General features: G+C 62.7%; 47 protein-coding genes and 1 pseudogene (1 of these 48 running past the window's edge). 34 read left to right on the top strand and 14 right to left on the bottom strand.

Annotated elements, in window-relative coordinates:
* The 4 genes in view from KHO23_RS28915 to KHO23_RS28900 are tightly spaced (at most 33 nt apart) and all read left to right on the top strand, a layout consistent with a single transcriptional unit that may run on beyond the window.
* Positions 1–481 carry the 3' portion of a class II aldolase/adducin family protein gene (locus tag KHO23_RS28915; protein WP_211615553.1) on the top strand. Its footprint begins 347 nt before the window's first position, so the window shows 481 of its 828 coding nt (coding positions 348–828); the start codon falls outside the window, past its left edge; its stop codon occupies positions 479–481.
* A gap of 12 nt (positions 482–493) precedes the next feature.
* A complete protein-coding gene (locus KHO23_RS28910; RefSeq protein ID WP_211615551.1) occupies positions 494–1,546 on the top strand; it encodes an ABC transporter substrate-binding protein in 1,053 nt (350 codons plus the stop codon).
* Between the two features lie 33 nt (positions 1,547–1,579).
* Complete coding sequence (locus tag KHO23_RS28905; protein ID WP_211615549.1) at positions 1,580–2,188, top strand: cysteine dioxygenase family protein; 609 nt, start codon at positions 1,580–1,582, stop codon at positions 2,186–2,188.
* Entirely contained in the window at positions 2,185–3,786 is a 1,602-nt protein-coding gene (locus tag KHO23_RS28900; RefSeq protein ID WP_211615547.1) for a rhodanese-related sulfurtransferase, read from the top strand. Before KHO23_RS28905 ends, KHO23_RS28900 begins: the two co-directional genes overlap by 4 nt.
* A gap of 85 nt (positions 3,787–3,871) precedes the next feature.
* On the opposite strand, the gene KHO23_RS28895 is transcribed toward KHO23_RS28900, so the two are convergent.
* Complete coding sequence (locus tag KHO23_RS28895) at positions 3,872–4,783, bottom strand: LysR family transcriptional regulator (RefSeq protein ID WP_211615545.1); 912 nt, start codon at positions 4,781–4,783, stop codon at positions 3,872–3,874.
* Positions 4,784–5,045: 262 nt separating this feature from the next.
* On the opposite strand from KHO23_RS28895, the gene KHO23_RS28890 reads away from it, so the two are divergent.
* The 14 genes from KHO23_RS28890 (at position 5,046) to astE (ending at position 21,106) form a co-directional block, all read left to right on the top strand.
* A complete protein-coding gene (locus KHO23_RS28890) occupies positions 5,046–5,957 on the top strand; it encodes an ABC transporter substrate-binding protein (RefSeq protein ID WP_236067029.1) in 912 nt (303 codons plus the stop codon).
* Between the two features lie 22 nt (positions 5,958–5,979).
* Entirely contained in the window at positions 5,980–7,170 is a 1,191-nt protein-coding gene (locus KHO23_RS28885; RefSeq protein ID WP_211615541.1) for an acyl-CoA dehydrogenase family protein, read from the top strand.
* A 598-nt stretch (positions 7,171–7,768) separates the two neighbouring features.
* Positions 7,769–8,320, top strand: a complete 552-nt coding sequence (gene bamE, locus KHO23_RS28880) for an outer membrane protein assembly factor BamE domain-containing protein (RefSeq protein ID WP_211615540.1) — start codon at positions 7,769–7,771, stop codon at positions 8,318–8,320.
* Positions 8,321–8,341: 21 nt separating this feature from the next.
* A complete protein-coding gene (locus KHO23_RS28875) occupies positions 8,342–9,295 on the top strand; it encodes a patatin-like phospholipase family protein (protein WP_211615538.1) in 954 nt (317 codons plus the stop codon).
* 1,060 nt (positions 9,296–10,355) lie between these two features.
* A complete protein-coding gene (locus KHO23_RS28870; protein WP_211615536.1) occupies positions 10,356–11,045 on the top strand; it encodes an ABC transporter permease in 690 nt (229 codons plus the stop codon).
* Between the two features lie 4 nt (positions 11,046–11,049).
* The gene (locus KHO23_RS28865) at positions 11,050–11,763 is read left to right on the top strand and encodes an ABC transporter permease (protein ID WP_153136318.1); all 714 of its coding nucleotides are present in this window, start codon (positions 11,050–11,052) and stop codon (positions 11,761–11,763) included.
* A 79-nt stretch (positions 11,764–11,842) separates the two neighbouring features.
* Positions 11,843–12,634: an ABC transporter ATP-binding protein gene (locus KHO23_RS28860; protein WP_211615534.1), complete on the top strand. Its 792-nt coding sequence runs from the start codon at positions 11,843–11,845 to the stop codon at positions 12,632–12,634.
* Positions 12,635–12,662: 28 nt separating this feature from the next.
* A complete protein-coding gene (locus KHO23_RS28855; RefSeq protein ID WP_211615532.1) occupies positions 12,663–13,712 on the top strand; it encodes a GlxA family transcriptional regulator in 1,050 nt (349 codons plus the stop codon).
* Between the two features lie 152 nt (positions 13,713–13,864).
* On the top strand, positions 13,865–15,100 hold the full coding sequence (locus KHO23_RS28850; RefSeq protein ID WP_211615530.1) for an aspartate aminotransferase family protein: 1,236 nt from the start codon (positions 13,865–13,867) through the stop codon (positions 15,098–15,100).
* A gap of 55 nt (positions 15,101–15,155) precedes the next feature.
* Positions 15,156–16,214, top strand: a complete 1,059-nt coding sequence (gene aruF / locus KHO23_RS28845; protein WP_211615615.1) for an arginine/ornithine succinyltransferase subunit alpha — start codon at positions 15,156–15,158, stop codon at positions 16,212–16,214.
* Positions 16,211–17,248 (top strand): arginine N-succinyltransferase, encoded by a 1,038-nt coding sequence (gene astA / locus KHO23_RS28840; RefSeq protein WP_211615528.1) that lies wholly within the window; start codon positions 16,211–16,213, stop codon positions 17,246–17,248. The genes aruF and astA overlap by 4 nt, the downstream gene beginning before the upstream one ends.
* Before the next feature lie 2 nt (positions 17,249–17,250).
* A complete protein-coding gene (astD, locus tag KHO23_RS28835; RefSeq protein ID WP_211615526.1) occupies positions 17,251–18,714 on the top strand; it encodes a succinylglutamate-semialdehyde dehydrogenase in 1,464 nt (487 codons plus the stop codon).
* Between the two features lie 9 nt (positions 18,715–18,723).
* A complete protein-coding gene (astB, locus tag KHO23_RS28830) occupies positions 18,724–20,064 on the top strand; it encodes an N-succinylarginine dihydrolase (RefSeq protein ID WP_211615524.1) in 1,341 nt (446 codons plus the stop codon).
* Positions 20,048–21,106 carry a succinylglutamate desuccinylase gene (gene astE, locus KHO23_RS28825; RefSeq protein WP_236067025.1) on the top strand — a complete coding sequence of 353 codons (1,059 nt, stop codon included), beginning with the start codon at positions 20,048–20,050 and terminating at the stop codon, positions 21,104–21,106. Before astB ends, astE begins: the two co-directional genes overlap by 17 nt.
* Before the next feature lie 61 nt (positions 21,107–21,167).
* On the opposite strand, the gene gstA is transcribed toward astE, so the two are convergent.
* Positions 21,168–21,797, bottom strand: a complete 630-nt coding sequence (gene gstA / locus KHO23_RS28820) for a glutathione transferase GstA (protein WP_211615522.1) — start codon at positions 21,795–21,797, stop codon at positions 21,168–21,170.
* Between the two features lie 126 nt (positions 21,798–21,923).
* Here gstA and KHO23_RS28815 point away from each other — a divergent pair, with 126 nt between their 5' ends.
* Both KHO23_RS28815 and KHO23_RS28810 read left to right on the top strand, forming a co-directional pair.
* Positions 21,924–22,832, top strand: a complete 909-nt coding sequence (locus KHO23_RS28815) for a LysR family transcriptional regulator (protein WP_211615520.1) — start codon at positions 21,924–21,926, stop codon at positions 22,830–22,832.
* 257 nt (positions 22,833–23,089) lie between these two features.
* The gene (locus KHO23_RS28810; RefSeq protein WP_211615519.1) at positions 23,090–23,884 is read left to right on the top strand and encodes an ABC transporter substrate-binding protein; all 795 of its coding nucleotides are present in this window, start codon (positions 23,090–23,092) and stop codon (positions 23,882–23,884) included.
* Positions 23,885–24,047: 163 nt separating this feature from the next.
* Here the strand turns inward: KHO23_RS28810 and KHO23_RS28805 are convergent, their stop codons facing one another.
* Complete coding sequence (locus KHO23_RS28805) at positions 24,048–24,806, bottom strand: acetoacetate decarboxylase (protein ID WP_211615517.1); 759 nt, start codon at positions 24,804–24,806, stop codon at positions 24,048–24,050.
* 295 nt (positions 24,807–25,101) lie between these two features.
* On the opposite strand from KHO23_RS28805, the gene KHO23_RS28800 reads away from it, so the two are divergent.
* Positions 25,102–26,490 carry an EAL and HDOD domain-containing protein gene (locus KHO23_RS28800; protein WP_211615515.1) on the top strand — a complete coding sequence of 463 codons (1,389 nt, stop codon included), beginning with the start codon at positions 25,102–25,104 and terminating at the stop codon, positions 26,488–26,490.
* Positions 26,491–26,681: 191 nt separating this feature from the next.
* On the opposite strand, the gene KHO23_RS28795 is transcribed toward KHO23_RS28800, so the two are convergent.
* Together KHO23_RS28795 and KHO23_RS28790 are read right to left on the bottom strand one after the other, a co-directional pair.
* The gene (locus KHO23_RS28795; protein WP_211615513.1) at positions 26,682–28,139 is read right to left on the bottom strand and encodes an HDOD domain-containing protein; all 1,458 of its coding nucleotides are present in this window, start codon (positions 28,137–28,139) and stop codon (positions 26,682–26,684) included.
* Between the two features lie 91 nt (positions 28,140–28,230).
* Complete coding sequence (locus KHO23_RS28790; RefSeq protein WP_211615511.1) at positions 28,231–30,045, bottom strand: putative bifunctional diguanylate cyclase/phosphodiesterase; 1,815 nt, start codon at positions 30,043–30,045, stop codon at positions 28,231–28,233.
* 298 nt (positions 30,046–30,343) lie between these two features.
* On the opposite strand from KHO23_RS28790, the gene KHO23_RS28785 reads away from it, so the two are divergent.
* The 3 genes from KHO23_RS28785 (at position 30,344) to KHO23_RS28775 (ending at position 32,947) form a co-directional block, all read left to right on the top strand.
* The gene (locus tag KHO23_RS28785) at positions 30,344–31,678 is read left to right on the top strand and encodes an EAL and HDOD domain-containing protein (protein WP_211615509.1); all 1,335 of its coding nucleotides are present in this window, start codon (positions 30,344–30,346) and stop codon (positions 31,676–31,678) included.
* A 139-nt stretch (positions 31,679–31,817) separates the two neighbouring features.
* The gene (locus KHO23_RS28780; protein WP_211615507.1) at positions 31,818–32,381 is read left to right on the top strand and encodes a peroxiredoxin; all 564 of its coding nucleotides are present in this window, start codon (positions 31,818–31,820) and stop codon (positions 32,379–32,381) included.
* Between the two features lie 101 nt (positions 32,382–32,482).
* Positions 32,483–32,947 (top strand): hypothetical protein, encoded by a 465-nt coding sequence (locus KHO23_RS28775; protein ID WP_211615505.1) that lies wholly within the window; start codon positions 32,483–32,485, stop codon positions 32,945–32,947.
* A gap of 975 nt (positions 32,948–33,922) precedes the next feature.
* On the opposite strand, the gene KHO23_RS28770 is transcribed toward KHO23_RS28775, so the two are convergent.
* The 7 genes from KHO23_RS28770 to KHO23_RS28740 all read right to left on the bottom strand — a co-directional run bounded on the left by KHO23_RS28770 (position 33,923) and on the right by KHO23_RS28740 (position 45,476).
* Positions 33,923–37,237: an efflux RND transporter permease subunit gene (locus KHO23_RS28770; protein ID WP_211615503.1), complete on the bottom strand. Its 3,315-nt coding sequence runs from the start codon at positions 37,235–37,237 to the stop codon at positions 33,923–33,925.
* Positions 37,238–37,240: 3 nt separating this feature from the next.
* Entirely contained in the window at positions 37,241–40,363 is a 3,123-nt protein-coding gene (locus tag KHO23_RS28765) for an MdtB/MuxB family multidrug efflux RND transporter permease subunit (protein WP_211615501.1), read from the bottom strand.
* Between the two features lie 18 nt (positions 40,364–40,381).
* Positions 40,382–41,809, bottom strand: coding sequence for an MdtA/MuxA family multidrug efflux RND transporter periplasmic adaptor subunit (locus KHO23_RS28760; protein ID WP_211615500.1), 1,428 nt, complete (start codon positions 41,807–41,809; stop codon positions 40,382–40,384).
* A 387-nt stretch (positions 41,810–42,196) separates the two neighbouring features.
* On the bottom strand, positions 42,197–43,033 hold the full coding sequence (locus KHO23_RS28755; RefSeq protein WP_211615498.1) for an IclR family transcriptional regulator: 837 nt from the start codon (positions 43,031–43,033) through the stop codon (positions 42,197–42,199).
* A 506-nt stretch (positions 43,034–43,539) separates the two neighbouring features.
* Positions 43,540–43,950 (bottom strand): Hg(II)-responsive transcriptional regulator, encoded by a 411-nt coding sequence (merR, locus tag KHO23_RS28750; RefSeq protein WP_211615496.1) that lies wholly within the window; start codon positions 43,948–43,950, stop codon positions 43,540–43,542.
* Between the two features lie 348 nt (positions 43,951–44,298).
* On the bottom strand, positions 44,299–44,952 hold the full coding sequence (locus KHO23_RS28745; protein ID WP_211615494.1) for an NrsF family protein: 654 nt from the start codon (positions 44,950–44,952) through the stop codon (positions 44,299–44,301).
* On the bottom strand, positions 44,949–45,476 hold the full coding sequence (locus tag KHO23_RS28740; RefSeq protein ID WP_211615492.1) for a sigma-70 family RNA polymerase sigma factor: 528 nt from the start codon (positions 45,474–45,476) through the stop codon (positions 44,949–44,951). Before KHO23_RS28740 ends, KHO23_RS28745 begins: the two co-directional genes overlap by 4 nt.
* A 265-nt stretch (positions 45,477–45,741) precedes the next feature.
* On the opposite strand from KHO23_RS28740, the gene bufA1 reads away from it, so the two are divergent.
* The 7 genes from bufA1 (at position 45,742) to KHO23_RS28705 (ending at position 51,546) form a co-directional block, all read left to right on the top strand.
* Positions 45,742–46,062 (top strand): BufA1 family periplasmic bufferin-type metallophore, encoded by a 321-nt coding sequence (gene bufA1 / locus KHO23_RS28735; RefSeq protein WP_211615490.1) that lies wholly within the window; start codon positions 45,742–45,744, stop codon positions 46,060–46,062.
* A gap of 16 nt (positions 46,063–46,078) precedes the next feature.
* Positions 46,079–46,969 carry an MNIO family bufferin maturase gene (gene bufB / locus KHO23_RS28730; protein WP_211615487.1) on the top strand — a complete coding sequence of 297 codons (891 nt, stop codon included), beginning with the start codon at positions 46,079–46,081 and terminating at the stop codon, positions 46,967–46,969.
* Entirely contained in the window at positions 46,941–47,756 is an 816-nt protein-coding gene (locus tag KHO23_RS28725) for an HvfC/BufC N-terminal domain-containing protein (protein ID WP_211615485.1), read from the top strand. The genes bufB and KHO23_RS28725 overlap by 29 nt, the downstream gene beginning before the upstream one ends.
* Complete coding sequence (locus tag KHO23_RS28720) at positions 47,753–48,235, top strand: DoxX family protein (RefSeq protein ID WP_211615483.1); 483 nt, start codon at positions 47,753–47,755, stop codon at positions 48,233–48,235. The genes KHO23_RS28725 and KHO23_RS28720 overlap by 4 nt, the downstream gene beginning before the upstream one ends.
* Positions 48,236–48,364: 129 nt before the next feature.
* Complete coding sequence (pdhA, locus tag KHO23_RS28715; RefSeq protein ID WP_211615481.1) at positions 48,365–49,453, top strand: pyruvate dehydrogenase (acetyl-transferring) E1 component subunit alpha; 1,089 nt, start codon at positions 48,365–48,367, stop codon at positions 49,451–49,453.
* Complete coding sequence (locus KHO23_RS28710; RefSeq protein WP_211615479.1) at positions 49,446–50,426, top strand: alpha-ketoacid dehydrogenase subunit beta; 981 nt, start codon at positions 49,446–49,448, stop codon at positions 50,424–50,426. The genes pdhA and KHO23_RS28710 overlap by 8 nt, the downstream gene beginning before the upstream one ends.
* A 4-nt stretch (positions 50,427–50,430) precedes the next feature.
* Complete coding sequence (locus KHO23_RS28705) at positions 50,431–51,546, top strand: dihydrolipoamide acetyltransferase family protein (protein WP_211615477.1); 1,116 nt, start codon at positions 50,431–50,433, stop codon at positions 51,544–51,546.
* 40 nt (positions 51,547–51,586) lie between these two features.
* On the opposite strand, the gene fusA is transcribed toward KHO23_RS28705, so the two are convergent.
* On the bottom strand, positions 51,587–53,638 hold the full coding sequence (gene fusA / locus KHO23_RS28700; protein ID WP_211615476.1) for an elongation factor G: 2,052 nt from the start codon (positions 53,636–53,638) through the stop codon (positions 51,587–51,589).
* A 251-nt stretch (positions 53,639–53,889) separates the two neighbouring features.
* Here fusA and KHO23_RS28695 point away from each other — a divergent pair, with 251 nt between their 5' ends.
* The 3 genes from KHO23_RS28695 (at position 53,890) to KHO23_RS28685 (ending at position 57,006) form a co-directional block, all read left to right on the top strand.
* The gene (locus KHO23_RS28695) at positions 53,890–54,375 is read left to right on the top strand and encodes an aminoacyl-tRNA deacylase (RefSeq protein WP_211615474.1); all 486 of its coding nucleotides are present in this window, start codon (positions 53,890–53,892) and stop codon (positions 54,373–54,375) included.
* Between the two features lie 82 nt (positions 54,376–54,457).
* Positions 54,458–55,195 (top strand): BON domain-containing protein, encoded by a 738-nt coding sequence (locus tag KHO23_RS28690; RefSeq protein WP_211615472.1) that lies wholly within the window; start codon positions 54,458–54,460, stop codon positions 55,193–55,195.
* 236 nt (positions 55,196–55,431) lie between these two features.
* Complete coding sequence (locus KHO23_RS28685) at positions 55,432–57,006, top strand: tetratricopeptide repeat protein (RefSeq protein WP_236067024.1); 1,575 nt, start codon at positions 55,432–55,434, stop codon at positions 57,004–57,006.
* A gap of 71 nt (positions 57,007–57,077) precedes the next feature.
* Here KHO23_RS28685 and KHO23_RS28680 read toward each other — a convergent pair.
* Positions 57,078–57,563 (bottom strand): annotated as a pseudogene (locus KHO23_RS28680) (DUF3734 domain-containing protein); the annotation flags it as partial.
* Positions 57,564–57,671 lie beyond the last annotated feature (108 nt).

Genomic DNA, 57,671 nt, shown 5'->3' with positions numbered 1-57,671 from the left:
TTTCGCGATTCACGCGGCGATTCACGAGGCGCGCCCCGATGTGATTGCCGCCGCGCACACGCATTCGCTCTACGGCAAGGCATGGTCGACGCTCGGCCGTACGCTTGATCCGTTGACACAGGACGCGTGCGCGTTCTATCAGGATCACGCCTTGTTCGACGATTTCCGCGGCGTCGTGCTCGATACCGGCGAAGGCGCGCGTATCGTCGCAGCCCTCGGCGAGCGAAAGGCAGTCATCCTGAAGAATCACGGCATCCTCACAGCGGGTCCGAGCGTCGAAGCCGCGGCCTGGTGGTACATCGCGCTCGACAACGCCTGCCACGCGCAACTGCTTGCCGAAGCGGCCGGCGCCCCACAAGCAATCCCGCACGACGTCGCGACGCTCACCCACGAGCAGGTCGGCCGCCCGGGCGGCGCGCTGTTTGCGTTCCAAAGCCTGCTGGAAGGGCTGGTCGAAGCCGAACCCGACGTCCTGACCTGAGTACTCCCTACCATGACCCAACGTTTCGATTCGCCGGTTTCGCTCCGGCGCCGCCGGCTCGTGTCCGTGCTGCCGGCGGCCGCGTTGCTCGGCGCAGCAGGCACAGGCCTGCTTTCGACTGCCGCCGGTGCAGCCACGCCGGCCGCCGGCCAGAACACCGATCCACACGTCGATCTCAGCAAGGTCCGCTTGCGCGTCGCCACCTACAAGGGCGGTGACGCGACGCTGCTGAAAACCGCGGGCCTCGCGGATACGCCGTACACGATCGACTGGTCCGAATTTCAGTCCGGCAACGCGATGATCGAGGCGATGAACGGCGGTTCGCTCGATATCGCCTCGGGCAGCGAGATTCCACCGATCTTCGCGCGGCTGCAGAACGCTCAGGTTCGCGTGATCGCCGTCTATAAGGACGACGTCAACAATCAGGTCGTGCTGGTCCCCAAGGGCTCGACGATCCGCTCGATCGCCGATCTGAAGGGCAAACGCGTCGGCTATCTGCGCGCCACCACGTCGCATTACTATCTGCTGCGCATGCTCGACGAGGTGGGCTTGTCGTTCAACGATATTCAGGCCACCTCGCTCGCGCCGCGCGACGGTTTCGCCGCGTTCAACGCCGGTTCGCTCGATGCCTGGGCGATCTATGGCTACAACGTGCCGCTCGCGATCTCGCAAGCGGGCGCGCGCGTGCTGAAAAACGCCAACGGGTATCTGTCCGGCAACTATCTTTACTACGGTCATCCGTCGGTACTCGGCGACCCGCAACGGCGGGCCGCGTCGGCGGATCTGCTGGTGCGGCTGCAACGCGCCTGCACGTGGTTCAGTCAGCATCAGGATGTCTACGCAAAGGTGTTGTCCGCGGAGCTGCGCGTGCCCGAGGAGGCGATCCGCTCGTTGTATCGCAACCAGAGCCAGGCGCGCCGCGTCACGGGCGTCACGGCGGCGGACATCGCGAGCGAGCAGCAGGTTGCCGATACGTTCGCGCGCGCAGCGGTTATCGACCGGCACGTCGATGTCGCACCGTTATGGACCGACACCTTCAACGCCGCGCTCGCCGACGGTGCGTGACGGGTTCAACCCAACCTACTTTCCGACCATTCGATGACTCAAGCTTTGAGACCGGACCGGCTGCGCGCGTTCGTCGGCCGGATGGCGTCGCTCGTCGACGAACACGCGCCCGAAGCGCATCTGCTCGAAGCCGGCGGCGCCGCGCTGCGCGAGCTGATCGCCCACGACGACTGGCTGCCCGACGCTTTCGCGCAGCCCGATCCCGAGCGCTATCAGCAATTCCTGTTGCACGCCGATTCGCAGCAGCGTTTTTCAATTGTCAGTTTTGTATGGGGACCGGGACAATCGACGCCGGTGCACGATCACACGGTATGGGGTTTGATCGGGGTGCTGCGTGGTGCGGAAATTGCTCAGGGTTATCGCGTCGCGTCAGACGGCGCACTGGTGGAAGAGGGCGGGGCGAGGCGCCTCGACACCGGAGCGGTGGACACCGTGTCGCCGCGCGTCGGCGATATCCATCGCGTCAGTAATGCTTTTCACGATCGTGCGTCGATCAGCATTCACGTGTACGGTGCAAATATTGGCGCGGTGACGCGTTCTCTCTATCCGGCCAGCGGAGGCCGCAAAACCTTTATCTCCGGTTACTCGAACGACGTGTTGCCCAATATCTGGAATGTTACGAAGGAGTTTCCGATCCCATGAGTTTCGCTACAGAGTTTCGTATCCGATCATTCAAAGATGTGCGCCGCGCACTGCTCGAACGCGAGGAAATCGCGCTCGTCGACGTGCGCGAGGAGGATCCGCACGCGCGCAGTCACCCTCTGTTCGCGGCCAACCTGTCGTTCTCGCGTCTCGAACTGGAAGCGCCTGTGCGTTTGCCGCGCCTCGACGTACCTGTTGTCGTATTCGACGACGGCGAAGGGCTTGCCGAACGCGCCGCGCGCCGCCTGAGCGAGCTGGGCTATACCGATGTCGCGCTGCTCGACGGCGGTTTGCAAGGCTGGCGCGAGGCAGGCGGCGAGCTGTTCCAGGACGTGAACGTGCCGAGCAAGGCATTCGGAGAACTGGTCGAAAGCGAACGCCATACGCCCTCGCTCGCCGCGCCGCAGGTGCTGGCGCTGCTCGATCATGAAGCCGATGTGGTCGTGCTCGACGCACGCCGCTTCGACGAATATCAGACCATGAATATTCCCGGCAGCATCAGCGTGCCGGGCGCGGAACTGGTGCTGCGCGCCCGGCAGCTCGCACCGAATCCCGCCACACGGATCATCGTCAATTGCGCGGGACGTACGCGCAGCATCATCGGCGCGCAATCGCTGATCAATGCGGGCGTGCCGAATCCGGTTGCGGCGCTGCGCAATGGCACCATCGGCTGGACGCTGGCCGGTCAGGCGCTCGCACACGGCAGTTCGCGCCGCTTCGATCCGGCTGTCGACAATACGCATCGCCTCGCCGCCGCCGATTCCGCGCGCGCGGTGGCGGATCGTGCACGGGTGGGCCGCACGTCGCGCGACGAGGCGCGTCGCTGGGCCGGCGAAGCGGTGCGTACCGTCTATCGTTTCGACGTGCGTACGCCGGAGGAATACGAAGCGGGACACGTGCCCGGTTTTCGCAACGCGCCCGGCGGCCAACTTGTGCAGGAGACCGACATGTTCGCGCCGGTGCGCGGCGCGCGCGTCATCCTCGCCGACAACGACGGCGTGCGCGCGAATATGACCGCGTCATGGCTCGCGCAGATGAACGTCGAGGTTTACGTGGTGGATGGCCTGGGCAACGCGGACTTCGGCGAAAAAGGTCCGGCGCCCGCCGCGCGCCATGCGCCCACGCCGCCGCCTGCCGACGAGATCACGCCGGCCGGACTGGGTGCACTTCTGCAATCGCCCGGCACCGTCGTGCTGGATTTCACGACCAGCGCGAACTATGTGAAACACCATATTCCGGGCGCGTGGTTCGCCATTCGTGGGCAACTCGATCAGGCGCTGCGCAAGCTTCCGGATGCGCAGCGTTATGTGGTCACCTGCGGGAGCAGTCTTCTTGCGCGCTTCGCGGCGCCCGAGTTGGCGGCGTTGACGGGCAGGCCGGTGCAGGTGCTAAGCGGCGGCACGAATGCGTGGATCGAGACGGGCCTCGCCGTGGAAAGTGGCGAGACGCGTCTGGCCTCGCCACGCATCGATCGTTATCGCCGTCCGTATGAAGGAACCGAAAACGCGCGCGAAGCGATGAACGCGTACCTGGAATGGGAGTATGGGCTCGTTGCTCAACTGGGCCGCGACGGTACGCATGGTTTTCGCGTGCTCTGAGGTACGGACTTGTGCGAAGTGGATGCTGCGGGTGAATTGGCCCAGTTAGTTTAATCAGCCGGAGCGAAGACAGTCAGCGTGCGGCTCAAGCCGCGCGCTGCGCGCGTGCTTCCCTGAATTGCCGTTCGATCGCCGCGCCGAATCGTTCGACCGGCTGTTGCAATTTGCCCAGCACACGCGGATGCACGAGCCAGATATCGATAAGCGGTTTGAAGTCGCTGATCGAGACGATGTCGAGTGCGTCCGCGTGTGCGCTGGCTTGCAGTAGCGGCAACGGCACAAGTCCAAGACCGTTGCCGTCGGCAACCAGTTGCAATTGCAGTTCGGTGCCGAGCGTTTCGAGATTCAGTTTGAGCGCGAGCCCCAGACCCGTCAGCGTGCGTTGCAGGCCGTCGCGAAAGCCGCAACCATCCGGATTCAACACCCACCCGATCGGCTGGCATTCCGCCAGCGTACGCGCGCGCCTTCTCAACATGCCTTTCTGCGCGACCACCGCCAGCTTGATGCGCCCGAGCGAGCGCGCCGACAACGTCTCGCCGAAGGTCTTGTTGCTGGGTAACAGGATCGCGGCGGCGTCGAGTTCGCCCTGCTCGACGCGTTGCAGGAGCTGGCTGCCCCAACCGGTCGATGCACGCGCTTGCAGATCGGGGTAGGCCGCCTTGAGACCGCGCATTGCGTCGGTGAGCGCGATATCGGCAATCGTCTGCGCAACGCCGAGGCGCAGCGTGCCGACCGGCGGCGTGTCGGTAGCGACGATCTCGCGCAGCACGTCGAGTTCGCGCTGGATTACGCGGCATTGTTCGTAGACGATACGGCCCGTTGCCGTCGCCTTGAGTGGGCGCGTATTGCGATCGAGCAGTTCGACGCCGAGCGCCTCTTCGAAATTCTGCAGACGGCGCGTGATTGCCGGTTGCGTGAGGCCGAGCGAGAGCGCGGCCTGTTGCAACGACTGACAGCGAATGACGGTAACGTATGCGTCTATTTCGTCGATCTTCATGGTAAGCGATGACTCGATGAGCGCGCCCAAGGCGCAAGATTCGTGTGTTCGATGATACCCGTATCGATGCGCGCGCATGCCTCGCCGCTCAATAAAATTCGCATATTTGCTTAGCAGAATAATGCGTTTGTCTTATACAGATGCGTGCCTTATCGTCGATGGCAATTCACCTGGATGCCACGATGCAATCGCCGCTATGACGAATTTCCATTGCTCTTTTTCCGTATTGCAACGCGCGTTGCTCAAACCGCTCGGCGCGGCAATGCTGGCACTGTGCGCGACCGTTTGCGCAACGCAGTCTTCCGCAGCGGATCTACCGGTGCTCAAAGTTGGCGACCAGTCTTTGCAAACGCGCGGCATTCTCGAAGCATCCGGTCAGCTCAACGACCTGCCGTACAGGATCGAGTGGTTCAACTTTCCAGCCGCGCAACCGCTCGGCGAAGCGCTGAATGCCGGTGCCGTGGATGTCGGCGGCCTGGGCGATGCGCCGCTGGTGTTCGCACTCGCTGCCGGCGCCAGGGTCCGCGCGGTCGCGGCGACCCGGTCGAATCCGCTCGATCTGGCGATCGTCGTCGGCGCGCATTCGCCGTTGAACGATGCGGCGAGCCTGAAGGGCAAACGCATCGCGACGACACGCGGTTCGATTGGCCACTATCTCGCGCTTGCCGCCTTGAAGAAGGCCAACGTGCCGCTGACCGACGTCTCGTTCGTCTTCCTCGCGCCCGCCGATGCGAAGGCGGCGCTTGCGTCAGGCAGCGTCGATGCGTGGTCGGTGTGGGACCCCTACACCGCACTGGGTGAAGCGCGCGATCACGATCGCATCATCGCGAACGGCGTCGGCCTGTCAGAAGGACTCAGCTATCAGGTCGCGACCGAGCGCGCGATCGCGGACAAGCGTACTCAACTCGCCGACTTCCTGCGACGCGTGGCGATCGGCCAGCGTTGGGCGCTTTCGCATCCCGACGAGGTCGCGGCGATGCAATCAAAAGTCACGGGCCTGCCGACCGATGTGCTGAAGACCGTCTATCAGCGTGGCCAGGTGCATCCGGTCGCGATCGACGACAGCGTCGTCGCCGCGCAGCAGCGTACCGCCGATACCTACGAGGCCGCCAACGTGATTCGTGCGCATCTCGACGTGCGCCCGAGTTTCGATCGCAGCTTCCCTCTGCCTTGACGCGGCCTGCCGGAGTCCTTGTATGAACGCCCCGATTGCCGAAAGCGCGGTGACGCGCCGTCATCCGCCGCTCGATAGCGATGCGTTCGACGCGCTGCTCGCACGGCTCACGAGCGAGTTCGCGGACAGCGCGGCTCACTACGACCGCACGGCGGAGTTTCCGCACGCCAATCTGGCGCGCCTGCACGAATTCGATCTGCTCTCATTGACCGTGCCCGCATCGCTTGGCGGTGCTGGCGCGAGCTTGCCGCAGGCCTTGAAAGCGGTGCGCGCGGTGGCGCGCGGCGAGCCGTCCACGGCGCTGGTACTGGTGATGCAATACCTGTTTCATCATCGCTTGCAGGGCAACCCGTATTGGCCTGTCGAACTGCGTGAACGCGTGGCGCGCGATGCGGTGCGCGATGGCGCGTTGATCAACTCGCTGCGCGTCGAGCCCGAGCTGGGTACGCCGGCGCGCGGCGGCTTGCCGTCGACGATCGCGAAGCGCAGCGCCGACGGCTGGATCATCGACGGCAGCAAGCTGTACTCGACCGGCAGCCCCGGCCTCACGTGGCTTGCGGTGTGGGCGCGCAGCGACGAGACGCCGCCGCGTGTCGGCGTGTGGCTGGTGCGTCGCGACACACCCGGCGTGCGGGTCGGCAGCGAGTGGAATCATCTCGGGATGCGCGCGACGGGCAGTCACGAACTCGTGTTCGACAACGTGTTCGTGCCGAGCGCTCATGCGGTTGACGTGCATCTGCCGGGCGAGGCGGGTGCCGGACTCGACGCGCTCGGCTTGGCGTGGATGAGCGTGTTGTTGTCCGCGGTATATGACGGTGTTGCGCGGGCCGCGCGCGACTGGTTCGCGCAATGGGCCGCCGGGCGCACACCGGGCAATCTTGGCGTGCCGCTTGCGAGCCTGCCTGCGTTCCAGCAGACGCTCGGGCGCATCGACGCGCTGCTGTTCAGCAATCGCGCGTTGCTCGATGCGAGCGCTCATGGTGAACGCGTGAAGCTGGACGAAGCGCCGCTTGTCAAATACACGGTGACGAATCAGGCAATCGAGGCGGTTCAACTGGCGATCGAGGCGAGCGGCAATCCCGGTTTGAGTCGTGACAATCCGCTCGAGCGGCACTATCGCGACGTGCTATGCGCGCGGATTCATACGCCACAGAACGATTCGGTGCTGCAAGGGGCGGGGCGTGCGGGGTTCGCCGCGTTTGTCCGTGCGTGAGACGAGCCGCGCCGGCACTGCGCGGGCCGGCTGCAAAGCCAATGCCGCGGACCGCAAATCATCTGCCGATTCGGTGTAAACGCGCTCTCGTCTAAGTCTGCCAATCCGTTTAGATTAGCTGCACTTGGAAGGCTTATCGAGGGACCAGGGCGGCCAGACAAGCAGCGGTCTGCCATTCCGGCGATGGCGCAAGGTCAGAGGCCAAGGTCTCTCACCGCTTCGCCCGGAACCGGACCGCTGCGCGCCGTCCACGGTGTTTCGCTTCAGGCGGCCATTGGGCCATTGGGCTATTTGGCCGTTATCCCGTTTCCGGTTGACCGTATCGACCGATTCTGGCGGCGCTTTGCACAGCGTCGCCTTTTTGCTTGTGGCGCCCGTTTTCGCGGGTTTCGCCCCCTTCAGCCGCAAAACCATTCCGCATAACGGCTTATGCCCCTTGCCGCCCTCGCTCGCGGATTTTTCCGTGCGCGGTTATCCTGTAGGGCGCCCCAGAGGAAAGCCCCTTGGGGGGCGTCCGAAGGAAGTCCCCTTGGAGGACACACCCAACACAACGGGATGCGCGCGGATTGCCGCTTCGCATCCGAACAGGAAACTCGCTGTGAGCCTCAAACTGCTTACCGTCGCGATGCTGGCCGCGTGCGTTGCGCTGACCGGTTGCGACGACCAACAGAGCGACCGTGCCGTGCAAAAACTCAAGGAATTCTTTAACGCCGTCAAGCCGGATGCGTTGTTGCTCAAGAATATGACGCCCGGCATCACGACCGAGGCGCAGATTCGCGATCAGATGGGCAAGCCGGAAACCGAGCGCACGTTTACCGACGGCTCGAAGCGCTTTGAATATCCGCGTGGCCCGCAAGGACTGAACACGTACATGGTCGATATCGACCGTGACGGCAAATTGCAAGCTATCACGCAGGTGCTGACCGCCGAGAACTTCGGCAAGATTCGCATCGGCATGACTGAGGACGAGGTGCGCCGCCTGCTTGGCAAGCCTGGCCAGGTTGCCGTGTTTCCGCTCAAGCCGGAAACCGTGTGGAGCTGGAAGTGGCGCGAGGGCGGCGTGACCGAAGAAGGCATTTTCAACGTGCACTTCGATCAGTATCAGAAGGTGTACACGACATCGCGCTCGGATGTGATACGTGGGCGATAGCGGAGAAAAGGCAGGGAACAGATGATACATCGACGTCGATACAGCCGTATCGGGCTGGTCTTGGGTGGCGGTGCTGCACGTGGTTGGGCGCATATCGGCGCGATTCGCGCGTTGCACGATGCGGGCATCAAGCCGGATGTGGTGTGCGGCACGTCGATCGGCGCACTGGTGGGCGCGGTCTACGCGAACGGCGACCTTGACTGGCTGGAGGAGTGGGTTTCGCGGCTGACCTGGCAAACGGTGGTGCGGCTGCTCGATTTGCGGTTGTCGGGCGGATTGCTTGGCGGGCGCAAGGTGATCCAGATTTTCGCGGACAAATTCAACGGCCGCTCGATCGCCCAGTTGAACATGCCGTTCGCGGCGGTGGCGACCGAGCTCGATTCGGGCCGCGAGACCTGGTTGCAGGATGGCAGCGTGGTCGACGCGGTGCGTGCCTCGATTGCGATTCCGGGGATTTTCACGCCGGTATTTCACAACGGTGTGTGGCTGGTGGATGGCGGCTTGAGCAATCCGGTGCCGGTCTCCGTGGCGCGCGGGATGCGGGCGGACTGCGTGATCGCGGTCGATCTGAACAACGATATTCTGAATGGCCGCGATTTCGGCGGCGCGGTGGTCGAGACGCCTGCGCTCGATGCGACTGCGCCGCCGCCGGTTTCATTGCGTCGTAACGGTAAGCCGTGGCCACCGTGGCTGGCGCCTGCTGAGGGCAGCGCTTCTGATGATGTGCGGGTGCCGCCGGCGCCGAGTACGCGCGTGCCGTCGATGCTGAGTTCGATCGCGCAGAGTATTGACATCATGCAGGTGCGGATTACGCGGAGTCGCCTTGCTGGTGAACCGGCGGATATTTTGATTCAGCCGCGGCTGGGGGGGATGGGGATTTTTGATTTTCATCGGGCGGGGCCGGCGATTGAGGAGGGGCGTGCGGCGGTGGAGTTTATGTTGCCCTCTATTCGGGCTCGATTAGGGATTGAATGAGGGGCTTTGTTTGCCTGCGCGGCGCTTTTACTGTGTGCCTGCGGCGTTGGCCTTTCCTTGTGTTCTTATTGGTCCATTAGCGTTCCCCCTGTGCGGGGGGGCACCTACTTTTCTTTGCTTGCCGCAAAGAAAAGTAGGCAAAAGAAAGCGGCTCAAACCGCTAGCTCATAAGCGGGTCCCCTGGCTTGGAGGAGGTAGTGGTGCATCTGGAATCCGTGCTCTCGCACATTCGGCGTGAGTGACAAGGGCGTCTTACTTCCGGCGGCGCTGCGCGCGCCGAAGGGTACTTCACTAAACCACCGGTTGCGTTTTCGCGATCCTGCTTTACTCGGCTTGGAGGCACTTCCAGAATCCCATCGTGTTTGCGCATTCGGCGCCTCGCCGAGGCGAAGCCGATGGCTCCCGCTGCGCGTAACCGAAGCCCCAAGGTTTCCCATGCAGACCGGTCCGCGACGCACGCAGTGCGGAGTGGGAGCGGATGACACCTTTGTCACTCACGCCGAATGTGCGAGGGCACGGATTCCAGATGCACCACTACCGTGGCTGCGCGGGGGAGCCGCTTAAGAATTAGCGGTGTGAGCCGCTTTCTCTTGCTTACTTCTCTTTGCGGCCGGCAAAGAGAAGTGAGTGCCGCCCCGCACAGGGGCAACGCTAATAGACCGATAAGGAAACAAGGAAAGGCCAACGCCGCAGGCACACAGAAAAAGCGCCGCGCAGGCAATCAGCCCAAGGAAAGGCCAACACCGCAGGCACACAGAAAAAGCGCCGAGCAGGCAAAAACCTCCACCGAGGGCTATCGAAAAAGCGACCCAAAACTTGCTAAATCGCGGCGTCGCCCACAACCCGCTCCCAACCTTACAAAACCACACGCCCCCCAAAACCAAGCCCTGCCAGCCCCAAGCCGCACCAAAACCCCAATTGCTGCACAGCAACATTCCCCCGACTTCTCTTTGAGAAAATAATTTCCGCTTGCGAGACTCCGCGCCATGCAGGATGAGTCGGGCAGGCCTAACCCGCCCCCATCCATGACATCCTCAATAAATCCTGGATGGAGACACGCGTGTTCCTTTACGGCTTTGGTCCGGTGTTGCTGGCCGGCACGATCCAGACGATCGAGCTGTCCGTCCTGTCGCTGGCAGCCTCCGTGCTGCTCGGCCTCGCGGGCGCGGCGGCGAAACTCTCGTTCAACCGCCCGCTCAGAGCGATCGCAACCGGCTATACGACGCTGATCCGCTCAGTGCCCGACCTCGTGCTGATGCTGCTGCTGTTCTACAGCATCCAGATCGCGGTCAACAATCTCACCGACGCCCTCGATTTGCCCCAGTTCGATATCGATCCGTTCGTGGCCGGCGTGCTGACGCTCGGTTTCATCTACGGCGCGTACTTCACCGAAACCTTCCGCGGCGCGTTTCTGGCGGTGCCGCGCGGCCAGCTCGAAGCGGGCAGTGCGTACGGCATGAGCGGCGCGCGGGTGTTCAGGCGCATCCTCTTTCCGCAGATGATGCGCTTCGCCCTGCCGGGCATCGGCAACAACTGGCAGGTGCTGGTCAAGGCCACGGCGCTGGTGTCGATCATCGGTCTCGCCGATGTCGTCAAAGCCGCCCAGGACGCCGGCAAGAGCACCTTCAACATGTTCTTCTTCATTCTGGTCGCCGCGCTGATCTATCTGGCGATCACCACCGCGTCGAACCTCGTGCTGATCTGGCTGGAAAAGCGCTATTCGATCGGCGTGCGCCACGCGGAGCTCTAAGACCATGATCGACATTCTCAATCAATTCTGGCGCGCATTCCTCTACTGGGACGGTCAGCGTATGTCCGGTCTGGCGGTCACGCTGTGGCTGCTGGTGGCGTCGATCGGGATCGGCTTTTTCATGGCGATTCCGCTCGCGGTGGCGCGCGTGTCGAAGAAGCGCTGGCTGTCGACGCCGGTGCGTCTCTACACCTACGTGTTTCGCGGTACGCCGCTGTACGTGCAACTGCTGCTGATCTATACCGGCATGTACAGCCTCGAATTCGTGCGCTCGCATGAGTTGCTCGACGCGTTTTTCCGCAGCGGCTTTCACTGCGCGATTCTCGCCTTCGCACTGAACACCTGCGCGTACACCACCGAGATTTTCGCCGGCGCGATCCGTTCGACTTCACACGGTGAAGTGGAAGCGGCCCGTGCCTACGGCATGAGCTGGTTCACGATGTACCGGCGCATTGTGATACCGTCCGCGCTGCGCCGGGCGCTCCCGTTGTACAGTAACGAAGTGATCCTGATGCTGCACGCCACCACGGTCGCGTTCACGGCCACGGTGCCGGACATCCTGAAGGTGGCGCGCGATGCGAATTCCGCCACGTATCAGTCGTTCGACGCATTCGGCCTCGCCGCGCTGATTTACCTCGTGGTGTCGTTCGCGCTGGTGGCCCTGTTCCGCCGCGCCGAGCGTCACTGGCTGGGTTACCTGGCGGTGCGCACGCACTGAGCAGGCATGTTTCGTTGCAGCGGCGCGGCCGGTCCGCGCCGTCACCTAGATTGATCCGTATTTTCAAAGGGAGAGCATCTTGCTCCACACGACTCAAACCGAAGCTTGCAAGCTCGCCGTTCAGGACATCCACAAGCGCTACGGCGACAATGAAGTGCTCAAGGGCGTGTCGCTGAACGCGAACAAGGGCGACGTGATCAGCATCATCGGCGCGAGCGGGTCGGGCAAGAGCACCTTCCTGCGCTGCATCAATTTTCTGGAGCGGCCGAACGCGGGGCAGATCGTCGTCGATGGCGAAACGGTCAAGACCAAACCCGACCGCGCCGGCAATCTGGAAGTGGCCGATCACAAGCAGCTGCAACGCATCCGCACGAAACTCGCGATGGTGTTCCAGCACTTCAACTTGTGGGCGCACATGAACGTGATCGAGAACATCGTCGAAGCGCCGATTCATGTGCTAGGTCTGTCGCGTCGCGAAGCCGAAGAGCGCGCACGTGAATATCTCGAGAAGGTGGGTCTCGCACCGCGTCTGGAAAAACAGTATCCGTCGCATCTGTCGGGCGGTCAGCAGCAACGCGTGGCCATTGCGCGTGCATTGGCGATGGACCCTGACGTTATGCTGTTCGACGAGCCGACCTCCGCGCTCGACCCCGAACTGGTCGGCGAAGTGCTGAAGGTCATGCAGAAGCTCGCCGAAGAAGGCCGTACGATGATCGTCGTCACGCACGAAATGGGTTTCGCGCGCAACGTCTCGAATCACGTGATGTTCCTCCACCAGGGCCGCACCGAAGAAGAGGGCTTGCCCGCCGAGGTGCTGACCACGCCGCGCAGCGAACGGCTCAAGCAGTTCCTGTCCGGCAGCCTGAAGTAACGCGCGGCTCGCGTCTTACTGATAAGCGATGGCTCGCACGTCCAACCCGGCTCGCACCACGCAGGTCGCCATCGTCGCCTTGCCGCCGGTGTCGATGTCGGGCGTCGGGCCGATCGTCGACGCGCTCAATCTCGCCAACGAAATCGACGGCCGAGCCTTGTACCGCGTACAGGTGTGTTCGTGGGACGGCCGCGCGGTGCCTTTGTCGGGCGGTGCGCAATGGCCGGCCGACGCCGCGTTCGGCGACGCGATTTCGTGCGACTGGCTGATCATCGTCAGCGAACGGTTCCAGCAATTCGCGGACTATCGCCTGTTTCTCGCGAGTCTTTCGCGCGTCGGACAGCGCACGCCGCTCGTGACGGGCATTCATCACGGTGTCTGGTGGCTCGCCATGGCCGGGCAATTGTCCGGCTATCGCGTGAGCGTCAACTGGGAAACCTATCAGCAGTTCTCCGAGCAGTTCGAGCGCTCGATCGTCACCCAGCAGATCTTCGAAATCGACCGTGATCGCGCCACCTGCGCGGGCGGTCAGGCAACGGTCGACTTCATGCTCGCCATGATCGGCCGCGATCACGGGCCGGAGTTGGCGGACCGGATTGCCGATACGCTGGGCGTCGGCGTGTTGCGCGCGGGTGAAGAACGGCAGCGCATTCCGTTCGTGACCGCGCCGGGTGAGCGCCATCCGCGTCTGAACGACGCGCTGATGCTGATGGAAGCGAATATCGAGGACCCGCTGACCACCGATGAAATTGCGGGTCTCGTCGGCGTATCGCGGCGTCAGCTGGAGCGGCTGTTCCGCCAGTATCTCGGCTCGATGCCGTCCAAATACTATCTCGGCCTGCGGCTTTCAAAAGCGCGCACGCAATTGCAGCGCACCAGCAAATCGGTGGTGCAGATCAGCCTGGCCTGCGGATTTTCGTCGGCGGCGCACTTTTCGAATGCTTACCGCGAACGCTTTGATGTCACGCCACGCGAGGATCGTCGTAACTGGATCGACAAGCAAACCGGCGCAAGCGGCGCCGCGGCCAGCGAGCCGCGGCCGGCTGCGTTGATCGAACGGCCCGACCAGGCGGATTGAGCACCACGAACGGGCGTAAAGCGCGGCGTGCGCGGCCCACTTGCGCCAAACCCGCCTGGAAGCTCATAGAAAGCGTCGCGTATGCGCAAGACGTATCGCGTGCGGTTTCCTACACTACGTGTATTACCTCTCACCTGTAACGAGGATTTGCCATGAACGACCTGACAGTGACACGCCAGACCTTCGACGAAGTCATGGTGCCGGTGTTTTCGCCCGCCGCCTTCGTACCGGATCGCGGTCTCGGTTCGCGCGTCTGGGATACGCAGGGCCGCGACTATATCGACTTCGCCGGCGGTATCGCCGTCACCGCGCTTGGTCATGGGCATCCTGAGCTGTTGAAAGTGCTGCATGAACAGGGCGGCAAGCTGTGGCACATCGGCAATGGTTACACCAACGAGCCGGTGCTGCGCCTCGCCAAACGTCTCGAAGACCTGACCTTCGCCGACCGCGCCTTCTTCGCCAACTCGGGCGCGGAAGCGAACGAAGCGGCATTGAAGCTGGCACGCCGCGTCGCGTTCGAGCGCCATGGCGCGGATAAAGTCGAAATCATCTCGTTCACGCAGTCGTTCCATGGCCGCACGTTCTTCACCGTGAGCGTCGGCGGCCAGCCGAAGTATTCGGAAGGCTTCGGTCCGGTGCCGGCCGGCATCATCCATTTGCCTTACAACGATATCGAAGCGGCGAAGCAGGCGATCGGCGCGAAAACCTGCGCGGTGATCGTCGAGCCGATCCAGGGCGAGGGCGGCGTGATCCCGGCCGATCCGGCGTTCCTGAAGGCGCTGCGCGAAGCGTGCGACGAGCACGGCGCACTGCTGATTTTTGACGAGGTACAAACGGGCGTGGGCCGCAGCGGTCATTTCTACGCGTACCAGGACACCGGCGTCACGCCGGACATCCTGACCACCGCGAAGGCGCTCGGCAACGGCTTCCCGATCGGCGCGATGCTGACCACCAACGAACTGGCCGCGCACTTCAAGGTCGGCGTGCATGGCACGACCTACGGCGGCAATCCGCTCGCCTCGGCAATCGCCGAGAAGGTGGTCGAGTTGGTCAGCGATTCGAAGCTGCTCGAAGGCGTGCGTACTCGCAGCGAAGCATTGAAGGGTCAACTCGCCAAGCTGAACGAACGCTTTGGTCTGTTCACGGAAGTGCGTGGCAAGGGCCTGTTGATCGGTGCCGAATTGACCGATGCGTTCAAAGGCCGCGCGAAAGATTTCGTCACGGCCGCGGGTCAGCACGGCGTGATCATGCTGATGGCCGGTCCGGACGTGCTGCGTTTCGTGCCCTCGCTGATCATGCCGCTCGACGATATGTACGAAGGCTTCGCGCGTCTGGCGAAGGCGATCGAAGAGATCGTCGGCGCGAAAGCCGAAACGGCGTCGAAGTGAACCACGGCGCTGAGCTAAAGCACTGAATCATGCGTCACATTCAACAGGAACGATGATGCTCTTCGTACGCCCCGGCCGCCTCGCCGATCTCGATGCGCTCGAACACATGGCGCGCACCGCGCAACCGGTGCTGCATTCGCTGCCGCACGACCGGCGTGCGCTCGAAGCGCGCGTCGCGTTGTCGGAAGACTCATTTCGCGCGGATGTCGATTTTCCGGGCGAGGAGTTCTACCTGTTCGTGCTCGAAGATGCGGAGAGCGGCAAGCTGATGGGTACGGCGAGCATTGTCGCCGCCGCCGGTTATTCGGACCCGTTCTACGCGTTTCGCAACGACGCGCTGATTCATGCGTCGCGTGAGTTGCACGTGAATCGCAAGATTCACGCGCTGACCATGTCGCACGAATTAACCGGCAAGAGCCGGCTGGCGGGTTTTTACATCGACCCGTCGCTGCGTGGCGATGCGGCCGCGCAATTGATGTCGCGGGCGCGGATGATGTATATCGCCGCGAATCGCAAGCGCTTCACGCCGGAAGTGTTCTCGCTGCTGCTCGGCGTCACCGACGACTCAGGCGTGTCGCCGTTCTGGGAGGCGGTGGGGCGCAAGTTCTTCGGCCGCAACTTCGCCGACATCGAAATCGAATCGGGTGGCCGCAGCCGCACCTTTATCGCCGAAGTGATGCCGACCTATCCGATCTACGTGCCGTTGCTGCCGGAAGCGGCGCAGCGTGTGCTCGGCGAGCCGGATTCGAAGGCGCTGCTCGCGTATGAGATTCACCTCGAAGAGGGCTTCGAGACGGATCGCTTTATCGATATTTTCGACGCGGGTCCGGTGCTGACGGCGCAGGTCGATCGCAGTGCCTGCGTGACGCGCAATGAAACACGCCTGGTGCGCGAAGCCGGCACGGCTGCCGACGGCTCGACGTATCTGATCGCGCATAACGGTGCGGACGGCGAGTTCCGCTGTGTGCTCGGGACCTTGGTCGGCGGTAAAACAACTGGCGCGTCGTTGTCGCATGCGGCGCGTGCCGCGCTCGGCGTGACGGAGGGCGACACGGTACGCTGCGTGCCCTTGCACCAGCCGCATCAGGAAGAATTTTCGGGAGACGCACAATGATCGTCGTTCGCGTTGTGCAACGAGGCGATGTGGACGCGCTCATGCGGCTCGCGCAGGAGACCGGTCCCGGTCTCACCACGTTCAAGCCGGATCGCGATGCACTCGCGGCGCGCGTTGAACGTGCGCGCCGCACGATGGAAGACAAGGCCGAGCCGCACGAAGCCGGCTACTTCTTCGTGATGGAAGATACCGACACCGGCGACGTGGCCGGCGTATGCGGGATCGAAACGTCGGTCGGCCTCCAGCAGCCGTTCTACAACTACCGCGTGAGCACGGTCGTGCACGCGAGCCAGGACCTCGGCATCTGGACGCGCATGCGCGCGCTGAACATTTCGCATGACCTCACGGGTTATGCCGAAGTGTGCTCGCTGTTCCTGAGCCCGCGTTATCGCACGAGCGGCGTCGGCGGTTTGCTGTCGCGTTCGCGCTTCATGTTTCTTGCGCAATTCCGCGAGCGTTTCCCGCAGCGGTTGTGCGCGGAATTGCGCGGCCATTTCGACGCGGAAGGCACCTCGCCGTTCTGGCGCGCGGTGGGCTCGCATTTCTACCAGATCGATTTCAACGCGGCGGACTATCTGAGCTCGCACGGCCGCAAGGCGTTTCTCGCCGAGCTGATGCCGCGTTATCCGGTGTATGTCGAACTGTTGCCGGAAGAAGCGCAGGAATGCGTCGGCCTGACGCATAACGACACGATTCCGGCGCGCCGCATGCTCGAATCCGAGGGGCTGCGCTACGAGAATCACGTCGATATCTTCGACGCGGGCCCGGTGCTCGAATGCCATATCGCCGACTTGCGCACCGTGCGCGAGAGCGTGGTGGCGCGGGTGGAAATCGCCGATGTGCCGGTGGGCGCCCCGCAGGATGCACCCCGTTCGATGGTATCGAATACGTCGTTGGGCGATTTTCGCGTGGGCGTGGCCGCGGGCGTGCCGCAAGACGGCGTGTTCCGCATGAGCGCAGCCGAAGCGGCCGCGCTCGACGTCAAGGCAGGCGACCCGGTGCGGGTACTGCCGCTGAAACACAAACAAGGATGATCATGAGCGAGCTTTTCATCGACGGCGAATGGGCCGCCGGCACAGGACCCGCATTCGCGTCGCGCAACCCGGGTACGGGCGCGACGGTTTGGGAAGGCAACAGCGCTTCGGCGGCCGACGTCGACCGGGCGGTGCGCAGCGCACGACGTGCGTTCTCCGCATGGTCGGCGCTGAGTCTCGACGAACGTTGCGGCGTGGTACGCCGCTTCGCCGCGCTCGTGACGGAACGCAAGGAAGCGCTTGCCGAAGCGATCGGCCGCGAGACGGGTAAGCCGCTGTGGGAAGCGCGCACTGAAGCGGCTTCGATGGCGGCGAAAGTCGAGATTTCGATTCAGGCCTACAACGAGCGCACTGGTGAAAAGCGTTCGCCGATGGCTGACGGCACTGCCGTGCTTCGGCATCGTCCGCATGGCGTGGTCGCGGTGTTCGGGCCGTATAACTTCCCGGGGCATCTGCCGAACGGGCATATCGTGCCGGCGCTGATCGCGGGCAATGCGGTGGTGTTCAAACCGTCCGAACTCGCGCCGGGCGTGGCTAAGCTTACTGTGCAGATCTGGCACGATGCAGGCTTGCCCGCTGGCGTGCTGAACCTCGTGCAAGGCGAGAAAGAGACGGGTATTGCGCTCGCCAACCACCGGCAGATCGACGGCCTGTTCTTCACGGGTAGTTCGGATACCGGAACATTGCTGCACAAGCAGTTCGGCGGCCGCCCGGAGATCGTCCTCGCGTTGGAGATGGGCGGCAACAATCCGCTCGTGATCGGACCCGTGGCGGATGTCGACGCCGCCGTGCATCACACAATTCAGTCGGCGTTTCTGTCGGCAGGGCAGCGTTGCACCTGCGCGCGCCGTATTTTCGTGCCGAACGACGCGTTTGGCGACCGCTTCGTGGAACGCCTGACCGAACTGACTTCGCGTATCAGCGTGGGCGAATACAACGCCGATCCGCAGCCGTTCATGGGCGCGGTGATTTCCGCGCGTGCGGCTTCGCGTCTGGTCGCGGCGCAAGAGCGTCTGCTGGCCGACGGCGCGAAAGCGCTGCTGAAAATGGAGCAGCGCGATCCGGAACTCGGCTTCGTCACGCCCGCGATTCTCGATGTAACCGCCGTGAAGGACCTGCCGGACGAAGAGCATTTCGGACCGCTGGCGCAGATCATTCGCTACAGCACATTCGACGAAGCGCTGGACAAAGCCAACGATACCGAATTCGGCCTTTCAGCCGGCCTGCTCGCCGACGACGAAGCGCTGTGGGCGCATTTCCAGCGCACCATCCGTGCGGGCATCGTCAACTGGAACCGGCCGACTAACGGCGCATCGTCGGGCGCGCCGTTCGGTGGCCCGGGGCGTTCGGGCAATCACCGGCCGAGCGCGTTCTACGCGGCCGACTACTGCGCGTATCCGATGGCGTCCGTCGAAAGCGCGCAACTGCAAATGCCCGCGAGCGTCTCGCCGGGCCTTCAATTCTAAGGATCGACGATGCAAGCCACTGAAGCCAATTTCGACGGTCTCGTCGGCCCGACCCACAATTACGCGGGGCTCTCGTTCGGCAACGTCGCGTCGCAGAACAACGAGAAGTCGGTTGCGAATCCGAAGGCTGCTGCCAAGCAGGGCCTGCGTAAGATGAAGCAGTTGGCCGACCTCGGCTTTCATCAGGGCGTGTTGCCGCCGCAGGAGCGTCCTTCGATGCGTCTCTTGCGCGAACTCGGTTTTTCGGGCGACGACGCGACGGTGATCGCACGCGTGGCCAAAGACGCGCCCGAGTTGCTGGCCGCGGCGAGCTCGGCTTCTGCGATGTGGACCGCGAACGCGGCGACGGTGAGTCCCTCAGCCGACACGCACGACGGCCGCGTGCATTTCACGCCGGCCAATCTGTGCAGCAAGCTGCATCGTGCGATCGAGCATGAATCGACGCGCCGCACGCTACGCGCGATTTTCAGCGACGCGGATCGTTTCGCGGTGCATGAAGCGCTGCCTGGTACGCCGGCGCTCGGCGACGAAGGCGCGGCGAACCACACGCGTTTCTGCTCGGAATATGGCACACGGGGCGTCGAATTCTTCGTGTACGGCCGCAGTGAATATCGCCGTGGGCCGGAGCCGAAGCGTTTTCCGGCACGTCAGACTTTCGAGGCGAGCCGCGCGGTTGCGCATCGGCACGGCCTGAAAGAAGCGGGCACCGTGTACGCGCAGCAGAACCCGGACGTGATCGACGCGGGCGTGTTCCATAACGACGTGATCGCGGTCGGCAATCGTAATACGCTGTTCTGCCATCAACTCGCGTTTGTCGAACAGAACGCGGTGTATGACGAACTGCGCACGAAGCTCTCCGGGCTGAAAGCCGAGTTCAATGTGATCGAAGTGCCGGACGCGCAGGTGAGCGTGGCTGACGCAGTTACGTCGTACCTGTTCAACAGCCAGTTGTTGACGCGCCCGGATGGCAAGCAGGTGCTGGTGGTGCCGCAGGAATGCCGCGAGAACGCTCGCGTGGGCGCCTATCTGGACGATCTGACCTCGCACACGGGTCCGATTGACGACGTGCTCGTGTTCGACCTGCGCGAAAGCATGAAAAACGGCGGCGGTCCGGCATGTCTGCGTCTGCGCGTGGTGTTGAACGATGCGGAGCGTGCGGCGGTGACGCCTGGCGTGTGGATCAACGACAACCTGTTCGGCCGCCTCGACGCGTGGATCGAAAAGCACTATCGCGATCGTCTCGCGCCGTCCGATCTGACCGATCCGCAATTGCTCGCCGAGTCGCGCACCGCACTCGACGAATTGACGCAGATTCTCGGTCTGGGCTCGCTGTATGACTTCCAGCGCTGAGCACGGCATGCCGGTTTCGATGCTCGACGATTTCCTCGCCTACACGCTGGCGAGGACGCGGCCTGGCACGCAGGACACGCAGGGTGAGTGTGCCCACAGCGGCGTGCGTTGGTCGTGGCTCGACGACGGCGTCCTGCTCATGGAGCCCGCGGTGCAGGATGAGGGCACGCGCAGTGTGCTCGTCTCTGCCGGCGTGCATGGCGATGAAACCGCGCCAATTGAACTGCTGTCGTATCTGGTGCGCGATATCGCGCGGGGCGATGCAGTCTTGACCTGCCGCCTGCTGGTGATTCTCGGTAACGTCGATGCAATGCGCGATGCGTGCCGTTATCGCGACGACGATCTGAACCGTCTTTTCAGCGGCCGTCATACGCAGGTGCCGCACAGCCACGAAGCGCCACGTGCCGCGGCATTGGAGCAGGCGGCAATGCGTTTCTTCGGCGCTGCGTCGGACGAACCCGGCGCACGTTGGCATATCGACATGCATACGGCGATCCGCCCGTCGGCTTTCGAGCAATTTGCCTTGTTGCCGCATACCGGCACACCGTTTTCGCGCGCCATGTTCGAGTGGCTCGGCGAAGCGCGCATTAGCGCGGTTCTGCTGCACACCACCAAGGGCAACACGTACTCGCACTTCACCGCGCAGGCATGTGGCGCGCAAGCGTGTACCCTCGAACTCGGCAAGGTGCGCCCGTTCGGCCAGAACGACCTGACGCGTTTCGCCAGCGCGGACGAGGCGCTGCGTCGTCTACTGGCCGGTACAGCACACGGCGGCGTGCCCGCGGCGATGCCGCGCGTGTTCACCGTGATCGACCAGCTCACCAAGCAAAGCGACGCATTCGAATTACTGGTCGCGGCAGATGTGCCGAATTTCACGCCCTTCGTGAAGGACACCGTGCTTGCGCGCGACGGCGACTATCGCTACACCGTGCGTCACGATGAGGAACGTCTCGTGTTTCCGAACGCAACGGTCAAGCCGGGCTTGCGCGCGGGGCTGCTGGTGGTCGAGACCACGCAGGACACGCTGTCCCGCCTCGTTTAGCCGCGTCGTTGCAGGGCAGAACGTTGCGCGCCTTGGCGCGCAACGTCTCATACCCTACCGCTTAAGCGGCTTGCGCCGCGCTCTCCCTGACCAGTCCTTCCGCCACCATCGCCTCACGCACCTTCGGCCGTGCTGCCACGCGCGCCAGATACGCGGTGAGGTTCGGATACGGGCTCAGATCCACCGACAGCATGCGCGCCCAGCTCAGCACCGTGAACGCGTACGCATCGGCGACCGAGTACTGCCCGGCGAGATAGTCGCGCGACGTGAGCACGCCCTCGAGTTCGCCGAAGCGCGTGGCGAGTTTCGTGCGGCATTCGAGCTTCGTCGATTCGGCTGTCTCCTGATGCCAGAGCCACGGGCTGAAGGTCTTGTGCAACTCTGTGCTGATGTAGGTGAGCCATGCGACCGCCTCGAGCCGTCGCGGCGTTCCGGCGGGCGGTAACAGGGCGCGCTCCGGCGCAAGATCGGCGATGCATTGCAACAGCGCGGCGCCCTCGGTGTGGCGCGAGCCGTCGTCGAATTCGATGAGAGGCACGTAGCCGCGCGGTGAGATCGCGTAGTAATCGTCGCCATTGGTGAGCCGGTGCGTTTGCAGATTGACCTTGACGGTTTCGAAGTCGAGCCCGGCTTCGCGCAGGGCAATGTGAACGGCCAGCGAGCAGGCGCCCGGTGAGTAGTAGAGTTTCATGGTGTCACCGCTATAAACGAGAGTGAAGTCCCGGCAGGTGCCGGTGGCAAGGCTCGTCGGCCGACAAGTCGATGTGGTAAAAGTACCTCGGATCGCATTCAGAATAAACAGGCGGCTTGCCAAACCATGCGTGCAAAAACGCAATACGAACTGACTTCGGCGGATACCCAGACCATTCTTGCGCTGGTGCGCGCGGGCACCCTGGCTGAAGCCGCACAGCGCCTGGGTATCGACGCCTCGACGATTTTTCGCTCGGTGCAGCGGATCGAACGCGGGCTCGGGCAGCGTCTGTTCGAGCGCTCGCGCAGCGGTTATCGCGCGACCCCGCTCGGTGCGCAACTGGCGCGCCATGCCGAGCGCATCGAAAGCGAGCTCGCGGCGGCGCGCTCCACCGTCCAGGCAAGCAGTGACCGTGTCAGCGGCGCTGTTCACGTGACGACCACCGATACCGTGCTCTACGGCCTCCTGCTGCCCGCGCTGCATGATTTCGCGGCACTGCATCCGGCCTTGTCGTTCGAATTGACCGCCACCAACAGCCTTGCGAGCCTGACCAAACGCGACGCCGATATCGCGGTGCGCGCCACGCGCCGTGCACCGGACCACCTGGTCGGCAAACATGTGGGCCCGCTGCGCATCGCCGTGTTTACCGCGAAGAGGAGCGGTATCCAGGCGAGCGATGCCGATGCGCTGTCGCGCTGCGATTGGGCGGCGCCGGACAGTTCGCTCGGCGATCATCCTTCGGTTCTGTGGCGCAAACGGCATTGTCCGACGGTCGAGCCGCGGTACAAGACCAATAGCGTGATGGCGGTGTTCGAGTTGGTGGTGCGCGGCTTCGGCGTCGGCATCTTGCCGACGTTCCTCGCGCGCGGGCGCGACGATCTCGTGCAATTGACCTCGCCGCTCGACGAAGCCGAATCGCAGGTCTGGGTGCTGGCGCATCCCGAGTCGCGTCATCTGCCGCATGTCGCGGCGGTCTACACGCATCTGTCGCAGCGGCTCGGCAGCGATTTCGCGGCGGGCGACGGCGCGGTCTAACGTGCATTGGACCGCGCGCCGGCTTGTCTGAACGCGACACAAAGTTGCACCTTCAAGCGCGCGTGACCCGCTACTGCCAACGAGCCGGGCAAAGGGGCGCCCACAGGGCCGCGATTCGAAGCCTGTACAATCGCGCCCTCGCGGCTGTTGCGCTGCACCACACCGGCCGCACGAGTTTGAATCGGTTTTTTGGCGCGGCAATCATGCTGGCCCGGATTCGGCTCCGTCTTATTCAATACCGTAGAGGAACACCCGTAATGAAGATGAATTGGCGAAACATGGCTGCGCTCGCGCTGTTCGCGACGGCAACGGTAACGGCAGGATCCGCAACAGCGGCGGATATCAAGGAAGTGCGTTTCGGCGTCGAGGCGTCGTATGCGCCGTTCGAATCGAAGTCGCCGTCGGGCGAACTGCAAGGTTTCGATATCGACATCGGCAATGCGGTCTGCGCAAAGCTGAAGGCGAAGTGCGTGTGGGTCGAGAATTCGTTTGACGGCCTGATTCCGGCGTTGGAAGCGCGCAAGTTCAACGCGATCAACTCGGACATGACGATCACGGACCAGCGCCGCCAGGCCATCGAATTCACCGATCCGATCTACACGATCCCGAATCAGATGATCGCGAAGAAGGGCAGTGGTCTGCTGCCTACGCCGGCCTCGCTCAAGGGTAAGCACGTCGGCGTGCTGCAAGGCACGATTCAGGAAACCTATGCGAAGGCGCGCTGGGCGCCGGCGGGTGTGGACGTCGTGCCGTATCAGACGCAGGACCAGATCTACGCCGACCTCGCGTCGGGTCGTCTGGACGCCGCGTTCCAGGACGCGGAAGCGGCTTCGAAGGGCTTTCTGAAGAAGCCGCAAGGTGCGGGCTTCGAATTCGCCGGCCCGGCCGTCACCGACGAGAAGCTGCTCGGCGCGGGCGTGGGCTTCGGCATCCGCAAGGGCGACAAGGCGTTGAAGGACGCGTTGAACCAGGCGCTCAAGGAACTGAAGGCCGACGGCACGATCGACCGCTTCGCGGCGAAGTACTTCGACGTGAAGGTCGTGTTGAAGTAAGGCGTTGTGGGCTTTGCCTGACTGGTTTTGCTCGATGCAAACGGCCGCTGATGCGGCCGTTTGCATTTTGGGCGGTGCTTGAAGCGTCGTCTATTTCACGTAGGTCCGGCGCATTGCTTCATACGCTTCAGGCGCTTCATGCACGCCGCGCCGCGACGGTCGCTCAACGAATGTTGGCCGTGGGCTGATCGAGATAGTCGAACACGACCTCACCCAGTCCGAGCGTCAGATCAGCCATCAGATGCCGCGCTTCGACGATTTCGAGCACCGGCAGTTCCGCGACCGGCGCTAGCGCATGGTGTGCCAGTTCGAGCGAGGCGGGGCCCGTCCATGCACCTTTGAGGGTGACGTCCTGCAGGTAGTAGCGCACCAGTTCGCAAATGCGCGGCGTGCCGTCCACGTGCGGAATCACCTTCAGCAGGAAGTTCGGCGCTTCCAGGCGTTTCTGCTGCTGCGCGAGATCCAGTTGCCGATGCTTGTAGCCCATCGTGCCGGTGGCGATGCGAATCGGACCGTAATCGAGCGTGCCGACCAGGGTGTCGGTGTGCACTTCGAGCACGGGCTTCGCGAGCTTCTTCGGAAAGCCCCACAATTCGCGGCCGCCGGCGATCGGCGGATGGTCGTCCAGATACATGGCCAGCGTGTAGCCTCCCGCGACACCGTTGTACGACACCGGGATCACCTGGCCGCTTTCCGTGTAGTCGCCGAAACCGGTCGAATCCGGCATGCGAATGAATTCGTAATGCACCAGCGGCTCGCCGATCTGGAGCGGCTCGGGCACCACGGCACGCAATTTGTCCGGATCGGTGCGGTAAGTGATGATCAGGAATTCCCGGTCGATGAAACGATACGGGCCCATCGGAAATGCCGGGCTCGTGATTGGCATCGCGAAGGCATTTGACAGCACGCTTTTGACGTCCATGATTTTCCTTGTTGGTTAAAGGTCGGTGGTGGAACGCTTTTGCACTGCACAAGAGTATCGTCGATTCTTGCCTGGCCTTCAGCGAGACATGTATCCAATTATTTCGAGATATTGCGGCGTTGACATGTCCGCGCGCGGCGGCCTGCGATAAAATTGCCTGGCGCATCGTAGGCACATCATAGATGCCACGGGCCTTGGGGCCTCGTACGCACGCTCTATGTGCGGCGAAAAAAGGGTGCAGCGAAAACCAAAATACAGCAGGAAGCGCCTGGGCGGCGCTTAGCGGGGGATTGGAATGACCACCATCGCGATCGAGAATCCCGGCCAGACAGGTGCCGCGGACGATGCGCAACTAAACGTGAGCTTCGCGCGTCAGCCGATTCTGAATCGTGACGGCATGCTGTGCGGCTATGAGATCAAAGTGCGCGCGCCTGATTTGCCAGCGGGCGCTGAATCTGATGCAGACGCGGCGGTTGCGTCTCATCCCCCTGCGGGTCGGGATGCAGACGCCGATGCCTTGCCGGGCCGCGCGCCCGAGCCGGCGCAGCGCGTGGCGCGAGCGGTGCTTCGCGGTCTGATGCAGGGCAATGTGCGCGGTGCGCTCACCGGGCATCCCGCTTACGTCGATGTAAACCGCGAGATGCTGTTCGACGACTCGATCCTGCATCTGCCCACTGACCGCTTCATGTTCGAACTGTCGCCGTCGATTCAGGTCGACGATGCGCTGATCGCGCGTATCGTTCAATTGCACGGCCGGCGCTATCGCTTCGTACTCGATGAAGTGAGGCAGCCCGATGAAACGTTTGCGAAGCTGCTGCCCTACGCGGAAGTGGTCAAGATCGATTTCACGCACGCGCCGAAAGCGCTGTTGCCCAAATTGGCGAGCGTGCTCAAGTCGGCGGGCAAGCTGTTGATTGCGCTGGGTCTCGATGCGCAGAGCGATTTCGAAGAGGCGCATGGTCTCGGTTTCGACCGCTTCCAGGGCTACTTCTTCGCGCGTGCGCAGACCTCGACGACGCGGCGTGTCAGCGCGCCGCGGCATGCGTTACTGAACCTGCTGCAACTGCTGTCGGGCGACCCGACCGTCGCGCAACTCGAAGCCGAACTCAAGCTGAATCCGGTGCTGGTCATGCATTTGATGAAGCTCGCGAATTCGAGCGGCCTCGCGGTCGGTCACAAGGTGACGACACTGCGTGAAGCGATCAACGCGACCGGCACGAACCGAATCGCGCGCTGGACGCAATTGCTGTTGTATGCCGACGGCCGCAAGGTCGCGCTTGAGGACGATCCTCTACTGCAGCTCGCGGCGACCCGGGCGCGGTTCATGGAACTGGCAATCGAACGCTTGCCTGAAGCCGGCCGTGACGAAGCCGATGCGGCGTTTCTGACCGGCGTGTTTTCGTTTGTCGATGCGGTGTTTGGTGGTTCGCTCGAAAGCACGTTGAATGTGCTGACGCTGTCGCGGCCGATTCAGGCGGGCATCTTGCATCGACAAGGCGTGCTGGGGTTGCTGCTGACGGCGGTCGAAGCGCTCGAGCGTGGCGCGTGGGATGAGCTCGATGCCTTGTGTGCGCGCTTGCAGCCGTTGACGGTGGAGGAGATCGCGGAGTTGGGGTTGGCGGCGGGGGCGTGGGCTGGGGTCGCGGATCGAAGCGCGGAGGGGTTGGAGCGGATTGAGGATTGAGGGGTGAGGATTGAGGATTGAGGATTGAGGATTGAGGATTGAGGATTGAGGATTGAGGATTGAGGGGTGAGGTATGAATCAGAGGCCGGCATGCGGCGCATGCCGGCCTCTGAGCATCTGAGATTCATGACTTAGGGCAAATACAAAACCGGTGAGTGTGAAGCGCCGTGATCAACGATCACGCCACGTCTTCACATCGTCTCCATTTCCCGCATCTGCCCCAAGCCGAAAAAACGTCCTAACTCCTTGGCCAGTTCATTCAACGCGCTCATTTCCTTCTGCGATATTCGGCGTGGCTCCTGCGTATGAGACCAGTCGCCATATAACAGCGCCACCGTCTGATCGGTTTCGTCAACAACCGGCAGCAGCACAAAGGCACGGGCATCGTCGAACGAGCGTCGGAACCATTCCGGTAACCGCGCGACCATCTTCGGGTCTCGCGCGTTCTCGATGAAGATGCCTACCGAGTTGGCTATCGCGAGATGAAACACGTCGGGCTCGAACGCGGTGTTGAACGATAGCTTCGGCAGCGCCGCGTCGATCTTCGGACCGAGCCCAAGGCGCGCCTTGAAGGTGCCGTTGCTGTGCTTGACGAACACCACCGTGCGCGCAAAGCCGAGCGCAGCCAGGACGGTTTCCGCGGCCAGCGCCAACGCCGGCGCGAGCGCGCTGCCGTCGGGCAGTCCGCGCAGATCGCCCACGCCTGCCGCGATGCGCGCCTGCGGATCGAGCGCCTCGCGCGCGATGGCGTCCGCATTGGCACGCAACTCGACGATCTCGCGCATCACGCCGTCGCCGCCTTCCTCGCGAGCGAGCGCGACACTCATCTGATGCAGCACGTCCGGATCGGTATTCAGTGCGTGGCTGTATTCCTGTGCCAGTTCGGCGATGCGTTCCTCGCGTTGCCAATCCGGCATGTTCTGCTGGGTCAGCACGTCGGCGACAGCTGTCGAATAGTTGGTGATGGCGCGCAGCCATTGCACCTGGCGCGGCTGTTCGACATCCAGCGGGTCGAACTCGCCCATGCCTGAGCGGATCATGTCGGGCAAGCGCCAGCGCACCGCGGCTTCGGCGCCGATTTCGTCGAACGTGACGCCGAGCACCAGAACGCAGGCATCGGCTTCGAGCGTACCGTCTTCGATATGACGGCGGATCTGATCCCATTCGGCGTCGAGATAGAACACCACCAGCAGCTTGCCGATCTGCCGCATCAGCGTGCAGACCACGGCTTCTTCGCCGGCGCGCAGATCGCCGCGCTCGGTCAGCTTGCGCGCGACGCAGCCCGACAACAGCGTGCGGTTCAATTCGAGTTTCGCGTCGATGCGGCGCGGCGCGCTGTGATGAAAGTGATCGACGATTTTCAGGCCGACCACCAGATGGCCGACCGCGTCCATGCCGAGTACCATCAGCGCGCGCGACACCGTGGTGATGTTGCCGCCGAACGCCATGTACATGGCCGAGTTGGCCAGCCGCAGCACTTTTTGCGTCAAGGCGAAGTCCGACAACACGACCTGTACGAGGCCGGTGAAGTCGAGGTCATCGTTGTTCATCGCCGCCATGGTGGTGCGCAGCGACTGCGACAGCATGGGGAAATCGCCGCGCTCGCTCATTCGCGTCCAGAGCCGGTCGAGCACCGCCGCCTTTACCATGTGAGTCCCGCCAAAGCTATACCTGTTCCAATGAGTGCTGCACCGGCACGAGGCCGGCATCTTCCGCTGCGCACGAGATTTGCCTGCATTGCTATGCCGTGTGCAGGTGAAGCGTGCGCGCTTCGAAACGCTGCGCGAGTTCGTCGGAAGGCAACGCCTTGCAGACGAGCCATCCCTGAATGTGGTCGCACCCCATCTCGGTGAGCAGGGCGCGTTGTGCTTCCGTTTCGACGCCCTCGGCAACCAGTTCGAGATCAAGCGTTTGCGCGAGCCCGACGACCGCGCTAACGATTGCCTGATCGTTCCGGGAGGTTAGCAGATTCTCGACAAAACTCCTGTCGATCTTGAGCTTGGCCAAGGGGAATCGTTGCAGGTAGGCCAGGCTCGAATAACCGGTGCCGAAATCGTCGACGGCGAAGCGGATGCCCATCGCGGTCAGCTCTTCGAGCAGGACCTTGGCGTGCGCCGGGTCGTGCATCAGCAGGCTCTCGGTGATTTCGAACACGACGCGGCGCGGATCGATGCCCGTCAATTCGATCGCTTCGCGCACGGAGTCTTTGAAACGCGGGTCGCGGAACTGCTGCGGCGATACGTTGACGGCGACGTATTGCAACGAGATGCCCCGTGCGTCCCACTGGATCAACTGCATGCAGGCAACCTTCAACACCCAGTTGCCGAGGAAGTTGATCAGGCCGATCGATTCCGCGAGCGGAATGAACATCGAAGGGGGGACGAGGCCGTGCACGGGATGCGCCCAGCGGATCAACGCCTCGACGCCGACCACGCCGTGCGTGCGGCTGCTCGTGATCGGCTGGAAGTGCAGCGAGAACTCGCCGTTGCGCACACCGTCGTAGAGATCGGCTTCGAGCTTCAGGCGTTCGGCGTCGGCGGGGTTGTCGTCCGGTACGTAGAAAGCGAGCGTGTTGCCGCCGGCCGCCTTGGCTTGCAGCAGGGCATGATCGGCCCAGCGCAGCAGGTGCGTATCGTGGGCGGCGTCATCGTTGGCGTGGCGCACATCGGGGTAGAGCGCAATACCGATGCTGGCCGACAGATGCACCTGCTGGCCGTTGAACACATACGGCTGCTGGATCGCGGTCAACAGGCGGCGCGCCAGCGTTTCGGCCGCGGCGGCCGCGTCGGTGCGGCTCGCGGCGGGCTTCACGAGGATCGCGAACTCGTCGCTGGCGACACGCGCCACCGTCTCGCTCGGGCTCGTCATATTCAATAGACGCCGCGCGGTGTCGCGCAACATCTCGTCGCCGGCATCGTAGCCGAGCGCGCGGTTCACGCGCTGATAGTCGTCGAGGTCGAGCAGCAGAAGTGCGGCCGGCGTGCCGTGGACATCGGCTTGCTGTTGCGCGTCGAGCAGCGCGGGAATCAGCGCCGGCTGATTGGCCAGATTGGTCAGGCGGTCCAGGTGCAGCGCCTGGGTCAGGCGTTCCTCGGTGGCGCGCCAGGCCGACACGTCGAAGCCGGCGATTGCATAGCCGTCGACGCCGTCGTGGCTGCTGCGCACCACGCGCAGCTCGACTGTGATCGGATAGGTCAGCGACTTGATGAGGCCGAGCGTGGCTTTCTCGACGTTGCCCGTGGCGGTGGCGCGCGTCAGCAGCGCGTCGAGACGCGCCACGTCGGCGGGCGCCACGAGATCGTGCAGCGTGATGGTCTCGAGATATTCCCGGTGATAGCCGATGAAACGCAGGCTGGCGTCGGAAACATAAAGGAAGCGCAGTTCCTGATCGACGTGCGCGAGCAGGTCGACGGCGCCGACCACCTGTTCCAGTTGCGCTGTACGGCTGGCGCGTCCCTGCGGTTCGACGTGGGCACGCCGGCCGAACGCACGAAACCGGTCGATGACCGTGCGCAAGGAGCCCCGGCGGGGCGCGGTGATCCTGTTCGCTTCCATGTTTGTCGCTGGCAACCTGTGTTCGTCTGCAGGCGGGGCGGCTCACGGCCCGCCGTGTCCGGGCGGTTAGGTGGTATCAGGCCGCCCCATCAGAACGAGATAACGACCCGCCGCGGGAAATCTTTAGCGCATGCTGTAAAAAACAAATGGTAAGGGAGCCGGTAGGAGGCCCGGCGTTGTGGCGGGAGTGATTCGGTTAAAGTGCAACGGCCTGGCGTCCGTTAATACGTCTAACCTGTCGCGCAGTGCCGGATATGACGTCGCTGCGCAGCTTTCCGAACACTTGCACCGATGATCCATGTCTGAACGTCACTTTGTCGGGGCCATCCCCCGGCACGTCGAGGTGCTTGAACAATGTGCCGAAAACGCCGACCCGGCGTCCGGAGCGCAGTTCGTTTATCTGGGCCGTCAGCCGATTCTCGATCGCGACGGCGCGCTCAATGCTTATGAATTGCTGTTTCGAGCCAGCGCGCATAACTATGCCGAGGTCAGCGACGACGCCCAGGCAACGGCGCAGGTCGTGGCTCGCGCAATCGGCGGGATCGGCGTGGCGGCCGTGCTGGGCCAGCACCGCGGCTTCGTCAATATCGACCGCGCGCTGCTCTTTAACGATATCGTCCATTTGATGCCGCCTGAGCGCTTCGTGCTCGAGATCCTCGAAACCGTCAAGTTCGACGCCCATCTGGCCCGCCGGCTGACCGAATTGCGCCGCGCCGGCTTTCAGGTGGCGCTCGACGACGTCAGTGAACTATCGGATGAGCTGCTCGCTGCGCTGCCGCACGCCGACATCGTCAAGATCGATTTCCTGCAGACCGAGCGGTGCGCGCTTGCCAAACTGGCCTCGATGGTGCGCGGCCATGGCAAGACACTGATCGCGGAGAAGGTCGAGACGCGCGAAGACTTTGCGCTGGCTCGCGACCTCGGCTTCGATCTGTTCCAGGGCTACTTCTTCGCGAGGCCGCAGGTGCTGGCCGCGCCGCGCAATCGTTCGCCGCGGCCTGGTCTCCTGCGTTTGCTGGCGCTGTTGTCGCGCGATGCCGGGATTGTCGAGCTCGAAGCGGAGCTCAAGCAGAACCCGAGCGTGGTGGTGCAACTGCTGCGCCTCGTCAATTCGAGCGCGTTTGGGCTGGGGCGCAATATTGCCTCGCTGCGCGAGGCCATCATCGCCACCGGCACGCGGCAGATCGCGCGCTGGGCGCAATTGCTGTTGTACGCGGACAGCGGCGATCTGCCGTGGCGCGCCGATCCGCTGGTGCAACTGGCCGGGACACGCTCGCGCTTCATGGAATTGGCCGCGGCCTGGCTGCGCCCGTCCGATGACGATTTTGCCGATGCCGCTTTCATGACCGGTATTTTTTCTCTGGTCCACGTGGTGGTGGGCAGCACGCCCGCTGCTGTGCTGGAGAAACTCGGCCTTGCGCCGCAGATTCGGGAAGCGATCGTCACGGGTGGCGGCGCGCTCGGCACCTTGCTGCGAATTGCCGAAGTAGCCGGCGAGGGCGGCGATGCCACCTCGATCGCAGCCGGACCCGATGCACCGCCCGGCTTCGCGACGCTCACGCCCGAGGTGCTGGCGGAGCTGAATCTATCTGCTGCGGCGTGGTTCGGCGCGCATATCGAAGAAGCGGCCTGATGCATCCTTTCTGCGGGTTCTGACGTACCTTGTCTGTACGTGGTCCAATAGCGCATGGAGGTTGCCGGCGTTCCGCCGAACGCCGCGACCGTCATCTGACTGCGCCCACAGAGTGCGTTAACGTTTCTAGGAACTGCAGATGAAAAGAAAATTCATACCGGCGGCGCTGGCTGCCGTCCTGTCGGTGGGATTCGCGATGCATTCGCTGACGGCCTCGGCCACGCTCAAGCCGGGCGATGCAGCGCCGCCGTTCTCCACGGAGGCTTCGCTGGGCGGAAAGACTTACACGTATTCGCTTGCTGACCAGTTGAAGAAGGGGCCGGTGGTGCTGTATTTCTATCCTGCGGCCTTCACGAAGGGCTGCACGATCGAAGCGCACGAGTTTGCCGAAGCCGTCGACGAGTACAAGAAATATGGGGCGACGGTGATTGGTGTGTCGCACGACAACATCGACACGTTGACGAAGTTTTCGGTGAGCGAATGCCGCAGCAAATTCCCGGTGGCGGCCGATGCCGACGCGAAGGTGATCGGCGCCTATGATGCTGGTTTGCCGATGTATAGTTCGATGGCCAATCGCGTGTCGTACGTGATCGCGCCGGACGGCAAGATCATTTACGAGTACACGAGCCTGTCGCCAGAGAAGCACGTCGAGAACACGTTGAAGGCGGTGAAGGATTGGGCCGCAGCGCATAAGCAGCCGTAACGGTTTGGTTCGCGCGGTTGCGCATTTTTCGCAATGGTTTTTTGCCGTGAACTTTGGGTATTGTCCGTGCTAGCCTGAAATTTTTGCCGGGTGAACTTGCCATGCCGATTGTTGTTGCGTTGATTGCGCTGATCGCGCTGGTGTATGGCGCGGTGCGCGCGTTTTATGCCTTGCAGGCGGCGTTTGGGCTGGCTGTTGCGATTGGGGTTGCAGTTCTTGTTGTTTTGCTTTTGATTGCTGCCGTTGTTTATTGGTGGCGGCGTCGGAAGGAAGTCGCTGCCAATATTCGCGATGGCGATTGGACTCACGAGCTTAAAGGGACATGGGGTGCGGTCCGGCTTGCTGCCGGTAAGCGGTTCTGTGAGATTCGCCTGGGCGGCGAGCAAGGGGCCTATATCTTTGCCGATCTGCTCGGCGCTGAGGTGCAGGGGCATGATGCTCAATGGCAGGTCGCTTTGAAAGTCAAAGACGCTAAGCATCCGGTTTGGGTTTTGCCCATGGTGGGCGAGCGGCAGGCTAAGCAGTGGCGGCGGGTTTTTTTGCTTGCTGTTGAGCAGAGGTTATGAGGGGGGCCTGATCGGCGGGTTGTTTTTGGTTTTGGGTTTTTTCTTGATCTGGGATTTTTGGCCTTTCCTTGTGTTCTTATTGGTCTATTAGCGTTCCCCCTGTGCGGGGGGGCACCTACTTTTCTTTGCTTGCCGCAAAGAAAAGTAGGCAAAAGAAAGCGGCTCAAACCGCTAATTCTTAAGCGGGTCCCCTGGCTTGGAGGAGGTAGTGGTGCATCTGGAATCTGTGTTCTCGCACATTCGGCGGGAGTGACAAAGGTGTCATCAGTTCCCACTCCGCACTGCGTGCGTCGCGGACGGGGCTGCATGGGAAACCAGGGGCTTCGGTTGCGCGTGGTGGGAGCCATCGGCCTTGCACACAAAAAATCAGACACTCCCCGCGCGCCGACGCGGTGCTTCATAACACCATCGTCCGCGGTTGGCATCGCGATCTACTCGTTGCCGCGGTCGCGGCCCATCGTCGCATCGCCGCTGTGATTGCGGCTTCTCGACTTCGGCTTCGCCTGTCGCTACGAGATGAGGGTGCGTGCGACACATCGACATTTCATTTGAAGTGGGGTTCGCCTCCGGGCGCAGAGGTGTTTCGCCGAGGCGAAGCCGATGGGCCCCCACCACCCACAACCAAAGCCCCCTGGTTTCCCAAGCAGACCCATCCGCGACGCACGCAGTGCGGAGTGGGCGCTGATGAGCCCTTGGTCACTAACGCGGAGTGTGCGGGGGCACGGATTCCAGATGCACCACTACCTCCTCCAAGCCAGGGGACCCGCTTATGAGCTGGCGGTGTGAGCCGCTTTCTTTTGCCTACTTTTCTTTGCGGCAGGCAAAGAAAAGTAGGTGCCCCCCCGCACAGGGGGAACGCTAATAGACCAATAAGAACACAAGGAAAGGCCAAAAATTCCAGATCAAGAAAAGACCAAGAATCCCAAATCAAGAAAAGACCAAAACCACAAACACCCCGCCGAGCAGGCAAAAAAATCAAGGAGCCGCCATCCCAGATCTCCGAGCCTTCCGCGACTCCCACCGCACCCGAATCCGATCCATATAAAGATAAACCACCGGTGTGGTATACAAAGTCAGCATCTGACTGACAATCAACCCACCCACAATAGCAATCCCCAACGGAGCCCGCAGCTCCGCCCCTTCCCCGCGCCCAAACGCCAAGGGCAACGCCCCAAGAAGTGCCGCGCAAGTCGTCATCATGATCGGCCGGAACCGCAGCATGCAAGCCTGATAAATCGCATCCCGCGACGACAACCCCTGCCTGGAAGCTTCAATCGCAAAGTCCACCATCATGATCGCGTTCTTCTTCACAATGCCGATCAGCAAGATCACCCCAATCAGCGCAATGATGCTGAACTCAGTCTGGAACAGCAGCAAAGCCAACAGCGCCCCCACGCCCGCGGAGGGCAGCGTGGACAAGATCGTCAGCGGATGGATATAACTCTCGTACAGCATCCCCAGCACGATATACACCGCGGCCAACGCGGCCAGAATCAGAATCGGCTGGTCGGACATCGACTGCTGAAATGCCTGTGCGGTCCCCTGGAAACTGCCGTGTATCGTCCCCGGCATGCCGATCTGCGCCATCGTGTCGTAAATCGCCTGCGTCGCTGTCGATAACGACACACCCGGCGGCAGATTGAACGAAATCGTCGAGGCCACGAACTGGCTCTGGTGATTCACCGATAACGGCGTGTTCCCCGGGCCGAAGCTCGCGATCGCCGACAACGGCACCATCGTCTCCTTCGAAGTGGACACCGCCGCGCCCGACGAAGCACTCGACTTGCCGCTCGCCGCAATCGAATTGATCGCCTGGTTGCGCGCGGAATCGGCAGCGATGCTCGCCGCGCTCGACGCCGTCGTACCGGCCGTGCCGCCAGTCGTCGCGCTCGTGCTGGTCGTAGCGGTTGTATGCGCGGTCACCGTGCCGGCCGGCGCGTTGGTGGTCTGCGCGCCGCTCGCGCTGCCACCCGAGGTGCTGATGTAAATCTGCTTCAGCATGTCCGGGCTCTGCCAGTACTTCGGCGCGACTTCCATCACCACGTGGTACTGGTTCAGCGGGTTGTAGATCGTCGACACCTGGCGCTGGCCGAACGCGTCATACAAGGTGTTATCGATCTGCGCCGGCTTGATACCGAGGCGCGCGGCGGTGGCGCGGTCGATCGTCACCATCGCCTCGAGGCCGCCTTGCTGCTGGTCGGAATTCACGTCGGCGAGTTCGGGGCGCGCTTGCAGCGCCTCCGTGAGCTTCGGTCCCCACAGATACAGATCGGGCGTCGAATCGGCCAGCAGCGTGAACTGATACTGCGCGTTCGATTGCCGGCCGCCGACGCGAATGTCCTGCACCGCCTGCAAGAAAGTCCGCGCACCGGCGACGTCGCCGAGCGGCGCACGCAGTTGCTGGATCACCTGGTCGGCGGATAGCTTGCGCTCGCTCTTCGGCTTCAGCGAAACGAACATGAAGCCAGAGTTGGTTTGCCGGCCGCCGGTGAAACCTGCCACGCTGTCCACCGCGGGATTCTTGCCGACGATTTCCATCATCTCCGCAAACTTGCCCTTCATCGCCTGAAACGATGTGCTCTGGTCAGCCTGGATGCCGCCGATCAGCCGCCCGGTGTCCTGCTGCGGAAAGAAGCCCTTCGGGACGATGATGTACAGCCAGATGTTCAGTCCGATAGTGGCGAGCAGAATCGTTACGATCAGGCGCGGATGCAGCAGCGCCCAGCCGAGCGTGCGCTCATAACCGCGATGCATCGCCGTGAAGCCGCTTTCGAGCCAGCGTCCAAAGCGTCCTTCTTCTGTCTTTTCGTGGGGCTCGCGCAGGAGGCGCGAACACATCATCGGCGTCAGGGTGAGCGAGACGATCAGCGACACGCCGATCGCGAGCGACAGCGTCAGCGCGAATTCGCGGAACAGCCGCCCGACAATGCCGCCCATCAGCAGAATCGGCAGGAACACGGCGACCAGCGAAATACTGATGGAGAGCACCGTGAAGCCGACTTCGCGTGCGCCGAGGAACGCAGCCTTCATGCGCGGCACGCCGTTTTCTATATGCCGTGAGATGTTTTCCAGCACCACGATCGCGTCGTCGACCACGAAGCCAGTCGCGATCGTCAACGCCATCAGCGAGAGGTTGTCGATCGAAAAGCCCAGCATATACATCGCGCCGAACGTGCCGATGATCGAGATCGGCACGGCCACGCTCGGAATCAGCGTGGCGCGCCAGTTGCGCAGGAACAGGAACACCACCATCACCACCAGCGCCACCGCGATCATCAGCGTGCGCTCGGTGTCTTTCAGCGACGCGCGGATCGTCGTGGAGCGGTCGGCGGCCGGCGCGATGTCGACGTCGGCGGGCAGCGACGCGTGCAATTGCGGCAGCATCCCCATCACGCGGTCGATGGTGTCGATAATGTTCGCACCGGGCTGGCGGTACAGAATCACCAGCACCGAACGCTTGCCGTTGAAGAGGCCAAGGTTGCGCAGATCTTCGACCGAATCGACCACCTCGGCCACATCGGACAGCTTCACCGCTGCGCCGTTGCGGTACGCGATGACCAGATCTTTATACTGCGACGCCTTGCTCGCCTGGTCGTTGGTGTAGATCTGCACGCGGTTCGGGCCGAACTCGATCGAGCCTTTCGGGCTGTTCGCGTTGGCCGCGGCGAGCGCCGCACGCACGTCTTCGAGGCCGATGCCGTAGTGCGACAGCGCATGCGGTTCCAGTTCGACACGCACTGCCGGATTGGCCGAACCGCTCACATCCACTTCGCCGACACCATCCACCTGCGACAGCGACTGTTGCAACACGGTGGCCGCGGAGTCATACAACTGGCCGGCGGTCAGCGTCTTCGACGTCAGCGCGAGAATCAGGATCGGCGCGTCGGCGGGATTCACCTTGTGATACGTGGGATTGCTGCGCAGGCTCGCCGGCAGATCGGCGCGCGCGGCGTTGATGGCCGCCTGCACGTCGCGCGCGGCGCCGTCGATGTCGCGGTTCAGGCCAAACTGCAACGTAATGCGCGTCGAGCCGACCGAACTCTGCGAGGTCATTTCGGTGACGTCGGCGATCGAGCCGAGATGCCGTTCGAGTGGGCTCGCGACACTGGTCGCCACCGTGTCCGGGCTCGCGCCCGGCAAGGTGGCCTGCACCGAAATGGTCGGGAAGTCGACCTGCGGCAGCGGCGCGACCGGCAGCTTGGTGAACGCAAAAATCCCGGACAGCGCGATCCCGACCGCCAGCAGCGTGGTGGCGACCGGGCGGGAGATAAACGGACGCGACAGGTTCATCGCTTAAGTCCCTGCATCGGTGGCGGGCGGCACAGGTTTGCCGCGATTGAAGCGCTCGCGCGCACGACGGGCGAGCGCGTCGAAGCCGAGATAGATCACCGGCGTGGTGAACAGTGTGAGCAACTGGCTGACGATCAAACCGCCGGCAATCGCGATACCGAGCGGGCGGCGCAACTCCGAGCCCGCGCCGGTGCCAAGCATCAGCGGCAGGGCGCCGAGCAGGGCGGCGAGCGTGGTCATCAGGATCGGCCGGAAGCGCAGCAAACACGCCTGATAGATCGCTTCACGCGGCGGCTTGCCTTCCTCGCGCTCGGCGTAGAGCGCGAAGTCGATCATCATAATGGCGTTCTTCTTGACGATACCGATCAGCAGCACGATACCAATGATGCCGATGATGTCCAGATCGTGCCCGGTAATCAACAGCGCGAGCAACGCGCCGACGCCTGCCGAGGGCAGCGTCGACAGAATCGTGATCGGGTGAATGAAGCTCTCGTACAGCACCCCGAGCACGATATACATCGTGACAATCGCCGCCAGGATCAGGAACAGTTCGTTCGACAACGACGCCTGGAACGCCAGCGCCGCGCCCTGGAAGCGCGTCTGGAACGATGCCGGCAGCCCGATATCTTTCTCCGCCTGATCGATTGCTTTCACCGCCGCGCCAAGCGAGGAGCCAGGTGCGAGATTGAAAGAAACGGTCGTGGCGGGGAATTGGCTCAGATGCGTGACCAGCAGCGGCGCGGGCTTCTCGATGAACTTCGCGATCGACGACAACGGCACCTGGCCGCCCGACGAAGTGGACGAGGGCAGGTAGATCGAATTCAGCGATTCCGTGTAGTGCTGCATCTGCGGCTGCGCTTCCAGAATCACGCGGTACTGGTTCGACTGCGTAAAGATGGTCGAGATGATGCGCTGGCCGAAGGCGTCATACAACGCGCTATCGACGGTGGCGGGCGTGATGCCGTAACGCGACGCGGTGGCGCGGTCGATTTCGATGTAGACCGACTGGCCGTTGTCCTGCAAGTCGGTGGCCACGTCCGCCAGTTCCGGCGACTGCTTCAGCCGTTCGACCAGCTTCGGCACCCACGTGGTGAATTCGCTGATGTTCGGGTCGGTCAGCATGAACTGGTACTGCGTCGGGCTGACAGTGGAATCGATCGTCAGATCCTGCACCGGCTGCATATAGAGCGACGCGCCCGGAATATGCGCGACGTCCTGCTGCAACTGGCGGATCACGTCGCTCGCGGTATTTTTGCGGTCGTCGCGCGGCTTCAGGTTGATCAGCATGCGGCCGCTGTTCAACGTGATGTTGCTGCCGTCCACACCGATGAACGAGGTCAGGCTTTCCACGTCGGGATTCTTCAGGATCTGCGCCGCGAGTTCCTGCTGGCGCTCGGCCATCGACGCATACGACACTGACTGCGGGGCCTGCGTGATGGCCTGGATCACGCCGGTGTCCTGCACCGGGAAAAAGCCCTTCGGAATGTACACGTACAGCACGCCGGTCAGCACCAGCGTGAGCACCGCGACGAACAGGGTGGCGCGTTGGCGGTTCAGCACCCAGGTGAGCGCGACCGCGTAACGGGCGATCACCCAGTCGATAAACCGATGGGCCTTCGCTTCAAACCGGTGGCTTTCGTGCGGCGGCGAGTGGCGCAGGAGCTTCGCGCACATCATCGGCACGAGCGTGAGCGAGACAACGGCCGAAATCACGATCGTCACAGTCAGCGTGATCGCGAATTCGTGGAACAGGCGCCCGACCACGTCGCCCATGAAGAGCAGCGGAATCAGCACGGCGATCAGCGAAACCGTCAACGAAATGATCGTGAAGCCGATCTGTTTCGAACCCTTCAGCGCGGCCTCCAATGGAGACTCGCCGTCTTCGACATAGCGCGCGATGTTCTCGATCATCACGATGGCATCGTCGACCACAAAGCCGGTCGCGATGGTCAACGCCATCAGCGAGAGGTTGTCCAGCGAGAAACCGCACAGGTACATCACCGCGAGCGTGCCGATCAGCGACAGCGGCACGGAGAGGCTCGGGATGATCGTGGCGTAGACGTTGGCGAGGAACAGGTACATGACCAGCACCACCAGCGCGACCGACATCAGCAATTCGAACTGCACGTCGCGCACGGAAGCGCGGATCGTAGTGGTCCGGTCGGTGACGATCTCAACCTCGAGTGCGGCCGGCAGCGACTGCTGCAATTTCGGCAGCAGCGCCTTGATGCTGTCGACCACCTGAATCACGTTCGCGCCCGGCTGGCGCTGCACGTTCAGGATGATCGCCGGCGTGTTGTTGACCCATGCGCCGAGCTTGGTGTTCTCCGCGCCCTGCACGATGGTGGCCACATCGGTCAGCATGACCGGGCGGCCGCCCTTGTACGCCACCACGGCGCTCTTGTAGGCGTCGGCGTCGGTCAGCTGATCGTTCGCGTTGATCGTGTAGTTGCGCGTCGGGCCGTCGAAGTTACCCTTCGGCGTGTTGACGTTCAGGTTCGAAATCGTGGTGCGCAGATCGTCCAGATTCAGACCGTATGCGGCAAGCGCGCGCGGGTTCGCCTGAATCCGCACGGCCGGGCGTTGACCGCCGGACAGGCTCACGAGGCCCACACCCGCCACCTGCGAGATCTTCTGCGCGAGACGCGTGTCGGCCAGATCCTGCACCTGCGTGAGCGGCATCGTTTTCGACGTGATCGCGAGCGTGATGATCGGCGCGTCGGCGGGATTGATCTTGGCGTAGATCGGCGGCGCGGGCAGGTCGGACGGCAGCAGGTTGCCCGCGGCGTTGATCGCCGCCTGGACTTCCTGCTCGGCGATGTCGAGCGGCAGATCGAGGCTGAACTGCAGCGTGATGATCGACGAGCCGGCCGAGCTTTGCGACGACATCTGATTCAACGACGGCATCTGCCCGAACTGACGTTCGAGCGGCGCGGTGACCGACGAGGTCATCACGTCCGGGCTCGCGCCCGGGTAGAAGGTCTGCACCTGGATCGTCGGATAGTCGACTTCGGGCAGCGCGGAGAGCGGCAGGAAGCGCAGCGCGACGAGGCCGACCAGCATGATCGCCGCCATCAGCAGCGCGGTGCCGACGGGTCGCAGAATAAAGGCGCGGGATGGATTCATGCGGTAGTTGCCGTGCCTTTATTGCGAGGCTTGCGCCGCGTGTTTGCCGTGATGCGCCCGGGCGCCGGATGCAGCCGAGGCAGCCGCCGCGCCACTCGCGCCACTTGCCCCACGGGCGCCGGAAGCGCCGCGCGGCTTGTCGGCCGGAATTGTGATCTTCGCGCCTTCTTTCAACCGGTCCGAACCGTCGATCACAACGCGCTCGCCGACTTGCAGGCCGGATTTGATGCTGGTGCGTTCGCCATCCACCGGGCCCACCTTGACCGGACGCACCGTTACCGTGTTGTCCGGCTTCACCACGTACACGAACGAGCCCATCGAGCCGTTCAGCACGGCCGGCGTCGGCACGATCACGGCGTCCTTGATCGTATCCACGAGGAGGCGTGTATTCACGAACTGATTCGGGAACAGCAGGTTCTTGTCGTTCTGGAACACCGCGCGCAGCTTGACCGTGCCGGTGGTGGTGTCGATCTGGTTATCCAGGGTTTCGAGCGAACCGCCTTCGAGCGACGTGGTGTTGCTGCGGTCGTATGCGGTGACCGAGAGCTTCGCGCCGGTTTGGGTCTGCTGGAGGATCTGCTGCAGATTGTCTTCGGAGGTGGTGAAGATCACGCTGATCGGCTGCAACTGCGTAATCACGACGATGCCGTTGGTCAGGCCTGGCGTCACGTAGTTGCCCGGATCGACCTGGCGCAAACCGACGCGCCCCGACACCGGCGCGGTGATGCGCGCATAAACGAGATCGAGCTTGAAGGTATCGATGTTCGCCTGGTCGGACTTCACCGTGCCCTCATACTGCCGCACGAGCGAGGCCTGCGTATCGACCTGCTGGCTGGCGATCGAGTCTTGCGAGAGCAGCGTCTGATAGCGCTTCAGGTCGAGGCGGGCGGTCTGCAGCAGCGCCTGGTCGCGCGCGAGCGTGCCTTGCGCGTTTTCCAGCGAAATCTGATAGGGGCGCGGGTCGATCTGGGCGAGCACGTCGCCTTTCTTGACCATCTGGCCTTCCTTGAAATACACGTCCTGTAGCACGCCGCTCAACTGCGGCAGCACGGTGACGTTCGCGAGCGGCGTGACCGTGCCGAGCGCGGTCAGCACGACCGGCATCTCACCCTGTTTGGCGGTTGCCACATGAACGGGCTGCGGCATGTTGGCGAGGCCGCCGGCGCCACCGCGACCCGGGCGGCTGCCGCTCGCACCACTCGCACCGGCAGCCGCGCTCGCGCTGCCGCCGGGCCCGCCCCACGGATGCCAGCGCCACACCACAACCCCGAGGATCACCAGCGCTGCCACGATCAGGGCGATCGTGCGGCCGCGATGGCGTTGGGGTGCGCCCGGCTCATTGCCGGGACCGCCAGCAGGCTTGCCTGTAGGGAGCGGTTTCGAACCGGGTTGAGAAGCCGGAGCGGCAGGGCGTGAGGTTTCCGGAAGCTTTTGTTGTTCGTCCATCGGTTCGGTCTGGTGACTGGCTTTGATGTGAGCCGCTCGTGCGTTTGCGCCGCTTCGACAGTTCGGCGGGCCGGCACGCAGGCGGCATGACAGGCGGTTTCGACAGCAGGCGCGCCGCAAATGTTCAGCGCGATGCTACCCGAGGCGCGGGACAAGGATGCTAACGGATTGCGCCATCGTGACAGGTCGGCGGGACGTTATCGAAGGGTGATAGCAGCAAGCCGGGCGCGCGCCCCGCGACGGGAATGCATGATCCTACGTTGCGGGCACTGTAACAGTCCACCCGTGTATTTTTCTTTTGATTACGAAGGTTACAGGACGTATCGAGAGTGGATTGAAAATGCCGAGGCTCGCCGATCGGCGAGCCTCGGCACGTTTCAGTGTGTTTCAGTTATCCAGCCGGCGCCCGGGTGCGCCGCCGATCTCGATAACGATCTTGCTGATGCATTCGAGCAGCGCCGGCGCCGCGCGCGAGATCAGCCAATCGCGCGGGCACTGATCCGCGGAGCCGCCGCAATTGACGGCATAGCGTTCGCCCGAGGGGCCGATGAACCCCGAGGCGATGGCGTTCAGGCCGTTGTACCATTCGCCCGTCGCGATCGCAAAGCCTTGCTCCGCGGTTTCCCGTAATGCGCTTATCAGACGGCTGCTGACGTGGCCCCAATCGTCGCCTTCGGCGGCCTGCAAACCGATCAGGAGTTTTTCGCGTTCCGGTTCGGTCAATGCCGACAGATAGGCACGGCCGACGGCGGTGCGGCTAAGGTTCATGCGCGAGCCGATCTCGAGGCGCGACACCAGCACCGCCGAACGTGGCCGGATCGCGTCGATCACGACCATGTCGAGGCGGTCGCGTACGGCCAGATGCACCGACAATGCGGTGCGTTCCGCGAGTTCGATGAGGAAGGGGCGCGCTCGTGCCCGGATGTCGAAGTTGCGCAGAAAGCCGTTGCTCAACTCCAGGACCGACGAGGTCAGCACGAATCGCTCGCTTTCGGGCAAGCGGAACAGGAAACCTGCGCTAACGAGCGTGGCGGTAATCCGCGAAACGGTCGGCTTGGGGATGCCGGTCAGCTCGGTCAATTCGCGATTACTGAGCGGCGCGTCGGCTGCGGCGATCGAGCGCAGCACGGTCAAACCGCGGGCCAACGCGGTGACTTCGTCGCCCGGGCCGTCTTTGTCTTTGACTGGGCCCGCAGCAGTGTGGGGGAGCGTCGGTCGGTTCATTTCGTTTTTTTGGAACTAGATTTCAGTTTTCTGTTCGCTTGCCTGCAAGCAACCGTTCCGCAAAGGCTTGGCGAGGGGCCCCAAAATGGGGCACGTAGTTCATTTTTCATCTGAAGATTCATTGTATCGGAATATTTTGCCGAAACGAACGAAGCCTCGTCAGATTTTGCTTGACTTAGTCAGCATAACCATAAAAAATGGAACCTCATTTCGAAAGACGGGTTCAGGTTCTGCATTTTGAAGTTTCGAACCAGCCGTGGCTCGCGGAGTGTGTGGTCGAGTGTCTAGAACAGTCCCCCGTAACAGTCCACGCAATGCCTGCCTCGAATATCGAGTCCGGCGTCCAGCATCGCGCCCGTCCAACTTTCGAATACCGTCTCTCAGGTTCTAGCACGGCCCTCGGAATGGCTAGAACTTTTTAAGGCGTCACGGCAACGTGACGCCTTTTTTTTATGCGTATCGCGGCACAACTAAGTCTGCGCCAATCGCAAATCCACGGTTCCTGCTCATTGGGTCAGCTCGCCGTCGCTCATGAGCGTGTCGATGAGTGGGCACGACACCTTGCCTTTCGACATCGAGCAGCGCTCGACCAGTGTTGCCAGTGCGGCTTCCAGCATGGACAAATCCTGAATGCGCTGGCGCACATCGACAAGCTTATGTTCGGCGATCGTGCGCGCGGCGTTGCAGGCTTGACCATCGTGCAGCGACAACAGGGCCTTCACCTCATCGAGCGAAAAGCCCAGCGACTGGGATCGCTTGATAAAGCGAAGCCTGGTCAGTATGACTGCAGGATATCGGCGGATGCCGCCAGCCGGTCGGGGTGGCGCCGACAGTAATCCGCGGCGATGGTAGTACCTCACTGTTTCGACGTTGACTTCTGCTGCTTCAGCCAGTTGTCCGATGGTCATTTCCTGCATGGCGCGCTTGACTCCGTACTTAGGTACGCACCCAGACTAGACTCAACCCGTTCGAAAGGGAAGTGCCATGCGACCTCGCTGGACCACCACGGGCTCCCTGCTCGCGGTTGCTTTCCACAGGCTCTACGCTAAATCTGAAGAATGTGCGGTGGGCGATGCTCGTACGGCACTAACAGGTGCCCGCCGATGCAGCAGTCTGGCTCCTGCTGCGCCTGACCAAACTTACGCGATAGGCCGTGCGCGACGTCGAGAGGATTGAGGACCCAAAGCTTCGTGCGAGTAGGGAACGCTCCAACGCGTGGTTTTCTTGAGGACGCTTCGTTTGCCATCGCGTGAGGCGTCCGGGTGTCAGCGCTGCACCACCCAACCCAAAAGTCGACGACCGTACCGGCCGCTCAACGACAGATAAAGCGCGGCGACGCCAAGATTCCACAGCAATATCATCGCCGAAGCGTCGAGCGGATGGAGAATCGACAATGCAACCGCAGTCATGGCGGCGACCGCGAGACTGCCCGCCATCGTCACCGGACCTGGTGACAGTCGAGCGACGTGGCGCAGCATAATCAGCATGACCAGCGATAGCGGTGTACCGACCAAGATCAGGGTAGCAAAGCATCTGGCCGTTTCGCCAAGGGACATGCCTTCCGGTCCAATCGTGACCCAATGGGTCAGGCAACCATAGCCAATCGTCGCTACCCAGACGAGAGAAGCCGGTGCCGGCAACAGAAGCCAATGGCGCGACATGCCTGGCACGCTGGCAAGGAAAGCACCGGTGGCGGCCAGAATGCCCGTTGCCATCGCCGCAGCTACGCCGATTGCAAATAGCGGCTGATGCAGTTTGACCAACAGGTCGGCACGCACCCCATGCGCGATACCAACGAAGAGCATCACGGCTGCGGCAAACAACAACCAGCAGGCTGCTCTCGCTGCGGGAGGCCACAGACGCCGGACCGGTGTTGCGTCCGCGACCAGCATGTCGATCAGGTCGGAGGTCCGAGTCATGATTTGCTACCTCGCTGCCGGAACATGTCCCGTAGTCGTTTCATTGCCCGGTGCGTGGCCACTTTCAATGCCGCAATCGAAGTTCCGCTTGCGGCCGCAGCCTCCTGCAGCGACATTTCTTCGAGTTTGAGCATTCGCATTGCGTCGCGCTGTCCGGCAGGCAATTGCCCGATAGCGTCCCTCACCTGGCGGGCATTCACGGCCTCTTCCTGTAGGTTCGCTGCATCGGCAGCAAAGGTTTCAAGCTCATTTTCCACTGACGTTTCATGTGAACCTATCCGCCCACTCCGGCGCAAGCTGTCGACGATGCGTCTGTTTGCGATAGCGACCAGCCACGGTCCGAACGGCCGTGCCGGGTCGTACGTGTCGCGGACCGAGTGAACAGTTAACAGCACGTCCTGAACTGCGTCCTCGATGTCGTCGGCATTCCGGATGTGCCGCGCCGCGAGCGCACGAAGATAGGGGGCGATGTCCTTGAGCAGCCGACGATAGGATTCCTGGTCGCCGGTCTGCGCGCGGGCCATGGTAACGGACCAGTCGAGTTTGCCGTCGGCACGGCTGGCGGCCGGTGCGGCCTGACCGGCCGGAGTGAGCGGCTCCAGGCCCTCTCTCTCGGAACCTGAAACGGGACTGGGTGGACGTGGATGCCTGAGCATGCGGAAATTTTGGGTCGCGGACGACAGATTGTCACGCAGAAAAACTTTGTCAGGGCAGTAACCTTTTGCAGCGCTCGGCCGAACTTTCCTACACGGCCGGAATGCCCGGCCGCAACCCCCAGGAGGAAGCGTGATGAACAAACATTTGATGGCCGTCTCGACCTTGTCTTCGGCAATCGGCCTGGCACTCGCCATGCAGGCGGTACCGGCCCAGGCCCAGACCATGAAGGACATGAGCGGAATGCCGCAAGTTGTGAAGGACAACATGGCCCGGATGCAAGCGAACAAACTGGAGAAGTGCTACGGCATCAACGCCGTATCGAAAAATGACTGCGCAGAAGGAGCCCATTCCTGTGCCGGGCAAGCCACCCAGGCGCGCGACGCCAAGTCATTCGTACTACTTCCCGCCGGAGACTGCAGCAAGATTCAGGGCGGCAAGCTGAAGCCTGCTTGAGCGAATGGGGGAGTTCATGGATGCCGCTTATGCCGCGTCGCAATGTGCCTATGGCCTGATTCCGGCGTGTGCTGGTGTTGGACTGCGCTTTCGACACCATCACGAGGTTGTCGAAGGGCACCCACCCGTCGCCTGGTTCGAGGTGCATACCGAGAACTACATGGGCGGGGGGAGTGCGCCTGGTTACCTGGACGCCATCCGCCGGGATTATCCAATCTCGCTCCATGGCGTTGGACTTTCTTTGGGCAGCGCCGAAGGCTTGGATGTCCGGCATCTGGAGCGCGTGCGCGACGTCATCAAGCGTGTTGAGCCCGGCTTGGTCTCCGAACACCTGTCCTGGAGCATCAGCAGTAGCGTCTACCTGGCCGACCTGCTGCCGCTGCCGATGACGGAAGAAGCGTTGAACATTGTCTGCGCCCATGTCGACCAGGTCCAGACTTGCCTGCAGCGGCAGATTTCATTAGAAAACCCGTCCACCTATTTGCGGTTTCACCACTCAACCATCCCGGAATGGGAATTCTTAGCCGAGGTCGCGCGGCGCACGGGGTGCGGCATCCTCTGTGACGTCAACAATATTTATGTCAGTGCCAGCAATCACGGCTGGAATGCACTGGCCTATCTCGATGCTCTGCCGGCGGAGTCGGTTACCGAGGTTCACCTGGCCGGGCACAGCGTCCGGCAGCTTGACCGAGGCCAGACAATTCGCATCGACGACCACGGCTCGCGCGTCGCACCTCCCGTGTGGGACCTGTTTGAGCAAGCGCTCAGGCGCTTTGGACCGGTTCCCACGCTGATTGAATGGGACACCGATGTACCGGCGCTTGACGTTCTGATGGAAGAAGCTGCAATTGCAGAGGCCGCTATTGAGAGGTTGCGAAATGACAACTTGTGCACCCACGCTGCTTGAGTTGCAATGCGCGGTCCGCCGGGATTTGCTCGGGCTTGCCGATGGCGACGCATCCGGGTACGTGGTGTCGGACGGCCTGGCTCCTCAGGCACGGCTCGCCATCTATCGAAATACGGCGAACAGCACACTGCTAACGGCACTCAAGCTGACTTATCCAGCCGTACAGGCTCTGGTCGGGTCGGAATTCTTCGAAGGCGCAGCCCGACTTTTTATTGAGCAATGCCCAGCGTCGAACGCACTGCTGGACAGCTACGGCGCGTTGTTTGCGGAATATCTGGCACACATGCCGGAAGCGGCGTCACTCGCCTATCTGCCCGATACGGCACGACTTGAATGGGCCGTGAATGAAGCGCTGCACGCAGTGGACGCAAAGCCACTTGACCTGCAACGCCTCGCGCAACTGGATGAGGCCGACCTGCAAGCCGTACGGTTTTTGCCGAGTCCTGCAGTGCGGGTGCTTGAGTCGCCCTTTCCCGTCGATGCCATCTGGCGCGCGGTGTTGTCCCAGGACGATAGCGCATTGGCAACCATCAATCTGGCCGCTGACCCGGTCTGGTTGGTTATCCACCGTGGGCCTTTGGGTGTCGAGGTGAGCCGGATGGCGAAAGGGCAATGCCGGTTCACGGCAGCCTTGCTTGCGGGGCGGTCTTTGCATGACGCCCTTGCCGACGTGCCGGACGCAGAGACCTCTGTCTGGCTCGCACACCTTCTTGCATCGGGATGCTTTGTCGACGTGTGCCTATCGAATCAGGCATCCAGCCGAACAATTGGGAGGCAAGACACATGAGGCCGGAATCTCAATCCGCTCGTCGCAGTTCGATGCTGACCGACCGGGCACGACGTGCCGTCGAGTGGCTGGAGCGCGTGCCGTATACCGTTCTCGCGCTTCCACTAAGGCTTGCTGTTGCCACGATCTTCTGGAACTCGGCGATGACCAAGCTGGCCGACTGGAACGCTGCGCTCGAGTTGTTCAGGGAAGACTATCGACTACCGTTGCTTCCTCCCGAGCTTGCCGCCTACCTGGCGGTGTCAATTGAACTAACCACGCCCGTTCTGCTTGTATTCGGTCTCGCGACGCGACCGGTAGCATTGGTCCTGCTCGGCATGACAACGATCATCGAGGTGTTCGTGTATCCGCAGGCATGGCCCACGCACATTCAGTGGGCGGCGATGCTGCTGGTTCTGCTGTGCCGGGGCGCCGGCAGTTGGTCATTGGACTACCTGTTATACAGACGCTGTAGTAGCCACCCAACATCGAGCGTGTGACGCGATGAATGCGCCTGTTCTGGAATCGACCCTCTTTGCGTGCGCGAGGCCCGCCGTGTTCGTACGGTAGCGCGCATGCGCGCGAACGCCGGCGCGTATACGATGTCCGAATGAACATGGAGGACGGTCATGACGACGGCTGCCAGTTTTCATATCGGCTACACGCAATACCTTGGCCCCGACGGCGAGCCTGCCCAGCCGTTGCCTGCGTTTGCGCGGGACCCGGCGGCGCTGATTCCGCTCTATCGCGCGATGGTGCTGACACGGGCGTTCGACACCAAAGCCGTCGCACTGCAGCGAACCGGCAAGCTCGGCACGTTCGCATCGTCGGTGGGACAGGAGGCGATTGGCGTTGGCGTCGCCAGCGCGATGCAACCCGATGACGTGCTGTTTCCTTCCTATCGCGATCACGCCGCGCAATTGCTGCGCGGCGTCACGATGACGGAAAGTCTGCTGTATTGGGGCGGCGACGAACGCGGCAGCGACTTCAGCGTGCCGCGCGACGATTTCCCGAACTGTGTGCCGATCGGCACGCAGGTGTGCCATGCCGCCGGCGCGGCCTACGCGTTCCAGTTGCGGCATGAGTCGCGCGTCGCGGTGGCGATATCGGGCGACGGCGGCACCTCCAAAGGCGACTTCTACGAAGCGATGAACATGGCCGGCGTCTGGCGGGCGCCGCTTGTCCTTGTGGTCAATAACAACCAGTGGGCGATCTCGGTGCCACGCAGCCGCCAGAGCGCTGCGCAAACGCTCGCGCAAAAAGCGATCGCTGCGGGAATCGACGGGCTGCAGGTTGACGGCAACGATGTGATCGCGGTGCACCATGTGGTTCACGCGGCGCTCGCCAAAGCGCGTCGCGGCGATGGCCCGACGCTGATCGAAGCGCTCAGCTATCGCCTGGGCGATCACACGACAGCCGATGACGCCACGCGCTATCGCGACGCCGAGGTCCTCAGTGAGCAATGGGCTTACGAACCATTGCTGCGCCTGCGCACTTACCTGATCAGGATGAACGTCTGGGACAAGGCGCAGGATGAGCAACTCGGCCGCGCGTGTCTTGCGCAGGTCGAGCAGGCCGTCGACGCGTATCTGGCGGTCCCGCAGCCCGACACATCCGCCATGTTCGATCATCTGTACGAGACCTTGCCGTTGGCGATGCGCGAGCAACGGGCGATGGCGCAGCAATTCGCGCCTGCCACGGGGAACCACCATGGCTGAGCTCAACATGGTCGAGGCGCTCAATCTGGCGCTCGCCTGCGAACTCGCGCACGACCCGGCCGTCGTGCTGCTCGGCGAGGATATCGGCGTGAACGGCGGGGTGTTCCGCGCGACGGTCGGGTTGCAGGCGCGATTCGGCGTCGAGCGGGTGATCGATACACCGCTGGCCGAAACCGCGATTGCCGGCACCGCGATCGGCATGGCCGCGATGGGTCTGAAGCCGGTTGTGGAGATCCAGTTCAGCGGTTTCATTTATCCGGCCATCGATCACATTCTGAACCACGCATCGCGTCTGCGGCATCGAACACGCGGGAGGCTGACGTGCCCGCTCGTGATCCGTGCGCCGTGCGGCGCGGGCATTCACGCACCGGAGCATCATTCCGAAAGCCCCGAAGCCTTGTTCACCCACATCCCCGGCTTGCGCGTCGTGACACCGTCGTCTCCTGCGCGCGCATACGGCTTGCTGCTTGCGTCGATCCGCGATCCGGACCCGGTGATCTTCTTCGAGCCGACGCGGTTGTACCGGCTCTTCAAGCAAGCGGTGGAGGACGACGGCGAAGCGTTGCCGCTCGACACGTGCTTCACGCTGCGCGAGGGGTCCGACGTCACCCTGGTGAGTTGGGGCGGCGCGGTGCAGGACGTACAGGCCGCGGCCGAGCTGCTTGCGCAGGAAGGCGTGATGGCCGAAGTGATCGACGTGGCGACACTCAAGCCGCTCGACATGAACACCATTCTCGCTTCAGTGGCGAAAACCGGACGCTGCGTGATCGTGCACGAGGGCTCGCGCACTGGCGGGGTTGGCGCGGAGATTGCCGCCAATATTGCCGAGCGCGGACTCTACTCGCTGCTCGCGCCGGTGCAACGTGTCACGGGATATGACGTGGTGGTGCCGCTGTACAGGCTCGAGAATCACTATATGCCAGGCACGGAGCGCATCGTTGCCGCGGTCAGGCAGACTCTGGAGGCGTCGTGAAGCCATGAAAGTCTTCAAACTGCCCGATCTCGGCGAAGGCTTGCAGGAAGCTGAGATTGTCGAATGGCACGTTAAGAGCGGCGACGAGATTCTCGCGGATCAACCGCTGCTATCGGTCGAAACGGCGAAAGCGATCGTCGAGATTCCGTCGCCTCAATCCGGCCGCATCGCGAAGCTGTTCGGCCAGCCGGGCGACGTCGTGCATCTGGGTGCGCCGCTTGCCGCATTCGAAGGCGAGGCCGACGAAGCCGATGCCGGCACCGTGGTCGGGCATATGCAGGTCGGCCAGCACGTCGTGCCGGAAACGCCGGCCGTGCCCGGCAGCGGCATGGGCGCGGGTGCCGGCGTGATCAAGGCGATCCCGGCGGCGCGGGCGCTCGCGCGCAAGCTGGATGTCGATCTGGCGATGGTGACGCCATCGGGGCCGGAGGGCGTCATCACGGCGGCGGACGTGCAGCGTGTCGCGAAGGTTCTCGCCGAACTCGGGCCGCCCGAAGTGCTGCGCGGTGTGCGGCGCGCGATGGCTCAGAACATGGCGCGCGCGCAGAGCGAAGTCGCGGCGGCAACCGTCATCGACGATGCCGACATTCATGCGTGGCCGCCCGATACCGATGTCACGATCCGCCTGATCCGCGCGCTGGTGGCAGGATGCCGGGCCGAACCGGGGCTCAACGCCTGGTTCGACGGACATACGGGACGGCGTCATGTACTGGAGAAAATCGATCTTGGCATTGCCGTCGATTTGCCGGATGGCCTGTTCGTCCCGGTGTTGCGCAACGTCGCGCTACGCGACCCGGCAGATCTGCGTGGCGGGCTCGACCGGATGCGTGCCGATATCCGGGCTCGCAAGATTCCGCCGGACGAACTGCGCGGCAATACGATCACCCTGTCGAATTTCGGCATGATCGCCGGTAAATATGCGTCGCCCATTGTGGTGCCGCCTACCGTCGCGATTCTCGGCGCCGGGCGCATTCACGAGCAGGTCGTGGCCGAAGCCGGGGTGCCCGCCGTGCATCGGATCTTGCCGCTGAGTCTGACCTTCGACCATCGGGTCGTCACAGGCGGCGAGGCGGCGCGTTTTCTTGCCGCGACGATGGCGGATCTGCAGATGGCACGGTAGCGCTGCGTACCCGGCATACCCGGCATGCCGCTCATGCCGCTCACGGCGCCGCGCTGTCGCCCTGTTTTTTGTGCTGCGACGCCATGCGCTCCTGCTGAGCGGGGGACACCGGATCGTAATGGCTGAGCTCGATGCTGTAGTGACCGTGCCCGCCGGCAATAGCGTTCAGACGCGACTGATAGTCGTTGAGCTCGGACAACGGCACTTGCCCCGCAACCACCACGGCATTGCCCGCGGCCGTACGCGTGCCATGCACCTGGCCGCGCTTGGCGGAGAGGTCGCCGATGATGTCGCCCATCGCGGCTTCCGGCGTCATCACCTCGATGTCCATGATGGGTTCGAGCAGAATGGGCTGGGCTTTCAGCACCGCATCGATGAAGGCCTTGCGTCCGGCGGCGACGAACGCCACTTCCTTGGAATCGACGGAATGACTCTTGCCGTCGAAGACGGTAACGCGCACGTCCTGCATCGGGAAGCCGGCAAGCGGTCCGCTGTCGATGACTTGCAGAATGCCTTTCTCCACGGCCGGCATGAACTGGCCGGGAATGGCGCCGCCCTTGACCGCGTCGACGAACTCGAAGCCCGTGCCGCGCGGCAGCGGCTCCACGCGCAGCATCACTTCGCCGAATTGTCCGGCGCCGCCGGTTTGCTTCTTGTGGCGATAATGCCCTTCGGCTTTGGCGCCGATGGTTTCCCGATAGGCGATCTTCGGCGGCCGGGTCACGACGTCGAGCTTGTACTGCTCGGCCAGGCGTTCCAGCATGAGGCGCAGATGCAACTCGCCCAGACCTCGCACCACCGTCTCGTTGGTGCCGACCGGGTGTTCGATGCGCAGGCAAGGGTCTTCCGCACTCAGCTTTTGCAGAATCTCCCACAGACGCTGCTCGTTGCCCTGGCGCGCCGGTTCGATCGCGAGGCCATAGACGGGCGTGGGAAAGTCGAGCGGGGTCAGGTGAATATTGCCGTCCTCGGGAGCGTCATGCAGCACGGCATCGAAGCCGATCTCGTCGACCTTGGCTGTGGCGCAGATATCGCCTGGACCGGCCTGCGGGACCTCCACGTGCTCTTTGCCCTGCAACATCATGAGATGGGCGACCCTGAACGGCTGGCGCCCGTCGCCGACATAGAGCTGGCTGTCCCGCCTGACCGTGCCCTGATGAATCCGAAACACGGCCATTTTGCCGATGTAAGGGTCCACGACGATCTTGAAGGCATGGGCCAATACATGCTTGTCGGCGTCCGGTTCGGCGCGCATGACTTGCTGGCGGCCGTCTGCCTCGCGGTAGAAAAGCGGCGGGTTGCCTTCCATGGGATTGGGCAGGAGCCGGACGAACACGTCGAGCAATTCGGCAATGCCGGCGCCATTGGCCGCCGACGTGAAGCAAACCGGCACCAGATGACCTTCGCGCAGCGCCCGCTCGAAGGGCTCGTGCAACTGCTCCGGGCTGATGTCCTCGCCTTGCTCCAGGTAAAGCTCCATCAAGGCAGGGTCGATCTCGACCACCTGATCGATCAGCGCATTGTGCGCGGCCGCAACCGACAGGAAATCGGCGTCGCCGCCGGGGTTGAAAAAGCAGTCCACCACCTGTTGGCCGTGCTGCGCTGGGAGATTGATGGGCAGGCATCCCTTGCCGAAGGTCTCCTGAATCTGAGTCAGCAGCCCCGGAAGATCGACCTTTTCGCCATCGATGCCGTTCACGACAATCATTCTGCAGAGCTTGCGTTGTTCCGCCCACGCCATCATGCGCCGGGTGGTCATTTCGATACCGGTCTGCGCATTGATGACAATGGCGGCAGTTTCCACCGCCGGCAGGGCACTGATCGACAGCCCGGAAAAATCCGGGTAGCCGGGTGTATCCAGCAGATAAATGCGGGTATCCCGGTAGTGCAGGTGGGCGACAGCGGAACTCAGGGAGTGGTGATATTTGCGTTCGAGCGGGTCGAAATCGCAGACCGTGGTGCCGCGCTCCACGCTGCCGGGCGCGTGTAATGCGCCGCCCTGATGCAGCAAAGCTTCGACGATCGATGTCTTGCCACATCCGGCATGCCCGACCAGGGCGATGGTGCGGATGGCGTCGGGGGTGTAACGCATGGCCGCCCTCGTCCAGTAGTGGATGTGGGGCCATTATTGGCGAAAACGGAGCCGCTTGCTACCCGTGTGCTACCCGCGTGCTACCCATGTTCCACGCGTGCGCCATACGGAGTGATCGTGCCCTTGGCCATCATGCCTGCGCACTGACAGCGCGACTGGCCGCATGTTTTCACACGCGAGCTAAAGCGACCTATCCTTAAGGGATCTTGAGCAACAGTCTTCCGTTTCCTATTTTCCTGAGGAGGTGCGTCATGTCGATGTCTGCCACGCTTCAGGAGTGCCTGCGCAGCAAGGGCTCCCAGTACGAAATCGTGCATCATCCGCACAGCCATTCCAGCATCGAAACCGCGGCGGCAGCGCATATTCCCGGTGACCGTCTCGCCAAAACCGTACTGTTCGAAGACGAACACGGCTACGTGGCGGCTGTGCTGCCATCGACCTACGCCGTGCGGCTGTCCGAGCTTTGGGCAAAGACCGGGCGCCACCTCCTGCTGGCTAAAGAGGTCGATCTAAGGGAGCTGTTCAAGGATTGCGACGCGGGAGCGCTTCCGCCGGTATGTACGGCCTATGGCATGCGGACCTATCTCGACGAGAGCCTTGCCCTGCAACCGGACGTCTATTTTGAGGCCGGCGATCATGAAGCGTTGATTCACATGGGCACGGATCAATTCCTGGATCTGATGGACCGCGCCGAACGGATCCGCTTCGCCCGTCGCATGGCGGGCACGCCGAGTTGAGCGGCGCCCGTCGGGTGCGGCCAGGCTTGCGCAGCGCAGCATCAAGGGCGCTGCGTCACCCAACCTTTGCGCGAGGCAGATCATGCAACGCAGCGATACGGTCCTGAAGCAGGTGATGGCAGCCTTCGAACGCGAATCACACCTGAAGCTCCGGAATCATCCCGTTCATATGAGCTTCGACGGCGGCGCCTTGACCGTGACAGGCGAGGTGCCCGATATCACATCCAAGAAACGCCTTCTTCAGTTGACCCAGAGACACTGCGAGGGGGCGCGTCTGGTTGACCAATTGCGTGTTACCGCCAACCCGTCGATCGGTGATGGCGAGTTGCGCACACGTCTTTGCGAGCGGCTGGCGCAGACGGCGGAGTTTCGCAACTGCGTGATCTGCGCGCGCGTCAAGGGCCAGCTTGAAGTGTTGCACGGCACCATGGACGAGGCTGGCAACGACGGCAGCGGCGTCGTTGAAGTGACGGTCGAGGACGGCGTAGTGACTTTGACGGGGCAGGTGGGCAGTCTGTCCCACCGGCGCCTCGCAAGTGTGACGGCCTGGTGGGTCGGCGGCTGTCGCGACGTGGTGAACCTGCTGGAGTTGGTGCCCGCCGAAGCAGACGACGACGATGAGATTTCCGAGGCTTTGCACCTGGTGCTCGAAACCGATCTGCGTGTGCGCGCCGAGCAGATCACCATCAAAGTGGAAAATCACAGGATCACGCTCGCAGGCTGGGTGGCGACCGAAGCGGAAAGACGGCTGGCGGAACAGGACGCCTGGTGTCTGGATGCGATCGATGGCGTCGTCAATCGCATCCAGGTGGGAGCCTGATTCGACTGCAGGCTCGTTGTGTAGTCCGGACGTTACTGCTTTCCACGAAACGGCAGGCGTGACGGAAAATGTGTGCGCGCAAGATTTTGCCGGGCGTGGCGATAATTGCATTGTCCGTGGGATGCCTCGCAGCGGACGTGGCGAGTTCGTGTTCTCCGGCGTTCTCTGAGGTCGATGTCAAAAACGGCCTCAAAGTACAGACGGATTGCGGACTCCCGGCTCGAACCCTCAACCGCTTGACCATTCAGTTGAACCGTGCGGTGCGGCGCGCCGAACTTGCCGATGCCCAGATAGTCTCGCTCGCGAAAGCAACCAACGTGATACTCGGTGCGGTACATACGCAATCGGACCGTATTGGGGGTAAGACCGATTCCGCGTTTGCCCATGTCGAGCCGCTCGTTGAGCGCCTTGTCGAGCAAATCAGGGCGCAGCCCGACGCAGCCCTCGCAGCGGAAGCCCGGCAATGGTCCGCACGTTACAAGGATCTGCGCAGCAGATCCTCGATCGAACGGAGTCCTGATTCTCCTGAATCGCGGATCGACGACGCGCTCAAGCGCCTGGATCTGGAGGGCGCCGTACAACTGCTGACCCAGCTGCTTGCCGAAACACAGGGAACTGCGCAAGTGTTCGCGGCGCGTTCTTATGAGGCTGGCGAGATCGAATTGCTGCGTTTCGCGCCGCAGAATGCCCTGCCGTATCTGGACAAGGCCTACGCGTTGCAACCGGAAGATAGCGATATCGCGACCGCGTTTGCCGACACGTTGCTGGCGCAACGCGAGTATGAACGTGCAGAGCCGATTTACCGGACGCTGTTGTCGCGCTATCAGGTGCTGGCGCAGGAGAAGCCTGCCGCCTACGAGCCCCGGATTGCGCGCACGCTCGACAAGCTGGGCAATCTCTACGTTGGGCTGCAACGTCCCAAGGATGCGGAGGCCGCCTATCTGCGGGCGCTGGAGACCTATTGGGGCCTGGCGAAACAGAACCCGGTGGCTTACGGGCCCGCCGTGGCAGAAACTTTCGACAACCTCGGCGCCCTATATCGCGATACGCAGCGCCTGAAAGAAGCGGCAGATGCTTATCGTGAAGCACTGGACATCGATCGTGCGTTGGCTTATCACGATCCCGCGACCTACCGACCCGAGATGGCGACTACGCTCAACGATCTCGGCATTCTGAACGGCGCCACCCAACACATGAGCGATGCGGAGCAGGCGTATTGCGAGGCGCTGAACATCCAGCGGACTCTCGTGCGAAGCAATCCCGCGGCCTACCGCCCGGCGCTCGCTCGTACGCTGAACAATCTCGGCAACCTTTATAGCGCGACGCAACAACTGCGCGAAGCCGAGCATGCCTACAACGAAGCGCTAACGATCCGGCAGGAGCTTGCCCGGGAGAGTCCAGCACTCTATCGGCCCGATGTGGCGCGCACGCTGACCAATCTCGGCGCGCTCTATCGTGCCACGCAACGGCCGAACGAGGCGCAGCGCGCTTATCAGCAGGCCTTGCAGGTCTATCGTGTGCTCGCGGGGGAAACCCCGCATGTCTATCAGCCAGACGAAGCGCGGACGTTGAACAATCTGGGCGTCCTCTTCAGTCACAGCGGACGCCCACGCGAGGCTGAAGACGCATACCGGAGCGCGCTGGACATCTATCGGACGCTGTCGCGAGAAACCCCAGCGCGCTACCGCCAGGATGAAGCGCGGACCCTCGGCAACCTGAGCACACTCCTGCGCCAGACTCAACGGCCGCTTGAGGCCGAGGAGATCAGGCGAGAAGCAGCCCGTCTTTCCGACACAACGGACGCGCCGTAGATCGCAGCCACGATAAAAAGCGCGATCGGTGCGCGCATGACGAGCACCGCATCGGCGAGCCGGATCATGAATTATCTTTGGCCATCCACGGAGGCCATTCGAAAGATTGAGATGCCTTCCATCGGGTCCAGTGTTTCGCGCCAGGGCGCACGCTCCAGCAAGCGGATCGTGTCGTCATACCCGGCGGCCCAGCGCCGCTCGATGCCATTCGACGAAAAATCGATATCCCTGTTCAAATCGTCGTTATCGAACGTCGGCGCGTCGAGTTCCAATACTTGCATCGTCGTGCCGCAGCCCCATCCGATGAGCGCCTGAACCTCCGGCGAATCGCGTTTCTCTTCCGGGATGTACTGGCCGAGTTCGCGAATCACGTGACGCAGCCGGTGAATCTGCTTCTGCCGATCGAGGTGGCTTTCCGCGCGACTCGAATACTGAATGTCGCGCTGCCGGCTCATGACCTGCAAGATGGATTCGGGCTCCGGACCGCTCGATGGCCACAACTGCACCGAAAAAATCACGGAGCTGCTGCGCGGCCGATCATCGAGCACGGCTTCTAGTCTTACTGTGTCAATAAAATATTCACATCAAAGCGATACCTGGTAGTATTGAATAATACAGACTTTGGATGATCGCGATGAGAGAAGATATCGACGAATTTGACGCGT

Source organism: Paraburkholderia haematera (assembly GCF_905220975.1).
GTDB lineage: Bacteria > Pseudomonadota > Gammaproteobacteria > Burkholderiales > Burkholderiaceae > Paraburkholderia > Paraburkholderia haematera.
The sequence above is the reverse complement of the archived record's forward strand: the minus strand, read 5'-3'. Positions and strand labels throughout refer to the sequence as shown.

Coding starts and splice junctions, on each gene's coding strand:
- KHO23_RS28760 (WP_211615500.1), bottom strand. CDS start 41,809: ATGGACGAACAACAAAAGCTTCCGGAAACCTCACGCCCTGCCGCTCCG.
- KHO23_RS28755 (WP_211615498.1), bottom strand. CDS start 43,033: ATGAACCGACCGACGCTCCCCCACACTGCTGCGGGCCCAGTCAAAGAC.
- gstA (WP_211615522.1), bottom strand. CDS start 21,797: ATGAAACTCTACTACTCACCGGGCGCCTGCTCGCTGGCCGTTCACATT.
- KHO23_RS28875 (WP_211615538.1), top strand. CDS start 8,342: ATGATACATCGACGTCGATACAGCCGTATCGGGCTGGTCTTGGGTGGC.
- KHO23_RS28690 (WP_211615472.1), top strand. CDS start 54,458: ATGCAACGCAGCGATACGGTCCTGAAGCAGGTGATGGCAGCCTTCGAA.
- KHO23_RS28810 (WP_211615519.1), top strand. CDS start 23,090: ATGAAGATGAATTGGCGAAACATGGCTGCGCTCGCGCTGTTCGCGACG.
- bufA1 (WP_211615490.1), top strand. CDS start 45,742: ATGAACAAACATTTGATGGCCGTCTCGACCTTGTCTTCGGCAATCGGC.
- KHO23_RS28745 (WP_211615494.1), bottom strand. CDS start 44,952: ATGACTCGGACCTCCGACCTGATCGACATGCTGGTCGCGGACGCAACA.
- KHO23_RS28800 (WP_211615515.1), top strand. CDS start 25,102: ATGACCACCATCGCGATCGAGAATCCCGGCCAGACAGGTGCCGCGGAC.
- KHO23_RS28865 (WP_153136318.1), top strand. CDS start 11,050: ATGATCGACATTCTCAATCAATTCTGGCGCGCATTCCTCTACTGGGAC.
- KHO23_RS28805 (WP_211615517.1), bottom strand. CDS start 24,806: ATGGACGTCAAAAGCGTGCTGTCAAATGCCTTCGCGATGCCAATCACG.
- bufB (WP_211615487.1), top strand. CDS start 46,079: ATGGATGCCGCTTATGCCGCGTCGCAATGTGCCTATGGCCTGATTCCG.
- KHO23_RS28815 (WP_211615520.1), top strand. CDS start 21,924: ATGCGTGCAAAAACGCAATACGAACTGACTTCGGCGGATACCCAGACC.
- KHO23_RS28765 (WP_211615501.1), bottom strand. CDS start 40,363: ATGAATCCATCCCGCGCCTTTATTCTGCGACCCGTCGGCACCGCGCTG.
- KHO23_RS28790 (WP_211615511.1), bottom strand. CDS start 30,045: ATGGAAGCGAACAGGATCACCGCGCCCCGCCGGGGCTCCTTGCGCACG.
- KHO23_RS28785 (WP_211615509.1), top strand. CDS start 30,344: ATGTCTGAACGTCACTTTGTCGGGGCCATCCCCCGGCACGTCGAGGTG.
- KHO23_RS28890 (WP_236067029.1), top strand. CDS start 5,046: ATGCTGGCACTGTGCGCGACCGTTTGCGCAACGCAGTCTTCCGCAGCG.
- KHO23_RS28900 (WP_211615547.1), top strand. CDS start 2,185: ATGAGTTTCGCTACAGAGTTTCGTATCCGATCATTCAAAGATGTGCGC.
- KHO23_RS28705 (WP_211615477.1), top strand. CDS start 50,431: ATGAAAGTCTTCAAACTGCCCGATCTCGGCGAAGGCTTGCAGGAAGCT.
- astB (WP_211615524.1), top strand. CDS start 18,724: ATGCAAGCCACTGAAGCCAATTTCGACGGTCTCGTCGGCCCGACCCAC.
- KHO23_RS28775 (WP_211615505.1), top strand. CDS start 32,483: ATGCCGATTGTTGTTGCGTTGATTGCGCTGATCGCGCTGGTGTATGGC.
- aruF (WP_211615615.1), top strand. CDS start 15,156: ATGCTCTTCGTACGCCCCGGCCGCCTCGCCGATCTCGATGCGCTCGAA.
- KHO23_RS28885 (WP_211615541.1), top strand. CDS start 5,980: ATGAACGCCCCGATTGCCGAAAGCGCGGTGACGCGCCGTCATCCGCCG.
- merR (WP_211615496.1), bottom strand. CDS start 43,950: ATGCAGGAAATGACCATCGGACAACTGGCTGAAGCAGCAGAAGTCAAC.
- KHO23_RS28770 (WP_211615503.1), bottom strand. CDS start 37,237: ATGAACCTGTCGCGTCCGTTTATCTCCCGCCCGGTCGCCACCACGCTG.
- KHO23_RS28910 (WP_211615551.1), top strand. CDS start 494: ATGACCCAACGTTTCGATTCGCCGGTTTCGCTCCGGCGCCGCCGGCTC.
- KHO23_RS28720 (WP_211615483.1), top strand. CDS start 47,753: ATGAGGCCGGAATCTCAATCCGCTCGTCGCAGTTCGATGCTGACCGAC.
- KHO23_RS28850 (WP_211615530.1), top strand. CDS start 13,865: ATGAACGACCTGACAGTGACACGCCAGACCTTCGACGAAGTCATGGTG.
- KHO23_RS28905 (WP_211615549.1), top strand. CDS start 1,580: ATGACTCAAGCTTTGAGACCGGACCGGCTGCGCGCGTTCGTCGGCCGG.
- KHO23_RS28695 (WP_211615474.1), top strand. CDS start 53,890: ATGTCGATGTCTGCCACGCTTCAGGAGTGCCTGCGCAGCAAGGGCTCC.
- KHO23_RS28795 (WP_211615513.1), bottom strand. CDS start 28,139: ATGGTAAAGGCGGCGGTGCTCGACCGGCTCTGGACGCGAATGAGCGAG.
- KHO23_RS28780 (WP_211615507.1), top strand. CDS start 31,818: ATGAAAAGAAAATTCATACCGGCGGCGCTGGCTGCCGTCCTGTCGGTG.
- pdhA (WP_211615481.1), top strand. CDS start 48,365: ATGACGACGGCTGCCAGTTTTCATATCGGCTACACGCAATACCTTGGC.
- astD (WP_211615526.1), top strand. CDS start 17,251: ATGAGCGAGCTTTTCATCGACGGCGAATGGGCCGCCGGCACAGGACCC.
- astE (WP_236067025.1), top strand. CDS start 20,048: ATGACTTCCAGCGCTGAGCACGGCATGCCGGTTTCGATGCTCGACGAT.
- KHO23_RS28725 (WP_211615485.1), top strand. CDS start 46,941: ATGACAACTTGTGCACCCACGCTGCTTGAGTTGCAATGCGCGGTCCGC.
- KHO23_RS28710 (WP_211615479.1), top strand. CDS start 49,446: ATGGCTGAGCTCAACATGGTCGAGGCGCTCAATCTGGCGCTCGCCTGC.
- KHO23_RS28855 (WP_211615532.1), top strand. CDS start 12,663: ATGGCTCGCACGTCCAACCCGGCTCGCACCACGCAGGTCGCCATCGTC.
- KHO23_RS28740 (WP_211615492.1), bottom strand. CDS start 45,476: ATGGCCCGCGCGCAGACCGGCGACCAGGAATCCTATCGTCGGCTGCTC.
- astA (WP_211615528.1), top strand. CDS start 16,211: ATGATCGTCGTTCGCGTTGTGCAACGAGGCGATGTGGACGCGCTCATG.
- KHO23_RS28895 (WP_211615545.1), bottom strand. CDS start 4,783: ATGAAGATCGACGAAATAGACGCATACGTTACCGTCATTCGCTGTCAG.
- fusA (WP_211615476.1), bottom strand. CDS start 53,638: ATGCGTTACACCCCCGACGCCATCCGCACCATCGCCCTGGTCGGGCAT.